This is a genomic window from Ferrovibrio sp. (genome assembly GCF_019636075.1).
GTDB lineage: Bacteria > Pseudomonadota > Alphaproteobacteria > Ferrovibrionales > Ferrovibrionaceae > Ferrovibrio.
The window spans coordinates 1-55,982 of record NZ_JAHBYG010000015.1; the positions used below are offsets into that span (position 1 = coordinate 1).

General features: G+C 62.9%; 57 protein-coding genes and 1 tRNA gene (1 of these 58 running past the window's edge). 35 read left to right on the forward strand and 23 right to left on the reverse strand.

The annotated features are described in order from the left end of the window. Window positions 1-101: 101 nt before the first annotated feature. Window positions 102-1,229 (reverse strand): NAD(P)/FAD-dependent oxidoreductase, encoded by a 1,128-nt coding sequence (locus KF827_RS08480; RefSeq protein ID WP_291003386.1) that lies wholly within the window; start codon window positions 1,227-1,229, stop codon window positions 102-104. 203 nt (window positions 1,230-1,432) lie between these two features. Here KF827_RS08480 and KF827_RS08485 point away from each other — a divergent pair. The 10 genes from KF827_RS08485 (at window position 1,433) to ptsN (ending at window position 8,904) form a co-directional block, all read left to right on the forward strand. Then, window positions 1,433-1,519 (forward strand) — tRNA-Leu (locus tag KF827_RS08485). A 45-nt stretch (window positions 1,520-1,564) separates the two neighbouring features. Continuing rightward, complete coding sequence (locus KF827_RS08490; protein ID WP_291003389.1) at window positions 1,565-2,179, forward strand: ribonuclease D; 615 nt, start codon at window positions 1,565-1,567, stop codon at window positions 2,177-2,179. A gap of 263 nt (window positions 2,180-2,442) precedes the next feature. After that, window positions 2,443-3,423 carry a KpsF/GutQ family sugar-phosphate isomerase gene (locus KF827_RS08495; protein WP_291003392.1) on the forward strand — a complete coding sequence of 327 codons (981 nt, stop codon included), beginning with the start codon at window positions 2,443-2,445 and terminating at the stop codon, window positions 3,421-3,423. Next, window positions 3,420-4,115 carry an LPS export ABC transporter periplasmic protein LptC gene (gene lptC, locus KF827_RS08500; protein ID WP_291003395.1) on the forward strand — a complete coding sequence of 232 codons (696 nt, stop codon included), beginning with the start codon at window positions 3,420-3,422 and terminating at the stop codon, window positions 4,113-4,115. Before KF827_RS08495 ends, lptC begins: the two co-directional genes overlap by 4 nt. Window positions 4,116-4,120: 5 nt before the next feature. Beyond that, window positions 4,121-4,768 (forward strand): LptA/OstA family protein, encoded by a 648-nt coding sequence (locus KF827_RS08505; RefSeq protein ID WP_291003398.1) that lies wholly within the window; start codon window positions 4,121-4,123, stop codon window positions 4,766-4,768. Then, a complete protein-coding gene (gene lptB, locus KF827_RS08510; protein WP_291003401.1) occupies window positions 4,765-5,592 on the forward strand; it encodes an LPS export ABC transporter ATP-binding protein in 828 nt (275 codons plus the stop codon). The genes KF827_RS08505 and lptB overlap by 4 nt, the downstream gene beginning before the upstream one ends. A gap of 13 nt (window positions 5,593-5,605) precedes the next feature. Further along, window positions 5,606-7,177, forward strand: a complete 1,572-nt coding sequence (gene rpoN, locus KF827_RS08515; RefSeq protein WP_291003404.1) for an RNA polymerase factor sigma-54 — start codon at window positions 5,606-5,608, stop codon at window positions 7,175-7,177. Between the two features lie 24 nt (window positions 7,178-7,201). Further along, complete coding sequence (gene can, locus KF827_RS08520) at window positions 7,202-7,843, forward strand: carbonate dehydratase (RefSeq protein WP_291003407.1); 642 nt, start codon at window positions 7,202-7,204, stop codon at window positions 7,841-7,843. Between the two features lie 229 nt (window positions 7,844-8,072). Continuing rightward, on the forward strand, window positions 8,073-8,399 hold the full coding sequence (gene raiA / locus KF827_RS08525; RefSeq protein ID WP_291003410.1) for a ribosome-associated translation inhibitor RaiA: 327 nt from the start codon (window positions 8,073-8,075) through the stop codon (window positions 8,397-8,399). A 40-nt stretch (window positions 8,400-8,439) separates the two neighbouring features. After that, window positions 8,440-8,904 (forward strand): PTS IIA-like nitrogen regulatory protein PtsN, encoded by a 465-nt coding sequence (gene ptsN, locus KF827_RS08530; RefSeq protein WP_291003413.1) that lies wholly within the window; start codon window positions 8,440-8,442, stop codon window positions 8,902-8,904. Between the two features lie 80 nt (window positions 8,905-8,984). Here the strand turns inward: ptsN and KF827_RS08535 are convergent, their stop codons facing one another. Both KF827_RS08535 and KF827_RS08540 read right to left on the reverse strand, forming a co-directional pair. After that, a complete protein-coding gene (locus KF827_RS08535) occupies window positions 8,985-9,209 on the reverse strand; it encodes a DUF1150 family protein (RefSeq protein WP_291003416.1) in 225 nt (74 codons plus the stop codon). Between the two features lie 59 nt (window positions 9,210-9,268). Further along, window positions 9,269-9,721, reverse strand: coding sequence for an Hsp20 family protein (locus KF827_RS08540; RefSeq protein ID WP_291003419.1), 453 nt, complete (start codon window positions 9,719-9,721; stop codon window positions 9,269-9,271). 167 nt (window positions 9,722-9,888) lie between these two features. Between KF827_RS08540 and KF827_RS08545 the strand changes: the two genes are divergently transcribed. Continuing rightward, window positions 9,889-11,397, forward strand: coding sequence for a 3-hydroxyacyl-CoA dehydrogenase (locus KF827_RS08545; protein ID WP_291003421.1), 1,509 nt, complete (start codon window positions 9,889-9,891; stop codon window positions 11,395-11,397). A 2-nt stretch (window positions 11,398-11,399) separates the two neighbouring features. Here KF827_RS08545 and KF827_RS08550 read toward each other — a convergent pair whose 3' ends face one another. The 3 genes from KF827_RS08550 to KF827_RS08560 all read right to left on the reverse strand — a co-directional run bounded on the left by KF827_RS08550 (window position 11,400) and on the right by KF827_RS08560 (window position 15,367). After that, window positions 11,400-13,274, reverse strand: coding sequence for an adenylate/guanylate cyclase domain-containing protein (locus KF827_RS08550; protein ID WP_291003424.1), 1,875 nt, complete (start codon window positions 13,272-13,274; stop codon window positions 11,400-11,402). 51 nt (window positions 13,275-13,325) lie between these two features. Next, entirely contained in the window at window positions 13,326-13,778 is a 453-nt protein-coding gene (locus tag KF827_RS08555; protein WP_291003427.1) for a hypothetical protein, read from the reverse strand. 113 nt (window positions 13,779-13,891) lie between these two features. After that, a complete protein-coding gene (locus KF827_RS08560) occupies window positions 13,892-15,367 on the reverse strand; it encodes a HAMP domain-containing sensor histidine kinase (RefSeq protein ID WP_291003430.1) in 1,476 nt (491 codons plus the stop codon). Between the two features lie 210 nt (window positions 15,368-15,577). Between KF827_RS08560 and KF827_RS08565 the strand changes: the two genes are divergently transcribed. From KF827_RS08565 to KF827_RS08595, 7 genes are all read left to right on the forward strand, one after another. Further along, a complete protein-coding gene (locus tag KF827_RS08565; RefSeq protein WP_291003434.1) occupies window positions 15,578-18,010 on the forward strand; it encodes a DUF3772 domain-containing protein in 2,433 nt (810 codons plus the stop codon). Window positions 18,011-18,067: 57 nt separating this feature from the next. Further along, on the forward strand, window positions 18,068-21,682 hold the full coding sequence (locus tag KF827_RS08570; protein ID WP_291003436.1) for a hydantoinase B/oxoprolinase family protein: 3,615 nt from the start codon (window positions 18,068-18,070) through the stop codon (window positions 21,680-21,682). Window positions 21,683-21,690: 8 nt separating this feature from the next. Continuing rightward, entirely contained in the window at window positions 21,691-23,007 is a 1,317-nt protein-coding gene (locus KF827_RS08575) for a hypothetical protein (RefSeq protein WP_291003439.1), read from the forward strand. Between the two features lie 293 nt (window positions 23,008-23,300). Further along, window positions 23,301-24,137 carry a polymorphic toxin type 44 domain-containing protein gene (locus KF827_RS08580; protein ID WP_291003442.1) on the forward strand — a complete coding sequence of 279 codons (837 nt, stop codon included), beginning with the start codon at window positions 23,301-23,303 and terminating at the stop codon, window positions 24,135-24,137. A 2-nt stretch (window positions 24,138-24,139) separates the two neighbouring features. After that, on the forward strand, window positions 24,140-24,652 hold the full coding sequence (locus KF827_RS08585; protein WP_291003444.1) for a hypothetical protein: 513 nt from the start codon (window positions 24,140-24,142) through the stop codon (window positions 24,650-24,652). Window positions 24,653-24,755: 103 nt separating this feature from the next. Then, complete coding sequence (locus tag KF827_RS08590; RefSeq protein WP_291003447.1) at window positions 24,756-25,268, forward strand: hypothetical protein; 513 nt, start codon at window positions 24,756-24,758, stop codon at window positions 25,266-25,268. A 103-nt stretch (window positions 25,269-25,371) separates the two neighbouring features. Next, complete coding sequence (locus KF827_RS08595) at window positions 25,372-25,881, forward strand: hypothetical protein (RefSeq protein ID WP_291003450.1); 510 nt, start codon at window positions 25,372-25,374, stop codon at window positions 25,879-25,881. A 73-nt stretch (window positions 25,882-25,954) separates the two neighbouring features. On the opposite strand, the gene KF827_RS08600 is transcribed toward KF827_RS08595, so the two are convergent. From KF827_RS08600 to KF827_RS08615, 4 genes are all read right to left on the reverse strand, one after another. Continuing rightward, entirely contained in the window at window positions 25,955-26,428 is a 474-nt protein-coding gene (locus KF827_RS08600; RefSeq protein ID WP_291003453.1) for a DUF2794 domain-containing protein, read from the reverse strand. A gap of 91 nt (window positions 26,429-26,519) precedes the next feature. Then, a complete protein-coding gene (locus KF827_RS08605) occupies window positions 26,520-27,071 on the reverse strand; it encodes a response regulator (RefSeq protein WP_291003456.1) in 552 nt (183 codons plus the stop codon). 11 nt (window positions 27,072-27,082) lie between these two features. Next, complete coding sequence (locus KF827_RS08610) at window positions 27,083-27,718, reverse strand: chemoreceptor glutamine deamidase CheD (RefSeq protein ID WP_291003459.1); 636 nt, start codon at window positions 27,716-27,718, stop codon at window positions 27,083-27,085. Between the two features lie 70 nt (window positions 27,719-27,788). After that, a complete protein-coding gene (locus KF827_RS08615) occupies window positions 27,789-28,976 on the reverse strand; it encodes a pentapeptide repeat-containing protein (protein ID WP_291003462.1) in 1,188 nt (395 codons plus the stop codon). Window positions 28,977-29,311: 335 nt separating this feature from the next. Here KF827_RS08615 and KF827_RS08620 point away from each other — a divergent pair, with 335 nt between their 5' ends. The 11 genes from KF827_RS08620 to KF827_RS08670 all read left to right on the forward strand — a co-directional run bounded on the left by KF827_RS08620 (window position 29,312) and on the right by KF827_RS08670 (window position 38,347). Continuing rightward, on the forward strand, window positions 29,312-29,929 hold the full coding sequence (locus tag KF827_RS08620; RefSeq protein WP_291003465.1) for a hypothetical protein: 618 nt from the start codon (window positions 29,312-29,314) through the stop codon (window positions 29,927-29,929). A gap of 78 nt (window positions 29,930-30,007) precedes the next feature. Beyond that, window positions 30,008-30,532 (forward strand): hypothetical protein, encoded by a 525-nt coding sequence (locus KF827_RS08625; RefSeq protein WP_291003469.1) that lies wholly within the window; start codon window positions 30,008-30,010, stop codon window positions 30,530-30,532. A gap of 209 nt (window positions 30,533-30,741) precedes the next feature. Continuing rightward, complete coding sequence (locus tag KF827_RS08630) at window positions 30,742-31,308, forward strand: hypothetical protein (RefSeq protein ID WP_291003472.1); 567 nt, start codon at window positions 30,742-30,744, stop codon at window positions 31,306-31,308. Window positions 31,309-31,561: 253 nt separating this feature from the next. Further along, window positions 31,562-31,879, forward strand: coding sequence for an STAS domain-containing protein (locus KF827_RS08635; RefSeq protein WP_291003475.1), 318 nt, complete (start codon window positions 31,562-31,564; stop codon window positions 31,877-31,879). Then, window positions 31,876-32,241, forward strand: coding sequence for a response regulator (locus tag KF827_RS08640; RefSeq protein ID WP_291003478.1), 366 nt, complete (start codon window positions 31,876-31,878; stop codon window positions 32,239-32,241). The genes KF827_RS08635 and KF827_RS08640 overlap by 4 nt, the downstream gene beginning before the upstream one ends. A 43-nt stretch (window positions 32,242-32,284) precedes the next feature. Further along, window positions 32,285-34,546: a chemotaxis protein CheA gene (locus KF827_RS08645; protein WP_291003481.1), complete on the forward strand. Its 2,262-nt coding sequence runs from the start codon at window positions 32,285-32,287 to the stop codon at window positions 34,544-34,546. Between the two features lie 18 nt (window positions 34,547-34,564). After that, window positions 34,565-35,140, forward strand: a complete 576-nt coding sequence (locus tag KF827_RS08650) for a chemotaxis protein CheW (protein WP_291003484.1) — start codon at window positions 34,565-34,567, stop codon at window positions 35,138-35,140. Window positions 35,141-35,150: 10 nt separating this feature from the next. Further along, window positions 35,151-36,032 (forward strand): protein-glutamate O-methyltransferase, encoded by an 882-nt coding sequence (locus KF827_RS08655; protein ID WP_291003487.1) that lies wholly within the window; start codon window positions 35,151-35,153, stop codon window positions 36,030-36,032. Window positions 36,033-36,176: 144 nt separating this feature from the next. Next, entirely contained in the window at window positions 36,177-37,226 is a 1,050-nt protein-coding gene (locus KF827_RS08660; RefSeq protein WP_291003490.1) for a chemotaxis response regulator protein-glutamate methylesterase, read from the forward strand. 151 nt (window positions 37,227-37,377) lie between these two features. Beyond that, window positions 37,378-37,770: a response regulator gene (locus tag KF827_RS08665; protein ID WP_291003493.1), complete on the forward strand. Its 393-nt coding sequence runs from the start codon at window positions 37,378-37,380 to the stop codon at window positions 37,768-37,770. A gap of 46 nt (window positions 37,771-37,816) precedes the next feature. Further along, window positions 37,817-38,347, forward strand: coding sequence for a MarR family transcriptional regulator (locus KF827_RS08670; protein WP_291003496.1), 531 nt, complete (start codon window positions 37,817-37,819; stop codon window positions 38,345-38,347). On the opposite strand, the gene KF827_RS08675 is transcribed toward KF827_RS08670, so the two are convergent. Beyond that, window positions 38,331-39,314, reverse strand: a complete 984-nt coding sequence (locus KF827_RS08675) for an alpha/beta hydrolase (protein WP_291003499.1) — start codon at window positions 39,312-39,314, stop codon at window positions 38,331-38,333. The genes KF827_RS08670 and KF827_RS08675 overlap by 17 nt on opposite strands. 109 nt (window positions 39,315-39,423) lie before the next feature. Here KF827_RS08675 and KF827_RS08680 point away from each other — a divergent pair, with 109 nt between their 5' ends. Beyond that, entirely contained in the window at window positions 39,424-40,806 is a 1,383-nt protein-coding gene (locus KF827_RS08680; protein WP_291003503.1) for an aspartate aminotransferase family protein, read from the forward strand. Window positions 40,807-40,923: 117 nt separating this feature from the next. Beyond that, window positions 40,924-41,763 (forward strand): hypothetical protein, encoded by an 840-nt coding sequence (locus KF827_RS08685; protein WP_291003510.1) that lies wholly within the window; start codon window positions 40,924-40,926, stop codon window positions 41,761-41,763. A gap of 215 nt (window positions 41,764-41,978) precedes the next feature. Here the strand turns inward: KF827_RS08685 and KF827_RS08690 are convergent, their stop codons facing one another. From KF827_RS08690 to KF827_RS08700, 3 genes are read right to left on the reverse strand one after another with little or no spacing between them, the layout of a single operon-like run. Then, on the reverse strand, window positions 41,979-43,085 hold the full coding sequence (locus KF827_RS08690; RefSeq protein ID WP_291003513.1) for a PQQ-dependent sugar dehydrogenase: 1,107 nt from the start codon (window positions 43,083-43,085) through the stop codon (window positions 41,979-41,981). A gap of 16 nt (window positions 43,086-43,101) precedes the next feature. Then, window positions 43,102-44,409 (reverse strand): dGTP triphosphohydrolase, encoded by a 1,308-nt coding sequence (gene dgt / locus KF827_RS08695; protein WP_291003516.1) that lies wholly within the window; start codon window positions 44,407-44,409, stop codon window positions 43,102-43,104. A gap of 46 nt (window positions 44,410-44,455) precedes the next feature. Beyond that, complete coding sequence (locus KF827_RS08700; RefSeq protein ID WP_291003519.1) at window positions 44,456-45,058, reverse strand: GNAT family N-acetyltransferase; 603 nt, start codon at window positions 45,056-45,058, stop codon at window positions 44,456-44,458. Window positions 45,059-45,170: 112 nt separating this feature from the next. Here KF827_RS08700 and KF827_RS08705 point away from each other — a divergent pair, with 112 nt between their 5' ends. From KF827_RS08705 to KF827_RS08720, 4 genes are read left to right on the forward strand one after another with little or no spacing between them, the layout of a single operon-like run. Next, on the forward strand, window positions 45,171-45,719 hold the full coding sequence (locus tag KF827_RS08705; protein ID WP_291003522.1) for a GNAT family N-acetyltransferase: 549 nt from the start codon (window positions 45,171-45,173) through the stop codon (window positions 45,717-45,719). Next, on the forward strand, window positions 45,716-46,657 hold the full coding sequence (locus KF827_RS08710; protein ID WP_291003525.1) for an endonuclease/exonuclease/phosphatase family protein: 942 nt from the start codon (window positions 45,716-45,718) through the stop codon (window positions 46,655-46,657). The genes KF827_RS08705 and KF827_RS08710 overlap by 4 nt, the downstream gene beginning before the upstream one ends. 37 nt (window positions 46,658-46,694) lie before the next feature. After that, complete coding sequence (locus KF827_RS08715) at window positions 46,695-47,225, forward strand: HAD-IIIA family hydrolase (protein WP_291003528.1); 531 nt, start codon at window positions 46,695-46,697, stop codon at window positions 47,223-47,225. Then, complete coding sequence (locus KF827_RS08720; RefSeq protein WP_291003531.1) at window positions 47,225-48,148, forward strand: SDR family oxidoreductase; 924 nt, start codon at window positions 47,225-47,227, stop codon at window positions 48,146-48,148. The genes KF827_RS08715 and KF827_RS08720 overlap by 1 nt, the downstream gene beginning before the upstream one ends. Window positions 48,149-48,152: 4 nt before the next feature. Here the strand turns inward: KF827_RS08720 and KF827_RS08725 are convergent, their stop codons facing one another. From KF827_RS08725 to KF827_RS08765, 9 genes are all read right to left on the reverse strand, one after another. After that, on the reverse strand, window positions 48,153-48,635 hold the full coding sequence (locus tag KF827_RS08725) for a nuclear transport factor 2 family protein (protein WP_291003534.1): 483 nt from the start codon (window positions 48,633-48,635) through the stop codon (window positions 48,153-48,155). Window positions 48,636-48,650: 15 nt separating this feature from the next. Continuing rightward, window positions 48,651-49,910: a 3-deoxy-D-manno-octulosonic acid transferase gene (locus KF827_RS08730; RefSeq protein WP_291003537.1), complete on the reverse strand. Its 1,260-nt coding sequence runs from the start codon at window positions 49,908-49,910 to the stop codon at window positions 48,651-48,653. Next, the gene (gene asnB, locus KF827_RS08735) at window positions 49,907-51,811 is read right to left on the reverse strand and encodes an asparagine synthase (glutamine-hydrolyzing) (protein WP_291003543.1); all 1,905 of its coding nucleotides are present in this window, start codon (window positions 51,809-51,811) and stop codon (window positions 49,907-49,909) included. The genes KF827_RS08730 and asnB overlap by 4 nt, the downstream gene beginning before the upstream one ends. Further along, window positions 51,811-52,329 (reverse strand): transcription termination/antitermination NusG family protein, encoded by a 519-nt coding sequence (locus KF827_RS08740; protein WP_291003546.1) that lies wholly within the window; start codon window positions 52,327-52,329, stop codon window positions 51,811-51,813. The genes asnB and KF827_RS08740 overlap by 1 nt, the downstream gene beginning before the upstream one ends. Further along, window positions 52,326-52,985 carry a MarR family transcriptional regulator gene (locus tag KF827_RS08745; RefSeq protein ID WP_291003548.1) on the reverse strand — a complete coding sequence of 220 codons (660 nt, stop codon included), beginning with the start codon at window positions 52,983-52,985 and terminating at the stop codon, window positions 52,326-52,328. Before KF827_RS08745 ends, KF827_RS08740 begins: the two co-directional genes overlap by 4 nt. Window positions 52,986-53,111: 126 nt before the next feature. Continuing rightward, complete coding sequence (locus KF827_RS08750; RefSeq protein ID WP_291003551.1) at window positions 53,112-54,218, reverse strand: PAS domain-containing protein; 1,107 nt, start codon at window positions 54,216-54,218, stop codon at window positions 53,112-53,114. 66 nt (window positions 54,219-54,284) lie between these two features. Beyond that, a complete protein-coding gene (gene cobB, locus KF827_RS08755) occupies window positions 54,285-55,040 on the reverse strand; it encodes a Sir2 family NAD+-dependent deacetylase (protein ID WP_291003553.1) in 756 nt (251 codons plus the stop codon). 5 nt (window positions 55,041-55,045) lie between these two features. After that, window positions 55,046-55,738, reverse strand: coding sequence for an RNA 2',3'-cyclic phosphodiesterase (gene thpR / locus KF827_RS08760; protein ID WP_291003556.1), 693 nt, complete (start codon window positions 55,736-55,738; stop codon window positions 55,046-55,048). 73 nt (window positions 55,739-55,811) lie between these two features. Next, on the reverse strand, window positions 55,812-55,982 hold the final stretch of the coding sequence (locus KF827_RS08765; RefSeq protein WP_291003559.1) for an NADP(H)-dependent aldo-keto reductase. It continues 897 nt past the right edge of the window; the window shows 171 of its 1,068 coding nt (coding positions 898-1,068); its start codon lies off the right edge, out of view; it ends in the stop codon at window positions 55,812-55,814.

Consider the following 55,982-nt stretch of genomic DNA (forward strand, 5'->3'; position numbering starts at 1 on the left):
AAGCCTGGCGTCAGTCACCGACCAGATCGGGCATTCGCCCAGGCTGGCCTTGGCATCCAGAACGCACCGCACGCTATCGCTCATCACACTGTCTCCAACGCTCACACAGTTTCCAACAGCTGGGCCACATGCTCGCCGATCGCCAGCGAAGCGGTGAGGCCCGGGCTTTCAATACCGAACAGATTGACCAAGCCGAGCGCATTATGTTGATCCGCGCCCTGGATCACGAAATCTTCCGCCTTGCCGCCGGCACGACTGAGTTTGGGGCGAATGCCGGAATAGCCGGGCTGGATGGCGCCATCGGGCAAGCCGGGCCAATAGCGCCGCACGGCGGCATAGAATTTTTCGCCGCGCGTCGAGTCCACCGCATAGGCGAAGCTGCCATCGGCATTGCGTTCGATCCATTCCACATCGGGGCCGAAGCGCATCTGCCCGCCGAGATCGATGGTGACATGGGTGCCCAATCCGCCCGGCTCGGGTACCGGGTAGATCAGCCGCGAAAACGGCGGCTTGATGCCGGATAGCACGAAGTAATTGCCCTTGGCATAGAAGCTGGGCGGCACGCTGCCTGCGCGCAATCCCTCGATACGGGCAGCCACATCCTGGGCAAGCAGGCCGGCGGCATTCACCAGCAGCTTGCAGCGCAGTTGCATCGGCGCCTCGCCGCCGGTCTCGATCTCGAAGCCGCCGCCTTGCAGCGCGCGCCCGCGCAGGATCGGGCTGTTCAGCGCCAGCATGGCGCCATGCGCTTCCGCCTCGCCCAGATAGGCCAGCATCAGGCCATGGCTGTCGATAATACCGGTGGAGGGCGAAAGCAGCGCGCCCGTGCAATGCAAGTGCGGCTCCAGCGCGATGGCCTCATCCGCGCTCAGCCAGCGCAGATCCAGCACGCCATTGGCTTCCGCCTTGGCCTTCAGCGCCTGCAACTCGGCGATCTGGCTGTCATCGGTGGCCACGATCAGCTTGCCGCAGCGCCGCGCCTCCACGCCGCGTTGCTGGCAATAGGCATACAAAGCCTCGCGCCCGGCCACGCAAAACCGCGCCTTCAGGCTGTCCTTGGCATAATAGATGCCGGCATGGATCACTTCGGAATTGCGCGACGAGGTTTCGGTGCCGAAGGCGTCGGCGGCTTCCAGGATCACCACCTCGCGGCCCTGCCGGGCCAGGCTGCGCGCCACCGCCAGCCCCACCACGCCGGCCCCGATCACCAGGCATTCCACGCTATCCATTGCATTCCTCGGAGATACTGCAAGGCCGCAGTTTGCGGGCTGTGGCCCGTGGCTGCAACCCGCCAAAAGCGGGACAGCCGGAGGCCTCGCCGGGCGGGGCCACGAATCTTTTGCTTTCCTGCCGGCCGGCCCTGACTGGGGCTTGACTTGGGGGGCGGCTTTCCGTATCACACCGCCCTCGACCGGCCCTATAGGCCGGCCATGCCCAGGTGGCGGAATTGGTAGACGCGCTAGCTTCAGGTGCTAGTGACCGAAAGGTCGTGTAAGTTCGAGTCTTATCCTGGGCACCATTTCCGAAGACGATAGATTTTCCTTTCAGCCTGGCGGCTTTCCCCATGGCCATTCATCTGCATCAGGGCGATCTGCCCGACGGTCTCGATCTTGGCGCCTCGGTGGCGGTGGATACCGAGACCATGGGTTTGCGCACGGCGCGCGACCGGCTTTGCCTGGTGCAGCTTTCCAATGGCGATGGTTCGGCCCATCTGGTGCGCTTCGGTGCCGGCTTGGGGTATGCCGCGCCGAATTTGAAGCGCCTGCTGGCCGATCCCAAAGTGCTGAAGCTGTTCCATTTCGCGCGCTTCGATCTGGCCGCCATCAAGCATTATCTCGGTGTGGATTGCCGGCCGGTTTATTGCACTCGCACCGCCTCGCGCCTGGTGCGCACCTTCACCGACCGCCATGGCCTGAAAGATCTCTGCCGCGACCTGATCGGGGTGGAAATCTCCAAGCAGGAGCAAAGCTCGGATTGGGGCGCGCCGCTGCTCAGCGAGGCGCAGCAGCGCTATGCGGCCTCCGATGTGCTGCATCTGCATCGCCTGAAAGAGGTGCTGGACGGCATGCTGGCCCGCGAGGGCCGGACCGAGCTGGCCCAGGCCTGTTTCGATTTCCTGCCCGCCCGGGCGGCGCTGGACCTGGCCGGCTGGCCGGACGAGGATATTTTCGCCCATTGAGGCGAAATCCCCAAAAATCCAAAGACTTGGCCCCGGCTGCCGGGCGCTGTGGAAAATCGCCGCAAACGGTGTCGCAACCCGGTCTGGCGGTTTGCAATTTCGGCCCGGCTTGACCATACTCCGGCCATAAGTTGGCACGAATCTTGTTAGGGAACCGCACCCGCGTGGGTATGTCCAAGCGTAAAACCGTCTCAGTGGCTGGCGCAAAGCCGGCCGGAAAGCGCCGTACATCCGCTAAAACCGCGCCGCCTGCGAAGGCAGCGGTGAATGACGATGTGCGCGTGGCACGCCGTGTGCTGCTTACCGAGGCCAACGGCCTGGCGGCGTTGGCGGCTGCGCTGGATGGCGGTTTCACCCGGGCGGTGGATGTGCTGGCGCGGGTGGGCGGCGAGGGCGCCTATGCCCGCGTGATCGTTTCCGGCATGGGCAAGTCCGGCCATGTGGCGCGCAAGATCGCCGCCACCATGGCCTCCACCGGCACGCCATCCATGTTCGTGCATCCGGGCGAGGCCAGCCATGGCGATCTGGGCATGGTGATGCCCGGCGATACGCTGATCTGCCTGTCCAATTCCGGCGAAACCAAAGAGCTGGCCGACCTGATCGCCCATGCCAAGCGTTTCGCCATTCCGCTGATCGGTATCACCGCAGGCGCGCGCTCGGCGCTGGGCCAGGCCAGCGATGTGCTGCTGCTGCTGCCGCCGGTGCAGGAGGCCTGCTCGATCGGCATGGCGCCCACCACATCCACCACGATGATGCTGGCTTTGGGCGATGCGCTGGCGGTGGCGTTGCTGGAACGCAAGGGCTTCACGCGCGAGGATTTCCACGGCTTCCATCCCGGCGGCAAGCTGGGCAGCCAGTTGGTGAAGGTGAAGGATCTGATGCATACCGGCGCCGCCATGCCGCTGGTGCCGCTGGGCACCGGCATGCGCGAGGCCCTGGTGCAGATGACCGGCCGCAGCTTCGGCTGCATCGGCATCGTGGGCAGGCAGGGGCGCGACAAGGGCCGGCTGCTGGGCATCGTCACCGATGGCGATCTGCGCCGCCATATCCAGGGCGATCTGCTGTCGCGCAAGGTGGAAGACGTGATGACGCGTTCGCCCGCCACCATCACGCCCAATCAGCTTGGCGTGGAAGCTTTGCGCGAGATGAACAAGCGCCGCATCATGGCCTTCTTCGCGGTGGAGAATGGCCGGCCGGTGGGCATCCTGCATATGCACGATTGCGTGCGGGCGGGAATCACATGACGGCGGAGCCTGGCAACACCATTCCGGCGGCGGCCTCGGGAGAGGACGGCGCTGGCGTGCGTGCACGCCTGGCGCAGAATTTCGGCCAAAGCATCAAACAGCCCAAGCAGCGCCGCGGTTTCGTGCGCTTCATGAAATTCGTGCTGCCGCTTTGCGCCGTGGCGCTGGTGGGCGTGATGGCTGCCTGGCCGCAGCTAACCCGCCGCGAGGGCGGTTTCCGGCTGTCGTATTCCAGCATCGAAACCCAGGAACTGGCGCTGGTGATGAACAATCCGCGCTTTCGCGGCATCGACGGCAAGGGCCAGCCCTATGTGGTGACCGCCGATCGCGCGGTGCAGGATGCCGACGATGCCAAGCAGGTGACCATGGATAACGTGGCCGCCGATATCGCACTCACCGATGGCGGCTGGCTCTCGCTCACGGCCAAGACCGGCCTGTACCACGATGTTTCCAAGCTGCTGACGCTGCATGGCGATATCAACGTGTTCGGCGATCGCGGCTATGAATTCCACGGCCTGGTGGCCGAGGTGGATCTCAATGCCGGCACGGTGGCCAGCGACGACAAGGTGTGGGGCCATACCGGCCTGGGGGCGATCCGCGCCAATGGCATCCGGGTTTACGACAAAGGCAAAACCATCGTCTTCATCAATGGCGTGAAAACCACGCTCCATCCGCGCGGCCAATCGGGATGAACGCAATGCCCCATCTATTCCGCTGCCTCGTTGCTGCTGCCTCGCTCACCGCCTTCGGCGCGGTGTCTGCATCGGCACAGATGAATCTCGGCAACCGGCAGAATAACAACCAGCCGATCGAAATTGCTTCCGACACCCTGGAAGTGTTCCAGGATCGCCAGCTTGCCATCTTCAAAGGCAATGTGGATGTGGTGCAGGGCGATATGCGGCTGCGCTCGGACGAGCTTTACGTACATTACCGCGACAACAACCAGGGCAATGCGCAGGCCAGCCAGCAGCGCGGGCAGCAGGCCGGGCAGCAGGCCGGGCAGCAGCGCGCCAATGCCCCCGCGCAACAGCGGCCCGCGCAGCAGCAGGCTGGCGGCGGCGGTTCTGGTGCTGGGGCTGGCGGGCCCGATATGGGCGCCATCACCCGGATCGAGGCCAAGGGCAAGGTGTTCATCTCCTCGCCCACCGAACAGGCCCAGGGCACCTATGCCGATTACGACGTGCAGAAGAAACTGGTGGTGATGCGCGGCGATGTGCTGCTGACGCAGAAAGGCAGCGTATTGCGCTGTGATGTGGTGACCATGCAGCAGGATACCGGCAAGAGCACCTGCACCGCGCCGGCCGGTGGCCGCGTGCGCGGCGTTTTCCAATCGGGTGCGCAATGATCGCGCCCATCGGTGGTGGCAATACGGGCGGGTCCAATTCAGGTGGGCCCAGTTCAGGTGGGCCCAGTTCAGGTGGGCCACGCCTGGTGGCTGAAAATCCCAATGTGGGCCTGGCCGCCCATCGCCTGGGCAAAAGCTTCAAGAAGCGCCCGGTGCTGCGCGATGTGTCGCTGAGCGTGCAGCGCGGCGAGGCGGTGGGCCTGCTGGGGCCCAACGGCGCCGGCAAGACCACCTGCTTCTATATCATCACCGGGCTGATCACCGCCGATCACGGCTCGATCACCCTGGATGGCGCCGATATCACCGGGCTGCCGATGTATCGCCGCGCGCGGCTTGGCATGGGCTATCTGCCGCAGGAAGCCTCGATCTTTCGCGGTCTCACCGTGGAACAGAATATCCGTGCCGTGCTGGAACTGGTGGAATCCGAGCCGGACAAGCGCGATGCCGCGCTGGAAGATCTGCTGGCGGAATTTTCCATCAGCCACCTGCGCCGCACGCCGGCGCTGGCGCTTTCGGGCGGCGAGCGGCGGCGTTGCGAAATCGCCCGTGCACTGGCCACGCGCCCCGGCTTCATGCTGATGGACGAACCGCTGGCCGGCATCGACCCGATTGCGGTGGGCGAAATCCGCGAATTGGTGTCGCATCTCAAGGATCGCGGCATCGGCGTGCTGATCACCGATCACAATGTGCGCGAAACCCTCGATCTGATCGACCGGGCCTATATCCTGCATGATGGCAAGGTGCTGATGGAGGGCTCGCCCAACGAGATCGTGGCCGATGAAAACGTGCGCCGGGTGTATCTCGGCGAACGCTTTAGCTGGTAGGGGGTAGCGGCGGATGGCTATCGGCCCCCGCCTGGAATTACGCCAGGGCCAAGCCCTGGTGATGACGCCGCAATTGCAGCAGGCGATAAAGCTGCTGCAATTATCCAATCTCGAACTCACCACCTATGTGGAACAGGAACTCGAGCGCAATCCGCTGCTGGAGCGGCTGGATGGCGAGGGCGGCGGCGAGGATGGGCGCGACCCCTTCGAGGTGACCGAGGGCGAACCCGATGCCGCGCGCCTGGATCTTGGCAGCGATGCCAGCGTGGGCGCCGCCAATGAGGCCATCGACGCCGATCACGACAACACCTTCACCAACGATAGCGCGATGGATGCGGTGGTGGATGGCTATGTCGGCAGCGGCGACAGCCCGATGCAGGGGCGCGGCGGCGACATGCGTTTCGAGGATGGCGAATCCTCGCTGGAGCAGACCCTCTCCGAACAGCTTTCGTTGCGCGACCATGCGCAGGAGCAATGGCGCCTGATCCCGGTTTCGGCCACCGACCGGCTGATCGGCCAGGCGCTGATCGACAGCCTGGACGAGGCCGGCTATCTCACCGAGCCGTTGGCCGAACTGGCCGAGCGCCTGGGCGCGCCGGAAGCGGCGGTGGAAGCGGTGCTTGCGAAATTGCAGACCATCGAGCCGGTGGGTGTGTTCGCCCGCAGCCTGAAGGAATGCCTGGCGCTGCAATTGCGCGACCGCGACCGGCTCGATCCCGCCATGCAGGCCTTGCTGGATCACCTGGAATTGCTGGCCAAGCGCGATATTCCCGGCCTGTTGAAAATCTGCGGCGTCGATCAGGAAGACCTGACCGACATGATCAAGGAAATCCGCGCGCTGAACCCCAAGCCCGGCCTGATGTTCGGCGGCGAGCCGGTGCAGACCTTGATCCCCGATGTATTCGTGCGGCGCGGGCCGGATGGCGCCTGGCTGGTGGAATTGAACAACGACACCCTGCCGCGCGTGCTGGTGAATACCCGCTATTACGCCAAGGTGGCGCGTTCGGCCAAGCAGGGCGGCAACGGCGCGGGCAATGGCAGCACTGACAAGGAACGCGAGAAGGCCACCAAGACCTATCTTTCCGATTGCCTGAATTCGGCCAACTGGCTGGTGAAGTCGCTGGATCAGCGCGCGCAGACGATTCTGAAGGTGGCCAGCGAGATCGTGCGCCAGCAGGAAGCCTTTCTGCGCCTGGGCGTGGACCATCTGAAACCGCTGAATCTGAAATCGGTGGCGGAAGCCATCGAGATGCATGAAAGCACGGTCAGCCGCGTTACGTCGAACAAGACTATCGCCACGCCGCGCGGCATTTTTGAAATGAAGTATTTCTTTACCGCTTCCATTGGCGCCACGGATGGTGGAGATAGTTTCTCCGCCGAGGCCATCCGCCATCGCATCAAGGATCTGATCGATAGCGAGAGTGCCGAGGATGTGTTGTCGGATGACAAGATCGTGGAAATCCTTGCCGGCAAGGGCGTGGATATCGCCCGCCGCACGGTTGCGAAATACCGCGAGGCGATGAATATCTCCTCGTCGGTGGAGCGCCGCCGGCTGAAGAAGGCAGGATTGCTTCCGGTCGGCTGAAACCGTGGCATTCGAGGGGTTGGCATGTCGGATATGGAACGGCTGTTTGAGAATAACCGGGCCTGGGCGATCGGCAAGCTGAAGGCCGATCCGGGTTTTTTCGATCGTCTTACCGCGCAGCAGAATCCGGATTTCCTGTGGATCGGCTGTGCCGATAGCCGGGTGCCGGCCAATGAAATCTGCGGCCTCGATCCGGGCGAGCTGTTCGTGCATCGCAATGTCGCCAACCTGGTGCACCCTGCGGACATGAACTGTCTGGCAGTGCTGCAATATGCGGTCGAGTTCCTCAAGGTGAAGCATATCATCGTGACCGGCCATTATGGCTGCGGCGGCGTGCGCGCGGCGATGCGGCCCGAGCAGCTTGGTCTGATCGATCATTGGTTGCGGCCGATCCGCGATATCTACGAGAAAAACCGCGACGACCTGGATGCCATCATTGATGAATACAAGCGCCTCAACCTGATGTGCGAACTCAATGTGCGCGAGCAGGTGATCAATGTGGCAAAGACCACCATCGTGCAGAATGCCTGGAGCCGTGGCCAGCCGCTGAAGGTGCATGGCTGGGTTTACGGCATCTCCAATGGCCTGGTGCGCGACATGGAGTGCACGGTGGATGGCCCCGAACGCCTCGAGGCGATTCACCGCACCTTGCCCAGCAAACCTTAACGTCTGCCGCGCGCTCAATATTAACCACGCCAGTTCAATGCTTTAGCCTGCGTTGACAGGGGGCGGCAGCTTCTCTATGGTCCGCCCCCGCCGCATCCTTCCGGCGTGCAAACGATCTTGCAGATAGGGCTTGGCGTTACAATATTGTTTCCAGGCAACATCGGTGTAGGATCGTGCCCAGTGGGATTATTGAACCGCACCGAACGTATAAATCGGATAACGGCTGATCATGAAAATCCTTATCTCGGGTAAGCAGGTGGATCTTGGCGATGCGTTGCGCAGCCATGTCACCGAAAAACTAAACGCCGCGATCACCAAGTATATGGAAAATGCCGTAGAGGCAGGCGTTGTATTCAGCCGGGAAGGCAGCATGTACCGCTGCCATTGCTCGGTGCATGTCGGCACCAATATCGACATGCAGGCCGATGCCGAGGACGCGGAAATCTATGCCAGTTTCGATCTGGCGCTGGAGAAACTCGCCAAGCAGGTTCGGCGCGACAAGCGCAAGCGCCGCAATCATCACGCCGGCAAACCCGGACTCGTCGAGCAGGATTGAAAAATCCTGCCTGTCCGTCAGCCGCGGAGGCTACCCATCCATGGAAATTCACGATCTGCTGAGTGCCGATGGCGTCATCGCCAATCTCAAGGCCAACAGCAAGAAGCAGGCCTTGCAGGAACTGGCGGCGCGCGCGGCGCGCATCACCGGCCTGCATGAGCGGCAGATTTTCGATACCCTGCTGGAGCGCGAGCGGCTGGGCACCACCGGCGTGGGCAATGGCATTGCCATTCCGCATGGCCGGCTGGGCGGCCTGAACAAGCTGCATGGCCTGTTCGCCCGCGTGGAGCGCCCGATCGATTTCGATTCCATCGACGAAATGCCGGTGGATCTGATGTTCCTGCTGCTGGCGCCGGAATCCGCCGGCGCGGATCATCTGAAGGCACTGGCCCGGGTTTCGCGTCTGCTGCGCGACAAGACCATGTGCGAGAAGCTGCGCGGCGCCGATGGCGCCGATGCGATCTTCGCCCTGCTCACCGACACCCCGGCCAGCCACGCGGCTTGAGCCGCGCCCTGACCCATAGCACGCGGCTCAAGCCGCATGGCGGGGCGGCTCAAGCCGCATGACGGGGCGGCAGGATCACCTCACTGAATGCTGACCGGCTGCAATTCGTGCTGGAGTGCTGCGGCGAAGGCAAGCTCGCGTTCCGGCGCCACGCCGAGCGGCTGGCCGCTGGCGGAGAAGATGCCGAAGGCGGCGCCTTCCGGGGTTTCGATCGGCCGCACATAAGCCAGCACCGGAGCGCCGAGATTGGCGAAATCCTCCGGCGAGAGCTGGATGGCGGAATTCTTGAAAACATGGTCGGGCATGACTGCCTCCTTTACGCGACACAGGTACGTTTACTGGGCCCTGATTGCTCAGCGGCCATTCACCCGCGACCGGTATTGACACCGAGCGGCCCGTCTTCGGCGCCGCCATCGCGAATCTTGATCTGACGAATCTGTTGCTGCGGTTTCGGCCGGATCAGGTCGATATGCAGCAGGCCATTGGCCAGGCTGGCGCCCGTTACCTCGATCCCCTCGGCCAGTACGAATACGCGCTGGAATTGCCGGGCCGCGATGCCGCGATGCACATACACGCGGTCCTTGTCGTCGGCCTGCTTGCCGCGCAGGATCAACTGGTTGTCTTCAACCAAAACGCTCAGGTCGTTCATGGTGAAGCCGGCCACGGCCAGGGTGATGCGCAGGCCGTCTTCGCCGGTCTGCTCGATGTTATAGGGGGGATAACCATCGCTGCCGGCTTTGCCGGCACGTTCGATCATGCGTTCCATGTGATCGAAGCCCAACAGCAGCGGGCTGGAAAACAGCGACAGGCGCGACATGGATAAACCCCTTGTGAAAGCGAGTTCCGATTGCCGGGGCCCAAAAGGCACCCCGCCATGCATAATGACATGGGGTGTCCGCCCTTGCGGTTCAAGCCCCATCCCGGCAGGATACGGGCACGAAGATTCAACGCTTTGCTTCAAAGGTTTGCAGGGAGGAATTGGCAGTGGGCGGACAGGGTGCGGCAATCGATACCGTGGCAGTCATCGGCGCCGGCGCCATGGGGCGTGGCATTGCCCAGGTGAGCATCCAGGGTGGCATGAATGTGCTGCTGTTCGATGCCATGAATGGTGCCGCCGCCAAGGCAGCCGAGGCGATCAAGGCGCAGCTCGATAGCCTGGTGGCCAAGGGCCGCTTGCCTGCCGCCGATGCCGATGCCGCCAAGGCCCGGCTGGCGGTGGCCGACAGCCTGGAAGCATTGGCGCCCGCCGATTTGGCGGTGGAAGCCATTATCGAAAATCTCGCCGTGAAGCAGGAATTGTTCGGCAAGCTGGAAGCCATCCTGCGCCCCGATGCGCTGCTGGCCACCAACACCTCGTCGCTGCGCATCGCCTCGATCGCGCGCAGCTGCAAGCATCGCGAACGCATTGCCGGGCTGCATTTCTTCAACCCGGTGCCGCTGATGAAGCTGGTGGAAGTGATCCGCGCGCCCGCCACATCGGATGCCACCATCGCCGCGCTGGTGAAGGTGGGCGAACGCATGGGGCGCGTCCCCGTGGTGGTGCAGGATAGCCCGGGCTTCCTGGTCAATCTGGGCGGCAGGGCCTATACCCAGGAAGCCTTGCGCATCGTATCGGAAGGCGTGGCCACGCCGGCCCAGGTGGATGCGGTGATGCGCGATGTGTGGGGCTTCCGGATGGGGCCGTTCGAGTTGATGGATCTCACCGGCATGGATGTGAATTTCCCGGTCAGCCAGATCATCCATGAAGGCTATTTCTACGATCGCCGCCTGGCCACATCGCCGCTGCATCAATCCATGGCGGAGAGCGGCCAGTTCGGCCGCAAGAGCGGGCAGGGCTTTTTCCGCTATGGCGAGGGCGGCAAGGGCGAGGTTCCCAGTGCCGACGCGGTATCCGAATCCGCGCCCATCACCAAGGTGGCGCTGGCCGAGGATGACGATGCGCTGGCCGAATTGCTGCGCGGCCTGGGTTTCGAGGTATCGGGCTTCGACGATGGCCAGAGCCCCATTCTCTGCGCGCCGTTGGGCGAGGATATCTCGTCCTACGCGGCGCGGCGCGGCTTCGATCACCGCCGGCTGTTCGGCCTCGATCTGACCGGCCGCACCGATCAGCGCCTCACCCTGATGCAGGCGCCGGGCGCGGTGCGTGCCTTGCGCGATGGCCTGGTGGCGCAATTCATCGCTGCCGGACGCAAGGTCTGCACGATTTTAGATTCGCCGGGTTTCATCGCCCAGCGCATCGCCGCCATGGTGGCCAATCTGGGCTGCGAAATGGCGCAGATCCGCGTGGCCTCGCCCGCCGATATCGACAAGGGCATGATGCTGGGCCTGAATTATCCGCTGGGCCCGCTGGCGCTTACCGATCGGATCGGCCCTGGCGCGGTGCTGGAGATTCTCAGCCAGCTGCAAAGCATCACCGGCGATGATCGCTATCGGCCCAGCCTGTGGCTGCGCCGTCGCGCCCAGCTCGGCTTGTCGGCGCTGACGGAGGATTGAGCCTAGCCCGCGCGCAGGCGCAGGAACGGCACCGGCTGATCGAAGCCTTTCAATTCGGCGCTTTCGGCCCGGGCGTTGCGGTCCTTCAACAGCGGCTGCACGGCAGGGTCTTGCGCCAGGGCTTCGGATAGCACGATCTCGCCGCCGCGGCTCTTGCCTTGCAGGCGGGCGGCAAGGTTCACCGTGGAGCCGAAATAATCCAGGCGGTTGTTCAAATTCACCGCGATGCAGCGGCCGGCATGCAGGCCCATTTTCAGGATCACCGCCTCGGTCACCGGCTTGCCTTCGCGTGCGGTCTTGATGTGGTATTTGCGGTTCAGCTTGTCGATACCGCCCTGCACCGCCAGTGCGGCACGCACCGCCTGGGCCGGATCGGCAAAGGCTGCCATCACCGCATCGCCGATGGTTTTCACCAGTGCGCCATCGTAATCGCGCACCACTTCGGCCAGATAGGCGAAATGCCGGCGCACCATGCGATAGGCGGCGCCATCGCCCATGCGCTCATACAGCGCGGTCGAGCCTTCCAGATCGGTGAACATCAAAGTCACATGATCGATGCCCACATCCTCGCCGGGATGCAGCACCTGCTCGGGCAGCAGATCGCGGAAGGCCTGCAGGGTGGTCACTTCATGGGCGGTCAGTGCATCGCGGCGCCATTCGCGGCTTTCGATCACCAGCGACAGCATGCGGCGGCTTTCATTCACCATGCGCACCTGGCCATCGGGGGCCGGCGCCCCGGGCGTGACGCCGAAGCTTTCGCCATCATCGGCGGCCATGATGGCCGGAAATGCGCCGCCCAGGTGATGGATGATGCTCTCGCCGCCCGGCTGCAGCGCGCGGATACGGTATTCACCCGCCGGCAGGTCGGCTTCCACCAGCCGGGTTTCGCCCGGCGCCAGATGCTGCTGCACGCAGATATGGCGCGACACATGCGGACCGCCCATGCAGAATTCGCCCAGGCTCAGCGGCCGCAGACTGGCTGCCGGCTGGAACGAGATTTCCACATTGCGGGTGAAGTCGCGTTCGTAATCGATGTTGCAGGATGGGCAATGGGCGCCGCGCGGCAGCTTGTCCAGCGTTGCCAGCTGGGTCTTGGCCCCGCCGCAGCGTGGGCAGAGCAGGTTCCAGCTCATGGTGAGCAGGCCGCGCCGCGTGGCATCCAGGCAGAGTTCCACGACATTGCGCAACGGCGCATGCCAGGCTTCCGCCAGCCGGCGCGGGCGCAGCCGGATGAGATCCACTTCCTGCGCGGTGGAAATCGTTTCGGCCAGCCTGCCGGCCAGGCCATGGGCATAATCCCCGGCGGCCAGTTCGTTGCTCAAGGCTTGCAGGCGTTCGGTCGCGCCGGGCGGCGGCGCGGGCGGTTGATAATCGAACACCAGCGGACGCAGGCCGCGTGCGTGATCGGCGGCCTGTCGTACCATCGTCTCGATGGCGGCGCCGGATTTGCGCAGCAGGCCGGTGAGAATCAGAAAGCGCCCGAGCAAGCCGCGCGGCGCCACATGGATCGTGTAGGTCAGCTTGCTGGCCGCATCGCCATCCGGTTCGATCAGCAGGTCGATGCCGAAATAGGCCAGCGGCCCACGCTCGAATAGCCGCATGTTGCGGAAGCTGCGCCCGGCCACCCATTCATAGGGCCGGTCGTCCCATTCCACCTTCACGCCCTTGTAATCGGCGCGGGCATGGCGGCGCACCGAACCATCGGGTTGGGCGATTTCTTCCACGTTATAACGCGGCGTGCCGAGCGCCTCGTTCATCCGCGCTGTATCGGAAAGCAACGGCCAGAGTTCATCCGGCGGCACCGGCAGATGCCAGGTCCAGGTTTGCTCGCGATGGCCAGTGCCTTTGATGGGGGCTTTTCCGGAGACGTTTTCCATGCCGTGACTATAGCACGGCATTTGCCCGCATGCGTGTGAGCGGCGTCACGCTTACTGCTGCGATTGCGCCGCCTGTGGCTGCTGTTGCTGCTGTATCGGAGACGGATTGGCTTCCAGCCGGTCGATCACCTTGTCCAGCCGGTTTTCCGGCGGACGCATCGGCATCGGCGGGTCGGCCAGGGTGCGCGGCGCCGCGGGCAGCGAGCGGCCGGCCAGCAGATAGGGATCGCGGTCGGCATAACAATCCACGCCGCCCAGGCTCTTGAAGCAATGCACTTCGTCGCGGTCGGTGGGTTTGAAGCGCGACACGCAATATTCGCCGGCTTCGAGGATATTGAAGATGCTGCATTCGACATCGTAGCGCTTTTCCACGCGATTGACCGCAACGCCTGCGCCCAGGCCGAGCGCGGCATTGGTGCCGGCATCCGGCAACGGCGACGAACAGGCGCCGAGCAGGGGCAGCAGCATCAGGCAGAACAGGGCGGAGAGGCGATGGCGGGTCATGGCGGTTCTCGCAATGGCGGATAAGCCGTTTCTGGCTTTGCCTTTATAGAGCCATGAATCTGAAATGGCGGTTAAGGAACAGGGTTAAAAAACCCTTAATCCCTCTGCGCCGATCAATTCTTGTCGGGTTGCGCCAGCAGAATGCGGAACGTGGTGCCCAGCGGGCCGGTGCGGGCCAGTTCCAGCTCGCCGCCATGGCCGCGGATCAGTTCGCGCGCGATGGCTAGGCCCAGGCCGGTGCCGCCTTCGCGCGCGCCGCCACGGAAGGGTTCGAACAGATGCAGGCGCGCCGCCTCGCTCAGGCCGGTGCCGGTATCGGCGATTTCGATGGCCACCTGGTTTTCCAACTCGGCGGCATTGATGCGGATTTCGCCGCCCGTGGATGCCGTGGGCGGCATGGCCTGCACGGCATTGCGCAGCAGGTTCATCATCACGCGGTAAAGCTGATCCGGATCGGCATGCACCAGCAGGCCTGGCGGCACGCGGTTTTTCCAGGCGATGTCGTTGCGGTCATGCAGCGCCATGGCGGCGGCCACATCCTCGATCAGGCGGTAAAGCGCCACCGGCTCGGGCTGGGGCGGGCGTTCCTCGGCCTTGCCGTAGCGCAGGGTCTGGGCGCAAAGCGCGATGGCGCGATCCAGGCTGTCCACCAGGCGCGGCACGGTCTGGCGCACGGTGGGGTCGTCGGAAGCCGCCAGGCGGTCGGATACCAATTGCGCCGAGGCCAGCATGTTGCGCAGATCGTGGCTGATCTTGCTCACCGCCACGCCAAGCTGGGCCAGGCGGCCGCGCTGGGTCAGTGCCTGGCGCAGATCGTGCTGCATGCTGCGCAATTCGCGCTCGGCCAGGCCGAGTTCGTCGCTGCGGCCGCTCACCGTGATGATCTGGCGCACATCCTCGGGTGCGGCACGAAAGCCCACGATGGAACGGGTCAGCCGCTGCATCGGCCGCACCAGCAGCCAGCGCAGGCTGAGATAGACCAGCGAAGCCGTGAAGCCCGAGATCACCAGCGACAGCCAGAAGATGCGCACCGAAAAGGCGCGCGCCTCCTGCACCAGCGGCGCGGTGGGCAGCACCACTTCGATCACATTATCCGGATTGTTGGGGGGCGAGCCGATAACGCGGATGAAGGGCTGTACATTGCCGCTCACGGTGGCGACGGCATCCATGATGGCGGTCCACCAATGCCAGTCGTTGAGGTTGAAACTGTCCATCGCCGCCGATAGCGGCTGGCGGTCGGTAAGGATCAGGGCGCGGCTATCGGCATGGCGTTGCGCCACCACACGGGCGCCCACGCCGCGCAGCAGGTCGTCTTCCAGTTCCTCGCTCACCATGGCATCGGGGGCGGCCACCAGCGCCAGGATGGCCAGATTGGCCAGTTCGATACGGGCCTGGAAATATTCCATGCGGAAGCGCGATACCGATGGCAGGTAGATCATCACTTCCGCCAGCATCACGAAGATCACGGTGAGCAGCAGCAGCCGGCGCGACAGGCTGCCGCCCGGCGCGGCCACATGGGCAGGGGGTGCCGCTGCGGTCGTGGCCGGCTGGGTGGAAAGCGTGCTGGGCGGTAGCGTCGTATCGTCCATCTGGCTGTAAAATAAACTGAAAAATCCGGTCTCGGAAGATGCGGGGGGCGTCTCGATTTTGCCGCATTTTACTCTAAACTGCCGCCGTTATGGCCAGTCCAGGCAAGCCAGCCCAGGCAAGCATGCCCAGGCCAGCATGCCTGAGCGAATGCTGGCCTGTGGTATTTCGGTACGTGCCGGTACGGGCGGATTTTAATGGCGGGAATGCGCATGCCTTCATTGTTTCTGGTGTTGTTCGCGGCCCTGCTGGCCCATGCTTCGCCGCATGGCATGTCTGCCGCTTCGGCCCAGGTTGCGGCCTCCAGCCCGGCGTCGCAGGCCGCCGCCAAGCCCCTGGCCACGGCTTCGTCGATCAGCGCCGATCTCGATCGCATCGAACGCCGGCTGGCCGATCCGCGCCTCACCGATGCCGATTTCAACGCGTTGCGCCTTATGGGCGAGCGCTTGCGCGAAGCAGCCACCCAGACCCGCACCGCCCAGCGCGCCGAGGCGCAGGAAGCGCAAACCCTGCTGGATGCCCTGGGCCCGCCGCCGGCCGCCGGCACGCGCGAAAGCCCGAGCGTGACCGAAACCCGCCGGCAGTTGAACGCCCGCACCCAGCGCGCCACCGATGGCTTGAAAGAGATAGACCTGGCGATGGCCCGCCTGCTGGCGTTGCAAGACCGCGTGGCCTCGGAAGGCCGGCAGCAATTCACCCGGCAACTGGTCTATCGCGGACCGGCCTTGCTGGGCGCCACATTCTGGGGCCAGGCCTCCGCCGATATTCCGGCCACCTGGGATGAATCGCTGCAGGGCCTGATGCAGCCGGAAAACCTGCCCGGCCTGCCATCGCTGTTGCAGGCCTTGCTGGCGGCCGGCACCGTGCTGCTGTTGTGGATTCCGCTCAACCTGCTGCGTCGCCGCCATGGCGTGGATTTCGCTTTGCCCGGCCCGTTGCTCACCCATCGCAGCGTGGCGGCCCTGTTGCAATGGCTGCATATGGCCGCTGTGCCGGCGGCTGCGCTATGGGCGGCCTATGGCGTGCTGAATGCCAATGGCTGGCTGGAGCGCGAGATATTCGGCGCCGTTGTGGCGCATCTGGGCTTCGGCATCAGCCTGGCTTTGCTTAGCCTGGGCGTGGCGCGCGCGGCATTGGCGCCGCAGGCGCCGGGCTGGGCATTGATCAAGTTGGGCGCTGCCGAACGCGGCATGCTGTTTCGTCGGCTTTATGGCTTTGCCCTGCTGGCCGTGCTGGGCGCGCCGCCGGTTGTGATGTTGACTGGGCCGAATGCCGCATCCGGCGCCCGCGATGCCATCTTTGTATTGCTCACGCTATATTTCTGCGGCTTCGCCCTGGCGGTGTCGCAGCGCCGCATCTGGGCTGAAACCGCCGGAGATCGGCGGCGGCTCGGCATTGCCTGGGGTCTGGCCCTGGCGGCTTCGGCGCTGGCCACCCTGGCGGCGTTGCTGGGTTTCCACAGCTTCGCGCGGTTTCTCGCCAGCGGGCTGTTGTTGACCTTGCTGACGATTGCCACCTACTTGCTGGTGCGCCAGGGTCTGCGCGAGGCTTTGCGCGACCCTGAAAGCGCAGCCGACGACGAATCCGAGGAGGTGGAGCAATCCACCACGTCCAAGCATGTGGGCTCCACCGCGCGGTTCGTCTGCGGTTTGATGGTGGATCTGGTCTTGCTGCTGATCTTCGTCACCGTGCTGGCGCTGATCTGGGGCCTCAGCCCGGCCACGCTGGGCAGCGTGGCGCTGGATCTGATCTATGGCGTGAAGGTCGGCTCGGTAACGATTTCGCTGCTGGATATCGTGGCCGCCATTCTGCTGCTGGGGGTGGGCGTGGCGCTTACCCGCTTCATCAGCAACGGCCTGAATATACGCCTGGAGCGCCAGACCCAGATCGATCCCGGCGTGCGCAATTCGGTGGTCACCGGCGTGGCCTATATCGGCTATGTGATATCCGGCATCCTGGGCGTGGCGGTGCTGGGGCTGGATCTGTCCAACCTGGCCATCATCGCCGGCGCGCTGTCGGTGGGTATCGGTTTCGGCTTGCAGAATATCGTCAACAATTTCGTGTCTGGCCTGATCCTGCTGATCGAGCGGCCGGTGAAAGTCGGCGACTGGGTGGTGGTTGGCAACCGCGAAGGTTATGTGCGGCGCATCAACGTGCGCTCCACCGAGCTGGAAACCTTTCCGCGCGCCTCGGTGATCATCCCGAATTCCGAACTGATTTCCAGCTCGGTGATGAACTGGACGCATCGCGACCGCTTCGGCCGCATCGATATCGATATCGGCCTGTCTTATGGTATCGATATCGACAAGGCCGAGGCGATGCTGCTGGATTGCGTGAAAAACCATCCGGAAATCCTGGCTTATCCGCCGCCGGGCGTGACCTTCCGCAGTTTCGGCGACAATGCACTGCAATTCGCCGTGCGTGGGCATATCGCCAATGTGGAGCGCCGCGCCATCGTGGAGAGTGCGGTGCGTAAGGAAATCTACAAGACCTGCCAGCGCGAGAATATCGGCATCCCCTATGCCCAGAGCGACGTGCATCTGGTGGATCTCGACCGCATCGAACAGATGCTGAAGCAATTGCTGCCCGGCGGAAGCGGCAAACCCGGCGACGGCAAGGCCCGGGACGACAGCAGCGACGCTTGACGCGCGCCTGGATCATTCGACAGTATACAAATGAGTTCGCTTGCAGGGGATTTTACGATGAACAGCAGCATGCAGGGTCGGTGGGAATTCTGGATCGACCGCGGCGGCACGTTCACCGATATCGTCGGCCGCCGGCCCGATGGCTCCATCGTCACCCACAAGCTGCTGTCGGAAAATCCTGAGCGCTACAAGGATGCCGCCGTGCAGGGCATCCGCGACCTGCTGGGCGTGAAGCCCGGAGAAGCGCTGCCGGAAAACCGCATCGCCGCCGTGAAGATGGGCACGACGGTTGCCACCAATGCACTGCTTGAGCGCAAGGGCGACCGCGTGCTGCTGCTGGTGAGCCAGGGTTTCGCCGATCAATTGCGCATCGGCTATCAGACCCGGCCCAAGCTGTTTGCGCTGCATATCCAGCTGCCGGAAATGCTCTATGAGCGCGTGGCGGAATTGCCCGAGCGCGTGCGCGTGGATGGCAGCATCGAAACCCCGCTGGACGAGGCCGCCGCGCGCGCCGAATTGCAGCAGGCTTTCAACGACGGCATCCGTGCCTGCGCCATCCTGTTCATGCATGGCTATCGCTATCCGGCCCATGAGGCGCGTGTGGCCGAGATCGCGCGCGAGATCGGTTTCACGCAAATATCGGTGAGCCATCAGGTCAGCCCGCTGATCAAATTCGTCAGCCGGGGCGACACCACGGTGGTGGATGCCTATGTGTCGCCGATCCTGCGCCGTTATGTGAACCAGGTGGCCGACGAACTGGATGCGCGCCGCGCCGGCACGCGGCTGATGTTCATGCAATCCAATGGCGGCCTGGCCGATGCGGATTTCTTCCAGGGCAAGGACAGTATTTTATCCGGCCCGGCCGGCGGCGTGGTGGGCCTGGTGCAGACCTCGACGCGCGCAGGCTTCGGCCGGGTGATCGGCTTCGACATGGGCGGCACCTCCACCGATGTGAGCCATTACAGCGGCGAATACGAACGCGCGTTTGAGACCATGGTGGCCGGCGTGCGCATGCGGGCGCCGATGATGTCGATCAACACCGTGGCGGCCGGCGGCGGCTCGATTCTGCATTACGATGGCGCGCGCTATCGGGTGGGGCCGGATTCTGCGGGTGCCAATCCCGGCCCGGCCTGCTATCGCCGCGGCGGCCCGCTGGCGGTCACCGATTGCAACGTGCTGCTGGGCAAGTTGCAGCCGGATTTCTTCCCCGCCGTGTTCGGTCCCAATGGCGATCTGCCGCTGGATGCCGAGGTGGTGCGCAAGAAATTCGCCGCGTTGAGCGCCGAAGTGAACGATGGCCGCAGCGTGGAGGAAATGGCCGAAGGCTTCCTCGCCATCGCGGTGGAAAACATGGCCAACGCGATCAAGAAGATTTCCGTGGCGCGCGGCTATGATGTGACCAAGTATGTTCTCGCCAGTTTCGGCGGCGCGGGCGGTCAGCATGCCTGCCTGGTGGCCGATGCCCTGGGCATGACCGAGGTGCTGCTGCATCCGCTGGCCGGCGTGCTGTCGGCTTATGGCATGGGCCTGGCCGATATGCGCGTGCTGAAGGAGCAGAGCGCCGAGCGCGAATTGCTGGTCGAGGCGTTGCCGGAATTGTCGGCAGCATTGGACAAGCTGGCAACCGAAGCCCATGCCGAAATGCTGGCGCAGGGCGTGATGGCGGAGAAGATAACCCTGCTGCGCAAGCTGCATCTGCGCTATGGCGGTTCGGATTCTGCGCTGGTTGTCGATTTCGGCGATATGGCGGCGCTGAAAGCGGCTTTCGAAGCGGCGCATCGCCAGCGCTTCGGCTTCATCAGCCCGGAAAAACAATTGATCGTTGCCTCCATCGCCGTGGAGGCGGTGGGCGAGGGCGAGCGCGCGCCGGATAATGTCGAGGCCATCGCCGATCCGCGCAAACCGGAGGCGATTCCGGCCCGCGCGAAGCGCCGCGCCTATATGGCCAGCGCCTGGCACGATACGCCGGTCTATGACCGCGAAGAATTGCGCCCCGGCGAAAGCATCATGGGGCCGGCCATCGTGACCGAAAGCACCTCCACCATCGTCGTCGAGCCGGGCTGGCGCGCCACGCTCACCGAGCGGCGCGACCTGGTGCTCAAGCGCGTGGTAGCTTTGCCGGCGCGGCGTGCCATCGGCACCACAGTCGATCCGGTGATGCTGGAAATCTTCAACAACCTGTTCATGTCTATCGCCGAGCAGATGGGCAGCGTGCTGGAGAAGACCGCCTATTCGGTGAATATCAAGGAGCGGCTGGATTTTTCCTGCGCCATCTTCGATCTGGAAGGGGAGTTGATCGCCAATGCGCCGCATATGCCGGTGCATCTGGGTTCGATGTCGGAGAGCATCAAGACCGTGATCACCCGCCGCGCCGGGCAGATGAAGCCGGGCGATGTGTTCATGCTGAACGCGCCTTATGCCGGCGGCACGCATCTGCCGGATGTCACCGTCATCACGCCGGTTTTCGACCGCGCCGGCAAAGACGTGCTGTTCTATGTCGGCAGCCGGGGCCATCATGCCGATATCGGCGGCACCACGCCGGGCTCGATGCCGCCCGATAGCCGCACGGTGTCGGATGAAGGCGTGCTGCTGGATAATGTGCTGCTGGTGGATGGCGGGCGTTTCTTGGAAAGCGAAACCGTGGCGGTGTTGAAATCCGGCCAATATCCGGCCCGCAATCCGGCGCAGAATATCGCCGACCTGAAGGCGCAGATCGCCTCTTGCGAAAAGGGCGCGCAGGAATTGCGCAACATGGTGGACCAGTTCGGCCTCGATGTGGTGCGCGCCTATATGGGCCATGTGCAGGACAATGCGGAAGAATCCGTGCGCCGGGTGATTACGCGGCTGAAAGACGGCAGCTTCACCTATCCGATGGACGATGGCTTCCAGATCAAGGTGACGGTGACCGTCAACCACGCAGCGCGCACGGCGAAGATCGACTTCACCGGCACATCAGGCCAGCACCCGACGAATTACAACGCCCCCAAGGCGGTCTGCGTGGCCGCCGTGCTTTATGCCTTCCGTTGCCTGGTGGATAGCGATATCCCGCTCAATGGCGGCTGTTTGAAGCCGCTGGAGATCGTGATCCCGTCGGGCTCGATGCTAGACCCGCAATATCCGGCGGCCACGGTGGCCGGCAATGTGGAAACCAGCCAATGCATCACCGATACGGTGTTCGGCGCACTGGGCGTGATGGCGGCGGCGCAAGGCACGATGAACAACTTCACTTTCGGCAACAACACCTACCAGTATTACGAAACCATCTGCGGCGGCAGCGGTGCCGGGCCGGATTTCGATGGCTGCGATGCCGTGCATACCCATATGACCAATGCGCGGCTCACCGATCCCGAGGTGTTGGAATTCCGCTTTCCGGTGCTGCTGGAAAGCTTCCGCATCCGGCGCGGCTCGGGCGGCAAGGGCCGGCATAAGGGCGGCGACGGCACCATCCGCCGCATGCGCTTCCTGGAGCCGATGGTGGCGACGCTGCTTTCCTCGCATCGCCTGGTGCCGCCCTTCGGCCTGGAAGGCGGCGGCAATGGCGAAACCGGCCGGCAATGGGTGGAGCGTGCCAGCGGAACCCGAGACGAGATGGAAGGCCGCTGCTCGACGCCGATGGCGCCGGGCGATGTATTCGTGATCTCCACCCCCTCGGGCGGCGGCTTCGGCGAGTGATTGCCGCCATGGCGCGCTGGCCGCTTTGGGGCATTGGCGGATTGGCTTTCATTCAGGCCGTAAGTTTCATGGCGTTGGCAGTCGGCGAAGTATTGCCGTTGCCGGTTCACGATCTCATGGGCATGTTGTTGAGCTATGACGCGCTTGGCTTGAGCATGGCCTGGCTGCTGCCGCTGCATAACAGCCACGCTATTCTTTTGCCCAGATTGGTGCTGGCGCTGGATGTATGGCTGTTCGATGGCGCAACGATAGGCCTTGCGAGCTTTGCATTGCTGGCGCGCGGCGCCGTATTCTTTATGCTTGCCTGGGCGGTATGGCGGGTTCGCGATATTGCGCCGTCTTTGCGCGGCATGGCGATTGCCGCCTTGGCGCTGCTGTTGTTTCAAGGCTTCCTGCTTGAAACCATAGCGATCCCCAATGGCTATAATTACGAGATGATGGCCGTTTTTTCCGTCGCCTCCCTGATCTGTGCGAGCCACGGACGATCCTTCATTCTTGCCAGCTTGTTTGCTTTGGCGGCCAGCCTATGCCTGGCCAATGGCATCCTGTTGTTTTTAGTGCTGGCATCGGTGGCCTGGATGCAGGCGGAGGAATGGAAGCAGCGCTTTGCCTGGATGCTGCCGATAGCCCTGTCCGGTGCGGCGGCGGCGGGATTTTATCTTGCCGGTTCTTCCGCGGGAGACGGGCTGCATGATTTCAATGCATGGACCGTGGCGCATTTCATGCTGCGCATGGCCGGCGCGCCTTTGACGATATGGCTGCCGGTACTTGGCCATGGCATCGGCCTGCTGCTGCTCCTGGCCAGCCTCGCCGGCATCGTCTGGGCGATACGCAATCGCTTCCGGCTGGATTCGCTTGGCCGCCTGGCATTCTGTTTGCTGCTTTTCGGCTTCGGCTCGCTGTTCATGGTTGCGGTCGGACGCGTCGGTGCGGGGTTCGGCGCGGAGATTGCCACGGCAGGACGCTACGGATTGTTGACGGCCTTTCTCTATGCAGGACTGGTCCTGCTGCTGCTGCGCATGCCCTGGATCACCCGGCCGGCAATTCTGCGCGGGTTTCAGGGCGGGCTTTTGGCAATCGCGCTTTGCCTCGTCTGTTTGCAGTTCGGCTTCGGTCGTTCATATGTGAGGCTGCGTGATTTGGTGGCCCATAACGCAGTGGCTTTACGGGCCGGGGCGCGCGATGTCGCTTTGCTGGCCCATATGCAGCCCGACGCTGTTGTGGCCTGGCGGTTCTTTGACCTGCTGCAGCAGCGGCAACTCTACGGCTTCGGCAAGCCTGAGGATGCCAAGCGGGCGGCAGAGTACAAGCAGACGGCAGAGTAGCTGTTGCCGGTTCTTGGCAGGCCAGCAAGCGGCGGCACTCATTGGAAAATTTCCGTCATTCGTCGTATTTTCGCCGCAAAGGCGCGCAATAAGTGTATTTCTGATTGATTTGATCTTTATATGTATGATATATGTTCCTATATTGATAAGAATGCCAAGGATAAGCCATGTCCAGCCTCCCTCAGCCAGAATCCCGATCGCTGCCGAAAACCGGGCGGCGCGATAGCCTCCCGGCTGTTTCCGATTTTCCCAAGGGTTTAACGCCCATCACGCCGGTCCTTCTCGAAAATCTGATGAAGGACAAACGCTATTGGCATCCGACCAAGCGCGACCCGGCTTTTCAGCGTCAGATCGAACGCGGCTTCCAGGCGCTCTATCCCGATCTTGGCCGCGATGCCACGGGCCGGCAGCGGCGCGGCGAACCGCGCAACGATCTGGCCTTTGATGGCAAGGGCAATGTGGTGCCGTTCCAGAATGTCTCCGCTGACAGCGCTTCCCTCAACAGCGCTTCAGGCGACGGCGAAGTGCGGGTGCGGGCCTATACGCAAAGCCGCGATGGCGAAACCGTGCAGGTGGCCCAGCATACCCGCTCGGCACCGGGTAATGGGCCGGGTGATGGGGCAGATTCCACCGGCACACGGAAAAGCGATCCGCATGCTAATCTGCCAGAGCCCTATCGCAAGCTGATGGCAGCGGCTGGAATCGATATCGATGCCAATGCCGATAAGGCGGAAAAAATGTCGTTGCGGGAATTTTTGGAAGCGATCCCCACCAGGGGCCCCTGGGATTACAAGAATGTGCAAAAGGTAAAAGATGCAGCCGAGGCCAATGGTGTTTCCCGTGATGACTTACAGCGTTTCGGCAATTTTCATTTCGGCTATATGGCGAATGCCTTCGGTTTCGGCTTGGGGCGGACTCTATCCGGTGCCGGGCTTTATCAGGCCTTCGATCAGGGAGGCGGCAGCAAATCGGAAGCCATAGCCGGGGCTGGCTATGGCCTCTCCAAGACGCAATCCGCCCAGTTCTTCACTGATAACGGGTTCACCTGGGGCGACAATCCTGGCGATTCCAAGGATATCATGGAGGGCTGGCTGCATTACGAAAACACCCGGCGGAAGGCCACGCAATAGCCATGGAGCTTGCCTTAAAAATCCTGCGCTATCTTTGGTATGGCTTTTTGGGTCTGGTGGCGCTTTGTGTGCTCGGCGTGTTTTTGCTGTTGAAGAGTTGCGAAAAACAAGGGGTTGCCGATCCGGAAGGTTTTTTCCACGCGCAGCGGGCTGAACTAGAGCAGGCGGTGCAAGAGCTTTCCAGCAGCGGCATATCCGAGGTGCGGGTTTCGACGCCTTATCGCGACGCAGACAAGGATTATGTATTGGAATCAGATGACGCCCTTTACCAGCAATTGCAGGGTTTTCTCGATAAGCATGACATGCTGACCATTGGGGTGTTGCGTGAAAAGTCTTTGTCTTTGCAACTTCGCGAAGTTTCTTTCACGGTTCTGATCGATCGGACCAGCGGCCGGGCAATTATCTACGACATCAACTACACACCACCCGGCCGGGACTATTCCGCGCTGTTCGAGGACGAAACCTGCCGCATCCTGGAAGCACCATCCTGGCGGCTCTGCTGGCGGCCTGCATGACGTTGAAGCGAGGCATTCGAGGCGACAATCCTGGCGATTCCAAGGATATCATGGAGGGCTGGCTGCATTACGAAAACACCCGGCGGAAGGCAGCGCAATAGCCATGGAGCTTGCCTTAAAAATCCTGCGCTATCTCTGGTATGGTTTTTTGGGTCTGGTGGCGCTTTGTGTGCTCGGCGTGTTTTTGCTGTTGAAGAGTTGCGAAAAACAAGGCGTTGCTGATCCGGAGGGTTTTTTCCACGCGCAGCGGCAGGCATTGGAGCAGGTGGTGCAAGACCTCTCCAATAGCGGCATATCGGGGGTGTGGGTATCGACACCCTACCAGCGCGCGGACAAGCACTATGTGTTGGAGACGGATGAGGCGCTTTACAAGAAACTGCAGGGCTTTCTGGATAAGCATGATGTGCTGTCGATTGCCGCCCTGCGTGAGAAGCCCGCTCGGTTGCAGCTGCGCAAGGTGATTTTCACGGTTCTGATTGACCGGACTAGCGGGCGTGAAATCCTCTACGCTATCAGCTACACGCCGCCGGACCTGGAATATTCCACGCCTTTCGAGAACGAAAGCTGCCGCATCCTGGAAGCACCATCCTGGCGGCTTTGCTGGCGGCCTGCATGACGTTGAAGCGAGGCATTCGAGGCGACAATCCTGGCGATTCCAAGGACATCATGGCCGGCTGGCAGCATTACGAAAACACCCGGCGGAAGGCCGCGCAATAGCCATGGAACTGACTTTACGAATCTTCCGTTATCTCTGGTACGGCTTTCTGTCGTTTTTGGCATTTATTGCGCTATGCATCGGCTGGCTCTATGCCATCGGTGTGCAGCGAGGCGTCGATGATCCGGAGGCTTTCTTTACGGCGCATCGCACGGAATTGCAGGCCTTGGTGGAAAAAATACGAGCCGGTGATGTGTATGAATTCTGGAACGGATCAGATTATCTTCGTGCACTAAAGAGACGGGCAACGCCGGAAGGAGAAAGCCTCTTCCTGGAAATGCAGTCTTATATGAAGGACACAGAAATTTTAGCGATATTGACGATCGGTATGAGCCGGGGCGCTTTGGAAGCAGTGGTTTTCCAATTGCAATACAGTCTCTCCGGTTATCGCGGTGAGCATATCGTCAAGCTTTATTACATCGAGCCCGGAGCCGATACGTCGGACTATATCGACCCTTCGCAATGCAAGGTTCTGGAAGCGCCGTATTGGCTGCTCTGCCGCATCAAGACGTGAAGCCGCTGAACCATGGAACTGACCTTAAGAATCCTGCGTTATCTCTGGTATGGGTTTCTGGCGTGCCGGCGCTTTACGCCAGCGCGTCGCGCTTGGGCTCGAAATAGCGCAGCATGATTTTCAGATCGCGGCCGCGGCGCAGGATGCGGCCGCCCTGGCCTAGGATGGCGAATGCGCCCTGCTTGCGGGCCAGCTTGGGCGTTTTCACGATGCGAAACAGCGCGCCGTCGGCGGTGCGGCGAAACACCGCGAAGCTGCAGCTTTCGCGGTCATGCCCGATGGCGTAATCGCGCCATTCGCCGCGCCCCACCATGCGGGAATACAGATTGAGGATGACCGCGAATTCATAGCGGTCGAAAAATACCTGCTTGTCTGGGTTGGATTGCGGGTTGTTGCTATGCGCAATAATGGTATGCGCTGCAATAACGGTATGAGCAACCACGGCTGCCTGCGCCTGGCCCTGCTTGCCAGCCGGACCGGAGCGGGCCGGATCAGCATGAGCGGAACCAGGCCTGCGGTATTCGTCGATGGCGACAACCTCGCTCATACCCGGCGACACACCTCGCTTGCCCTAATTATGACAAGCTTGGTCCCGCCGGGCGGCTTAGTCAAGCCGCAAGCGGCCGTAGCGCAGTGTCTCAGAGTTCCTTGAGCAGGGCTTCCACCGAGCTGTCGTCCATCACCTGCTCGCCCTTGGCCAGCATGTCCTTGCGGCGCTCTGTGCCGGTGTAGTTGAAGGCTCTGTGCCGGCGGCGGTCGGGGCCGAAGAATTCTTCGGTGCGCACGAAGGTGCGTGGATTTTCGATCACCGTAGTGATGCGCCGCGCCATGGTGGTGGCAGAGAACGGCTTGACCAGGAATTCGGTGACGCCGGCATCGCGCGACTTGATCACCTTCCACTCTTCCGATTGCGCCGTCGCCATGATGATCGGCACGAACACATTCTTGGAGGCGGGATTCTTGCGCACCCATTCCACGAAGGCGATGCCGTCCATGTCGCCATCCATGTGCCATTCGGTGAACAATATGTCGATCACATTGTTTTCCAGAAAGGCCAATGCATCCTTGGCATTCTGCGCTTCGGAAACCTTGTTGACGCCGAGCGGGCGCAGCACTTCCTTAATCAACTGCATGTGGTTTTGGTTGCTATCGAGCACCAGACAGGCAACGTTATTGAGCTTATAGGCCATGATGCGATTGCCTAATCGAACAGCTCGACGCTGCCGGCCTGAGTCTGCACGGCAGTGATCTTCTTCGTCGCTTCGCGCTGGAATACGGTCTTGGCGCTGGCATCCTCGATCTGTTTGACGCGCGCCACCCCGCTTTCGGGAAAGAACTGCACCTTACGCGGCAGGTTGCCACGCAGATCCGAAGCCAATACGCGGATACCCTCCGCCTTCAGGTAGCGTTCGATGAAATCGGCATTCTGATGCCCGATGCCGCGCAGGCCAGACAATACGTTGGCGCCGCCGAAAATCTTCACTTCGAGCCGCTCGCGCCGGGCGCCCACCGAGAGCAGGCCGTTGATCAGCTGTTCCATCGAATAGCTGCCATAGCGCAGCGAGGCGGAGAATGGCAGGTCTGGGTTGTTGTCGCCGCCCTTGTCGGGCAGCAGGAAGTGGTTCATTCCGCCGCGTCCTGCCACCGGATCGCGCAGACAGGCCGCCACGCAGGAACCCAGCACAGTGGCCAGCATTTCGCCGGGCTGGGTGGAGACGTAGAAATCGCCCTGGAAGACCTGCACAACGTGCACCTTCAATACCGGGTCGTAATAGCGGCGGCGTTCGCTCATCGGCGCCACGCCAAAACCGCCTTCACCGGCATTTGTCCGTTGCATTGTGGCACCAGGGTTGTTCATCCTTGCATCATGTACGTGGGCGGGGCTGGGTTCAAGGCCGGCTTGCGGATCAGGGGTCGAGGCCGGTTGCATCCTGCAACCCGGCATCGCCCCAATCGACATGTTCTAGATGTGCACCGCCAAACCGTGCCCCACTTAAATCACACGCCAAACGTCTGCCTGTTCTCTCTCCGCGTGCAGTTAACACTTCTGCGCTGCCGAAGGCTGCCTGGCTGAGGTCGGCAAAGCGGAAATCGATACCCGTCATGGTGCAACCGAGGAATTTGGCGCCTTGCGCGCGGCAATCCCTGGCATCCACACCAGACAAATCGGCATATCGAAAGACGGCATTCTCCAAGCGGCAATCACGCAGATTTGCACCGCGCAAGCGGATGCCCGACAAATCCTGGTCGCGAAAATCCATGCCTGAAAGATCGGCTCCGCGCAGGTTGGCGGGCACGCCCTGGCCGTTGCGCACCCATTGCCGATGCGCTTGCAAGGCGTTCTCAATTTCCTCGGCGGTCAGCGGTTTGGGCGGCGGTTCGGCTTCGGCGGCCAGGTTGGCCATGGCGAGATTGGCGCCGAAAATCTCTACATCATTCAGATCAACGCCATGCAGATGGGCGTCGGTCAGATTGGCGCCTTGTAAAGTGGCGCCGGCTAGCTTGGCGCCGGAAAGCTCCGCGCCCATCAGATTGGCGCCCACCAAAGTTGCGCCGCTGAGATCGGCGCCGCTGAGATCGGCTCCGGCCAATTGGCAATCGCTCAAGGCGGAGTTTTCCAGATTGGCGCCGGCGAGATTGCTGCCGGTAAAATCCGCACCCAGAGCATCTATGCCGCTCATATCGGCCTTGGTGAAATTGCTGCCGGTGATGTTCTGGCGCAGCAGAGCAATTTTGTCGGTGGGTTGGGCGCCGATTTCCAGGCCGCGGCGAAAATTCACGCCGGCCAGCACAGCGCCGGAAAAGTCAGTGTTTTCAAGGGTTGCGCCGCGCATATCGGCACGCGTGAGATCTGCATTATTCAGGCTGGCGCCTGCCAGATCGGCCTTGAAGAAACTGCTTTGCATAAGCTGCGCGCCGTCCAGCCGGCAATTGCGCAAGCTGGCATTGCGAAAGCTGGCGCGCCGCAGATCGGCCTTCGAAAGATCGGCGCCGCTGAGATCCTTGCCGGCAAAATCCGCAGCCTTCCCACCCGGCAGGCCTTTCAGCCAAAGGTGGTGTTGATGCAGCATTTCCTTGATGTCGATGAGATCCATGCCGGGGCGCAATCCTTAACAGCCGGAGCGTGAGGAAAGCTGGCCCAGCTGGCAAGCTTGGCGTGAAGCCGAAGCATGAAACGCTGGCGAAACCGACTTTCTGACGTCCCGTCAAAGATGGGTATAAGGGCTGTTTTGCGCGCGGCATAGTCATTCTTTGGTAATATCGGCGTGGGTGTGACGGCGTTAACACCTGTGGCAAGAAGCGCGACAGATGCAATTTCCAACGATTTATGTCTAAATATGACGGGCCGTGATGCATCCTGTTTCAGCGGCCAGCTTCCGGCAGACATGATCCGGGAGATGCTTCAGAGAGATTTTATCAGGGGAATGGCGTGGCACGTAAACCGGACCCGGTTGGTGTAGCCAAGGATAGCGGTGCGGTTTCCGCAGCTGCTGCACGCAAAGCCGGCAAGGCTGCTGCGGCTCCCGTTGTTGCGGCTCATGGCGCTGCAGATATGCAGCGCAGCCGCGAATTGCTCGACTTCATTGCCCTGGTGATGCTGGCCATCAAGGAAGAGATCGAAGACCTGCGCCAGGTGCAGTCGCGCAATGCCCAAGCGGTGACGCATAAGCTGATGGAACTTGGCAGCGCGTTATCGGCTTCCCCATCGGATTCCCCTTCGGCTTCCCCATCGACTTCCTTGCCCCAGACATCGGCTGCCATGGCCGGTATCATCGGCCTGCTGCAAGGCGACGATCTGGCCAATCAGCGCCAGCAGCATGTGGTGAATGCACTGCGTTATGTGGACGACCTGATCCGCGAACATGCCGGGCGCGGCTGGGAGCCCCGGCTGAGCGAGCGGGCGATCGGCTGGGGCGAGGGGCTACTGGCTGGCCAGACCTTGGAACAGGTGCGTGCGCATTTTCATCATTACCTGCTGGACCGCGGCCAAAGCAGGACTAGTATAGCAGCCGTTGACCGCAAGCATGATGAAGTCGAGTTGTTCTAGCTTGCCCTCACTGGGTATTGTGTTACCTCGGGGCGTGCATTAGGGTTCAACCTTACATTGATGGAAAGCTTGGTAGTCATGTCCGACGGCAAAGACCGCGAGAACCCGTCCGGTCCTCAGTTTATCAATCCGCCCAACTTCCTGAAGATGAAGGTGGGCGACGGCGGCTTTGACAAGCAGACCATCAAGGAAGCCGAGGCGGCGATCCAGACGCTCGGCGCCAAGATGTATGAGCAATGGGCCGACAAGGATCTGGGCCGTTTGCGCGGCGCCTATGAGGAATTGCGCAGCACCAATCTGGATTCCGATGAGAATGTGCAGCGCATGCTGCGGATTTGCTGGGACATGAAGGGCCTGGGCGGCAGCTTCGGCTTTCCGCTGATCACCGAGATCACCCATTACCTCAGCAATTACCTGGAATATTGCATCAACACCGAGAATGTGAAGGTTAGCCCGGCAGTGGTGAGCCCGCATATCGATGCATTGTTCGTGGTGTTGAGCCAGAAGATTTCCGGCGATGGCGGCGCCATCGGGCGCGAATTGGTGCGCGGCCTGGAAACCCTGGTGCTGAAAACCGGCGCCCGCATCGGCGGTCGGGAATAACGCGCTTCATTCTTTACCGAAACTCTAAATTTAGTGGTGGCCGATCCGGCCAGCCACAGCATGCAGCGGTTCTACCTTGACCCTGCGACTCGGCACCCGTAATCTGCTCGCGAATCGGGATTCGGCCCGATTCGTTGGTGAAAATCGGCGTTATCGGGCGGGTTTGATACCCAAATGGTGCGTTCTCGGCATTGCCGCAGGGAAGCAGCGTGGCGGATATCCGGATCATCGAGGCCAGCGAAACCGCCAAGGGCTTGGGCGGGGGCTTTCGTGCTGGTCGCGCCGGACAAGCTGGCGATGCTGCGGGGGATGCAGGCCGCGCCGATGATATCGTGATCGATGTCGAGGCCGAGGAAATCGGTCCCGATACGGATCGTCGTCCCGGCTTTTCCACCGGCCGCAAACCGGCCCTGGCCGCCTGCTTCAACACCGAAACCGATTTCCATGGCCAGAGCCTGGGGCAACTTGCGGTCCGCTCACTGTCGATTGTCGATTATGTGCGCGGCCTGGGCCAGACCGAAATGGCCGATGGCGATCTGGACAGCCTGGTGCGCTGCGCCGACGATCTGGAAAGCGCGATCATCCTGATGTTCCAACTGGCCGGCGGCACCCGCATGGAACTGCGCCAGCGTTACGAGGCCATGCAGATGGCGATTTTCGCCCAGGCCACGGGCCAATCTGCAGGCCCCATGAACCGCGATGTGGGCCAGGATGTGCACCGGGGCGTGGCTGCTGGAACCGCCCGGGACGACATGGATATTCCGCCCCGCCGTTAACCTGTCGCGCCGGTAAACCCTGCCTCGTCCGTAACGCTGCCCGATTGCCATTGCGACTTTGTTGCATGGCGGATTATCGCAAAATCACGTGTATGCCCCTTTGCCGGGCGCGCGGCCTCGGTTAGGCTACCGCAAGAACTTGGATGCCCGCAGGGATAGTCCGGCGTGGCAAAGCTGGGAGTCAGGCGCGCATATCGTCGATGGCTTTGTCCACGAGAGCGCGCAAGGCAGAAAGCATTGTAGAGGCGGCTGCATGGAGCCATTCGGCATCGCCAAGGTGGAAGACGGCACCCAGCTCAAGCTGGCGGCCACGATGGATATCCGTGCCGCGGAGCCGTTGCTGAACAGCGTGCAGGAAGCGCTGTCGGCGGGCGGCGGCAAGATCGTGATCGAGGCCTCGTCGGTGGATCGCCTGTCCACGCCCTGTGTGCAGGTGCTGATCGGCGCGTTGCAGCATATGGAGCAGAACGGCATTCCCTTCGTGCTGAAATCGCCGAGCGATGCTTTCGTGACGGCATTCGACGACCTGGGCTTGTTTTCATATCTCATGAAATGGCCGGTGCAGACATGACCAAGCGGGTTCTCACCGTAGACGATTCCAAAACCATGCTGCAGATGCTGCAATTCGCATTGAAGCAGGGCGGCTACGAAGTGATTCAGGGTGAGAATGGCCAGGAAGGCCTTGATCTGCTCGACAAGCATGATGTGGATGTCATCATTTCCGACATCAACATGCCGGTGATGGATGGCATCACCTTCATCAAGGAACTGCGCAAGCAGCCGAAGAACAAGGCCATACCGGTCTTGATCCTGACCACTGAAAGCAGCCAGGCCAAAAAGGCCGAAGGCCGAGCCGCCGGCGCCACCGGCTGGATCGTGAAGCCGTTCGACCCCGCCAAACTGTTGGAAGTGATCCGCAAGGTCAGCCCCTAAACCGCAATCCGGGCGGGGCCGCCCAAAGCCGAGGATACGCGCCATGGATGATCTTCAGCAGTTCAAGCAGACCTTCTTCCAGGAATGCGAGGAGTTGCTTGGCGATCTGGAAGGCCATCTGATGGCTTTGCAGCATGGCGAGGGCGACAGCAACACGCTCAACGCCGTGTTCCGCGCCATCCACTCGATCAAGGGCGGTGCCGGCGCTTTCGGTTTCGACCGCCTGGTGGCGTTTGCGCATATCTTCGAAACCGTGCTGGACCTGATGCGCGATGGCCGTTTGCAGCCCGAGCCGGATTCGGTGGCGCTGGTGCTGCATTGCGCCGATATCCTGTCCGATCTGGTGCGCGCGGCTCAAAGCGATAGCGAATTGCCGTTGCAGCATGAGGAAGAGGGCCGCAAGGCGCTGATTGCGCTGGCTGCCACCATCGGCGTGAATGCCGATCCCCATGCCGCCGATGATGAACTGGCCGCCCTGGATGCCGAGCTTGCCGCCCAGGCCGCCAGCGTGGCGCCGCCGGAGCCGGCGGCAGAACCCGAAGCGCCCAAGGCGGCGTTGCTGAAATATCTGGTGAAATTCGCGCCGCGCGATGCGTTGTATCAGCGCGCCAACGAACCGCTGATCCTGATCCGCGAATTGCGCCAGCTCGGCGGCTTTCTGGCCAAGGCCGATGCCTCCACGATTCCGCCGCTGGATCAACTCAAACCCGAAGCGGCCTATATCCGCTGGGAATTCGAGATCGAAACCGATCGTGGCGAACAGGCGATCTGGGATGTGTTCGAATTCGTTACCGACGATTGCGATCTGGAGGTGACCTGTCTCAATCCGCCGGCTCAGGCTGCTGCGGCTCCGGCGGCTGTGACCCCCGCTGCTGCCCCCGCTGCTACTCCGGCGATTGAAACGCCCAAGCCGGCAGCCGCCGCCAATCCGGCGCCGAAATCTCCACCCGTTGCCGCGCCCATGCAGCAGCAGGCAGCCCCCCAGCAGGCTGTACCGCAAGCTGCCGGTGCTGCTGGTGCCGGTCCTGCTGGTGCCGGTGCTGCTGGCGGCGAGGCGGCCAAGGCGGTGCGTTCGATCCGTGTCGATCTCGACCGCGTCGACAAGCTGGTGAACATGGTCGGCGAGTTGGTGATCACCCATGCGATGATCGCCCAGCAGACCGAGCATCTGCATGCCGACCAGCATCCCGAATTGGCCAACGGCCTTGCCGAATTGTCGCATCACATCCGCGATCTGCAGGAAAGCGTGATGGCGATGCGCGCCCAGCCGGTGAAGAGCGTGTTTGCCCGGCTGCCGCGCCTGGTGCGCGAATTGGCCACGCTGACCAACAAGAAAATCCGCCTGGAGATGAGCGGCGAGAATACCGAGATCGACAAGACGGTGATCGAACAGCTTGGCGATCCGCTCACCCATATGATCCGCAATTCCGCCGATCATGGCATCGAAAGCCCGGAAGACCGCATGGCGGCGGGCAAGCCGGCGGAAGGCCTGATCCATGTTTCCGCCGATCAGCGCGGCGGCCGCATCGTGATCGAGATTTCCGACGATGGCCGTGGCATCAACCGCGAAAAGGTGATGAAAAAGGCGATCGAGAAAAAGCTGGTGTCGGCCGATGCCGTTCTCAGCAACGAGGAAATCGACAACCTGATCTTCCTGCCCGGCTTTTCCACCGCCGATCAGGTGTCCAACATTTCCGGCCGCGGCGTGGGCATGGATGTCGTGCGGCAGAATATCCAGGCGCTGGGCGGCCGCGTGCACATCCAGTCGCGCCCCGGCCATGGCTCGTCGTTCATCCTCACCCTGCCGCTCACGCTGGCCGTGCTGGATGGCATGGTGCTGAAGGTGGGCGTGCAGAGCTATATCCTGCCGCTGGCCAATATCGTGGAAAGCCTGCGGCCCGAGGGCGATCAGATCAACGTGGTGGCCAATGCCAGCCAGTTGCTGCGCATTCGCGGCGAATATGTGCCGCTGGTCTATCTGCACCGCATCTTCAAGGTGCCCGGCGGCATCGACGATCCCACCAAGGCGCTGGTCATCATCGTGGAGATGGAAGACGGCAGCAAGATGGGCCTGGTGGTGGACGAGATCATCGGCCAGCAGCAGGTGGTTATCAAAAGCCTGGAAGAGAATTTCGATCCCATTCGCGGCGTCGGCGCCGCCACCATCCTGGGCAATGGCCGCGTGTCTTTGATCCTGGATGTCGCCGGCATCAAATATATCGCCGAACACGAAACCCACCGCCCCGCAGCCATTGCCTTGCAGGGCGGCAAGGCCCAACCCGGCATTGCCTTGGCGGCTTCGTGACGGTAAAGGAGATACTGCATGGCAAGCTATAGCGAAGCCCAGAACCAGGCCGGCAACCAGGCCGGCAACCAGGCCGCCAATCAAGCTGGGCGGGGCAGCCGCACCATCCAGTTGATCTCCTTCACGGTCGGCAACGAAGAATACGGCGTGGATATCATGGCGGTGCGCGAAATCCGTGCCTGGTCTGAAACCACGCCTTTGCCCAACACGCCCGAAGTGGTGCGCGGCGTGATCAACATGCGCGGCGCCATCGTGCCGATTTTCGATCTGCGTGCGCGTTTCGGGATGCCGCGTACCGAGCCGACCAAATACAATGTGGTGATCATCGTTTCGGTGGCTTCCCGCATCGTCGGCATCCTGGTGGATGCGGTGTCCGACATCATCACCATCAACGAAGATGAAGTGCGCCCGATGCCCGAGATGGAACAGGTTTCCGGCATCGGCTTCATGGAAGGGCTGATCACGGTGGGCGAGCGCATGGTGGGGCTGATCGGCCTGGACCGGATGTTCTCGGGCCGCATGCTTGAAGCCGCCGAAATGGGCCAGCGCCCGCTGCTGGCCGGCCCATCGGCCGAGAGCGCCGGCGCTGCCTGAGGCAGGCGACATGTCCGTGCAAGCCGGTAGCCGCGACGACGACGACCTGCAAGGCGACAGGGAGTTTGCCTTTTCCAGCTCTGACTATGCCTTTTTGGCAAAGCTGCTGAAGGAAAAGACCGGCATCGACCTGGGGCCGAGTAAGCAGAACATGGTTTATGCCCGGCTGGCCAAGCGGCTGCGCAAGCTGCATCTGCCCAGCTTCCGCGCCTATTGCGATTTCATCGCCGGCCCGGATGGCATCGACGAACTGGGTGCCACGCTGAATGCGCTGACCACCAATCTCACGAAATTCTTCCGCGAGAATCATCATTTCGAGCATCTGGGCGATCAGGCCCTGACCGAGATTCGCGCCCGCGCCGCCACGCGCGGCAAACGCCTGCGGATCTGGTCGGCTGGCTGTTCCTCGGGCGAAGAGCCGTATTCCATCGCCATCACGCTGAAGCGCAGCATGCCCGATATCGCGCAATGGGATGCCAGGATACTGGCCACCGATATCGATACCGAGATGGTGCGGCGCGGCGGCGAGGGCATCTACAACCCGGAATCGCTGGAAGGCATGGCGCCTGACCTCAAAGCCAAATATTTCGAGACCAGCGGTCCCGGTATTCCTCCCGGCAAGGTGCGGGTGCGCGAGGATGTGCGCCAGCTCATCGCCTTCAAGCATCTCAACCTGATGGATGCTTGGCCGATGAAGGGGCCGTTCGACGCCATCTTCTGCCGCAATGTGGTGATCTATTTCGATAAGGATACCCAGCGGGTGCTGTTCGATCGCTATGCTAATCTGCTCGTGCCCGGCGGTTTCCTGTATATCGGCCATTCCGAAAATCTGTTCGGCATCACCGAGCGCTTCAAACTGCTCGGCCGCAACATTCATCGTAAGATCGCCTGACGGCTGGGGTAAAATCGCCTGACGGCTAGGGTAAAATCGCCTGACGGCTAGGGTAAAATCGCCTGACGGCTGGGGTAAAATCGCCTGACGGCTAGAGTAAAATCGCCTGAAGAGACTAGGGAAAGCGTAAAGGGATTTTTCAAAGTGGCCAGGAAGATCAAGGTTCTCGTCGTCGATGACTCGGCGCTGATCCGTCAGCTGCTCACGGCAGCGCTCGGCAGCGATCCCGAGATCGAGGTGGTGGGCGCGGCACCCGATCCGCTGGTGGCGCGCAGCATGATCAAGGAATTGAATCCCGATGTGCTGACGCTGGATGTGGAGATGCCCAACATGGATGGCATCTCCTTCCTCGACAAGATCATGCGGCTGCGGCCGATGCCGGTGGTGATGGTATCCACCCTCACCCAGAAGGGCGCCGGTATCACCATGCAGGCGCTGGAAATGGGCGCGGTGGATTTCGTGCCCAAACCCACGCTCGACATCAAGCATGCGTTGGAAGAGATCAAGACCGAGTTGGTGGCCAAGGTGAAGCTGGCCGCCACGGCTCGGGTGGTGGCGCGTTCGCGGCCGCCAGAGGGCGCCGAGGTCAAGCGCTTGGTCACCGGCCCGGGCTTCACCTCCACCGATCAGATCGTGGCCATCGGTTCGTCCACCGGCGGTGTCGAGGCGCTGAAGGAAGTGATCACCATCCTGCCGGCCGATAGTCCGCCGATCCTGATCACCCAGCATATGCCGCCGCGTTTCACCGCCAGTTTCGCCGCGCGGCTGGATACCCTGTCGGCGGTATCGGTGACGGAAGCCAAGGATGGCGTGCGCATTTTCCCTGGCCATGTCTATATCGCGCCGGGCGATTTCCATCTGCTGCTGCATCGCTCGGGCGGGCATTACTATACCAAGCTGAGCCATGATCCGCCGGTATCGGGCCACAGGCCGTCCGTGGACGTGCTATTTAATTCCGTGGCCGAACATGCCGGCCATAATGCCATCGGCGTGATCCTGACCGGCATGGGCAAGGATGGCGCTGCCGGGTTGAAGAAAATGTTGGAAGCCGGCGCGCAGACGATCGGGCAGGATGAAGCCTCCAGCCTGGTCTATGGTATGCCGAAAGCCGCCAAGCTGATGGGAGCGGTGCAGGCGGAAATTCCGATCGGCCAGGTGGCGCAGGAAATTCTGGCGCGTTGCAAACAGCGCTAGCATGATCTTCGAGTAAGCCGTGTGCAGGTTTCTACGGCATTGAGATAACGGTCTTTTTAGGGTATTCGATAGGGTCAGTCGGATATCGAATGTGGATTGCCGGGTGAGGGGTGCACTGACGGCGCAGACAAGTTGAGGAGCGAGAACCGGAATGCCTTCGGCCAGCCAACTTCGCGTTTTGATCGTGGACGATCAGATGAGCATGCGTGGCATTGCGCGCTACTGCCTGCAGGAAATCGGCATCAAGAATGTCGTGGAGGCCAAAAGCGGCAGCGATGCGCTCACTGCGATGAACTCCAATAAATTCGACCTGATCATTTCCGATTGGAATATGGACGGGATGGATGGCCTCACCTTGCTCAAGACCATCCGTTCCAATCCACTCACCAAGCGTCTGCCCTTCATCATGGCCACCGGTCAGCGCGATACCGAATTGGTGAAGACCGCCATCCAGGCCGGCGTGAACAACTACATGGTCAAGCCCTTCAATGCCGCCACCATGAAGCAGAAGATCGAGGCGGTGCTTGGCAAGCTCAGCAGCTGACGCAACCGGGTTGTCCTCGGAATTGTCGCCGGGATCACCTGGGGCAATGTCTGGCCCCGCTTCCGATGGCGGCGCCGTGGCGCCGCTGGTGCTGGATGATTACCTGCCCTATCTGATCAACCGGGCCGGTGTGTCGCTGGTGCAGCGTTTCGGCGCGGTGCTGCGCGAGGAGGGCCTCGGCATCCAGGATTGGCGCGCATTGGCCGCGCTCTACGAGATCGCCAATGGCACAGCAATCGATGGTTCTGGTGGTGTTGGGGGCTCTGGTGGCGTCAGGGATTCTGGCGGAGTCAGGCTGTCGGATCTTTCCGAACGCACCGCCATCGAGATTTCCACGCTTTCGCGGGTGGTGGCGGGCATGGAACGCAACGGCATGCTGCTGCGCGAGCGCGATGCCAGCGATGCCCGCGCCGTGGCGATCCGCCTTACGCCACGCGGGCTTTGCCTTGCCGCCAAGTTGATCCCCGCCGGCATTGCGCTTGAGCAGGTCGCGCTTGCCGGCCTGGATGCAGCGGAAGCCGCACAATTGAAGGCGCTGCTGCGGCGGATTTACACCAATCTCAAGGCTGCGGAATAAGGCAGCGATCCAGGAAGCCGATGATATCGGCGGTCACCTGATCGCGGTTGTTCTCGTTGAGCAACTCATGCCGCGCATCGTCATAGAAAATATGCTCCACCCGGTTCAGGCCGGCGGTCGCATAGGCTTGCAGCAATTGCAGCAGGCCACGCGTGCCGGCGGAAACCGGATCGTGCTTGCCGCCGATCACCAGCAGCGGCAGGGCTTTCGGGATACGCGCCTGTTCGGCTGGCTGGCTCATATCGTCCAGGCCGTCCAGGAAGTCGATCCAGAATTGCGTATCCAGCGAAAAGCCGCAAAACGGATCGGCGATGTATTTATCCACCTCGGCCGTGTCGCGCGAGAGCCAGTCATACTCGGTGCGGTTGGGGGCAAATTTCTTGTTGAAGGCGCCAAAGCCCATGGCGTCGATCACCTTGCTGGTGCCGCGCGCGCCGCAGCGCAGCCGTTCCAGCCGCGCGATCAGCTTGCCCAGCACGGCAATGGCCGGCGGCTTGCCGTTGGAAGCGCATAGCACGCAGCCTTGCAGCAGGCCGCCCTGCAATTCGATGAAACGCTGGGCCATAAACGAGCCCATGGAATGACCGAACAGCAGCAGCGGCTTGCCGGGATGTTCGGCGCGCGCAAAGCCTGCCGCCTGGATCAGGTCGGCCACCATGCGGTTCCAGCCATCGCGCGGTGCGGCATGGCCCAGTTCGGCATTGCCGGCCGTCAGACCATGCCCGCCCTCGGCCGTCAGGCCATGCCCGCCCTCGGCCGTCAGGCCATGCCCTCTGTGGTCGAAGGCATAGACCGCATAGCCCGCCGCATTCAGCGCGGCGGCGAAGCGGGCATAGCGGCCGGCATGCTCGGCCATGCCATGCGCCAGCAGCAAGATGGCTTTCGGTTGGGTTTCCGGCAGCCAGCGATACCCTTGCAGCAGCAGGCCGTCGGCATTGGATTTGAGCGTTATCTGAGTTCCCGGCATGGCATCACTTTATCGAAGGGATTGTAGCCCGGCAATTGCGCTCTTGCGGCGGGCGGCGGTTGGGTTTCTACTGCCGCCGCGTCGAATCTTCCAACTTTCCGGACCAGCCATGAACCAGATTCCCAATTCGCTTGCCGCCCGCGATATCGCCCATGTTTTGCATCCCTATACCAATCTGGTGCGCCATGAGCAGGCCGGTCCGCTGGTGATCACCCATGGCAAGGGCATCCATGTATACGACGACCAGGGGCGTGCCTATATCGAGGGGATGGCGGGGCTGTGGTGCGCCGGCCTGGGCTTCGATGAGCCGGAACTGGTGGAGGCCGCCATCAAGCAGATGCGCAAGCTGCCTTTCTACCACACCTTCGGCCATAAGAGCGCCGAGCCGGTGATCGAACTGGCCGAGAAGCTGAAAAGCCTGGCGCCGGTGCCGATCTCGAAGGTGTTCTTCGTCAATTCCGGCTCGGAAGCCAACGACACGCAGATCAAGTTCATCCGCTATTACAACAATGCGCTCGGCCGCACCAAGAAGAAGACCATCCTGTCGCGCCAGCGCGCCTATCATGGCGTAACCATCGCCGCCGCCAGCCTCACCGGCCTGCCGGCCAATCATCGCGCCTTCGATCTGCCGATTGCCGGCATCGAGCATGTGGATTGCCCGCATTACTATCGCAATGCCCTGCCCGGTGAGAGCGAGGCGGAATTCACTGCGCGTCTGGCGGCCAATCTGGATGCCTTCATCGAACGCGCGGGGCCAGACAGCGTGGCGGCCTTCTTCGCCGAGCCGGTGATGGGCGCGGGCGGCGTGATCGTGCCGCCGGAAGGCTATTTCCCTGCCATCCAGGCGGTGTTGCGCAAGCATGATGTGCTGGCCATCGCCGATGAAGTGATCTGCGGTTTCGGCCGCACCGGTTCGGTCTGGGGCAGCCAGACCCTGGATTTCAAGCCCGATGCGATTTCCTGCGCCAAGCAGCTTTCCTCGGCCTATCTGCCGATTGCCGCCTGCCTGATCTCGGAGCCGATCTACGAAGCGATCCGCGACCAGTCCGGCACCATCGGCACCTTCGGCCATGGCTTCACCTATGGCGGCCATCCGGTGCCTGCTGCCGTGGCCTTGCGCACCTTGCAGATTTACGAAGAGCGCGACATCTACGGCCATGTCGCCCGGGTGGCGCCGCATTTCCAGCGCCGCTTGCGCAAGCTCGGCGATCATCCGCTGGTGGGCGAGGCGCGGGGCGTGGGCCTGGTGGGCGCCGTGGAACTGGTGGCCGACAAGGCCAGCCGGAAGAGCTTCGATCCGGCCCTCGGCGTGGCCAATATGTGCGCCGGCTTTTCGCAGGAAGAGGGGCTGATCCATCGGGCGCTGGCCGGCGATGCCCTGGCCTTCTGCCCGCCGATGATCATAACCGAGGCCGAGATCGACGAGATGTTCGACCGCTTCGAGCGCGCCCTGGCCCGCACCCAGGATTGGCTGGTGAAATCGGCGGCATGAGGATAATTTTGGCAAATAATGACTTTGCCTGGGGATAACTCCGCCGCACCCGCTTGGGTAGGGAAGGCCGGGCATGCTAACGTCCGGCCACGAACTTGGCGGTAAATTTAAAATAAAATGACCGATTCCCATACGCAGGAAGGCAACGAACTGGTTTCGCGCATCGAAGCGCGGGCCATGACGATCTTCCAATTCACCCAAAATGCTGCTGAAAAGCGGGATAATGTGGCGGGATTCCGGCGTTTTAGCACCTTGGTGGATGATTTTCACCAGGCCGCCGAGCTGGCCGAGGGCCGGCTCACCGTGCTCAAGACCGGCCGCCGCGACGAACTGCGCCGCTATGTGACGCAAATCCGCGGAAAGATACTGAAGATCGAAATCGACATCACCGGCAGCTATCTGGAAGGCCTCATCGAGGCCCAGGCGCCGCTGCCCTTCGGCTCGCGGGAATTCTTCAGTTCGCGCCTGAAGCGGCTGGGCGAATTGGCCAAGCTGCTCAGCGACGGCCCCGAGGCCGATGGCTCCACCGGCCAGATTGTCAGCCATATGCGCGAGATGCTGCAGATTCTGCTGAACCGCGCGCCGGAATTCGAAGTATTCGAACGCGACAGCAATTACCGCCCGCTGGCCCGCAGTGCCCCGGGACCGAAAACCCGCGGCGGCATGCGCGGCGGCAGCGGCCCGGCCGTGGCCCGCACGGTGCCGGTGCAGGCAAACGATCTGCCGCCGGTCATCCGGCTCGAACACCGGGATGATTGGGGCCGGGTGTTTCTGTCGAAAGGTTCGTTCGAGCTGGTCACCAAGGTCTGCCGGGTGAAGAATATCTCGCTGGATCAGATTGCCGGCAAGCTTGGCATCACCCGGGTGTCGCTCACCCTGATCCTCAACGGCCAGGATCCCATCGCGCGCAATACACTGGATGTGTTGCACCGCGCGCTGAATGGCGTGCAGGAGTAAGCTGGGCGCTGAATGGCGTGCAGGAGTAAGCTGGGCGCTTCCCTTAAACCGTCACCACCGGACTTGTTCCGGTGGTCCATGATTCAGCGGCTTTGCTGTGGCAGCCATGGACCCCCGGAATAAATCCGGGGGTGACGGCCTGGATGATGTGGCCTGGAAGCAGGCAGCTGGACGCAGAGGTATTGCGCATGCCGGCCACCAGCGGGCGGCAATGTTCACCGCGCCGGCTCCAGGCGGATGATGCGGCCTTCGGGGTTGTCGGTGGCGATGTAGAGATAGCCATCGGGGCCGGCGCGCACGTCGCGGATATTCTCGCCAAGCGGCTTCAGCATCGCTTCCTCGTATTTCGGCTTGCCATTCTCGAACACCACGCGGTGCAGGGTGCGGAATTTCAGCGAGCCGACGAACAGATTGCCGCGCCAGGCAGGAAATTTGTCGCCGAAATAAAATGCCATGCCGGCCGGCGCGATAGAAGGCGTCCAATGCAGCAGCGGCTGTTCCATGCCGGCTTTGGCAGTGCCTTCGCCGATCCTGGCGCCGGAATAATCCACGCCATGGGTTATTACCGGCCAGCCGTAATTCAGCCCGGCTTGCGGCAGGTTGATTTCATCGCCGCCCTGGGCGCCATGTTCATGCAGCCATAACGCGCCGGTTTCGGGATGCAGGGTCATGCCCTGGATGTTGCGATGGCCGTAGGAATAGATTTCCGGGAGCGCGCCGGTGCGGCCGACAAACGGATTATCCGGCGGCAGGCTGCCATCGGGCTTGATGCGGATCAACTTGCCGAGATGGCTGCCGAGAATCTGCGCTTCGTCGCGCCGGTAGCGTTCGCCCAGGCCGATGAACAGCAGGCCGTTGCGATCGAAGGCCAGCCGCGCGCCGAAATGCAGGCCGCCGGAGACTTTCGGTTGCTGGCGGAAAATCACCTGCACATCCTGCAGGCCGCTATCGGATAGCTTGCCGCGCGCCACCGCCGTGCCGGCGCCGCCATCTCCCGGTTCGGCATAAGACAGATAGACCAGGCGATTGCTGGCGAAATTCGGATCCAGCACCACATCAAGCAAACCGCCCTGGCCGCTGGCGAAAACCTTCGGCACACCGGCCAACGGCGCCGACAAGCCGCCATCGCGCGCCACCATACGCAACCGGCCGGGGCGTTCGGTCACCAGCATGCGGCCATCGGGCAGGAAGGCCATGCTCCATGGCACTTCCAGCCCGCGCGTAACGGTGACGGCGCGGATCGGGCCGGTTTCGGAGGGGATGGTTTGCGCAAGTGCAAAGCCGGGCAACAGCAGAAGCAGCAGGGCAAGCAGAGGATGCATGGAACGCTCCAGTCTGTCAGACCGTCACGTCGCGCAAACGCTCCCATGTTTCCACGGCGAACCGGTCGGTCATCCCGGAAATATAGTCGGTGATGGCCAGAAGGCGAAGATAGCGCGGTGCGTCTTCCTTCGGCATATGCGGGATAAGCACCAATAATCGCTGCGCGGTCACGTTCTTTTTACTGGCATTCAGCGCGGCCACGAACTGGCGCAGCATATGCTGAATGGCATTGATGCCTTTGAATTCCTCGCCGACCGTGCGTTCCCATTGATACACCCGCTGCAAGGCCAGATCTTTCAGGGCTTTTGCCGGCGCCTGCAGCGGCGTGGCGCTGAGCAGATCTCTGCCGGCGGCACCATCGAGGAAGCCGTTGGCAGGATCGATGAAGGCATCGCAGCAGGCATCCAGCAATCCGCCGATGGCGCGCGAACGCAGGGTGGAGAGTTTTTCATCCACGCTGCGGCGGTAGTAGTTTTCGCTCTGCTTGCCGGCAATCAATTGCCCCAGCAGGCTTTCCGCCTCGCTGAAGCCGATGCGGCCGAGCTTCACGCCATCTTCCACATCGATCACGCGATAGCAGATGTCGTCGGCGGCCTCCACCAGATAGGCCAGCGGATGGCGCTGCCAGGCTTGCGGCACGCCGGCGAGCGGCTTCAGTTTCAGCCGTCCGGCCATGGCGGCGAAGATCTCCGCCTCGGCGGCATCGAAGCCATGCTTCTTGCGGCCGATATAGTCGCCGCTTTTCTGCGCCAGGCTGCCGGATGGATATTTGGTGAAGGCGCCCAGCGTGGCATCCATCAGCCGCATGCCGCCATCGTCGCGGTCCATCTGCAAACGGGTGAGGATGCGATAGCCTTGCGCATTGCCTTCGAAGCGCAGCAGATCGGTCTGTTCGGTTTCGTTCAAGGCATCCTTGAAGGCGTCGTCGCGGTTCTCGTCGAACCAATGCTGGATGGCCTGTTCGCCGGTATGGCCGAAAGGCGGGTTGCCGATATCATGCGCCAGGCAGGCGGCGGCCACGATATCGCCCAGATCGGCGGCCAGATGCGGGCGGATCGCTGCAAGGCTTTTATCGTCTGCCAGCAGGCGGCGCGCCACCTGATTGCCCAGCGAGCGGCCGACGGACGCCACTTCCATGGAATGGGTGAGGCGCGTGCGCACATAATCGGTATGCGGCAGCGGATGCACCTGGGTTTTGTTTTGCAGCCGGCGGAAGGCCGAGGAAAACACGATGCGGTCGGCATCCTGCTGAAACGGGCTGCGGCCCTCTGGCGGCAGGCGGCGGCCGGGCGGGCAGGAATCAAGGGTGTCGATCCAATCCATGGCAGCTTACTACCATGGCCGATGGTTCCGCTCTAGACGCAGCCGCCTAGCTGCGCGCGCCGACCTGCAGCCGCATGCGCTGCTTGCCGCCATCCTCGGGGCCCACCGGGTGGAAACCGGCCTTCTCGAACATCGGGATCGTGCCGGTCCAGGCATCGGAGGCTGCGATCCGCCGGCCGGGCTGAGCGGCGCGGCGCGGATAGCCCTCGATGATGCCGGCGCCCTGGCGACGCAATTGCGCAACGGCAAAGCCGAGCAGCGCGCTGGCCACGCCGCGCCTGCGCCAGCCGGCCTTGATGAAGAAACACGGAACGCTCCACACATGTTCGGCATCCTGGCAGGCCAGGCTGCGGGCGCGGCCCAGCTTGGGGTAATCCATGCGCGGGCCGTAATCCACCCAGCCTACCGGCAGGCTGGCGCCTTCGGCATCGTGTCCATAGGCCAGCGCGCCGTGCAGCGTACCGTCGGCCAGCAAGGCTTTCAGCGCGCGTTTGTTGGCAGCGCCCTTGGCAGCCACCCAATCGCTGCGGCTGGCATGGCGCCAATACATGCACCAGCAGCCGTCGCAGGCGCCGTTGCGACCGAACAGGGCAGCCAGGTCATCCCAACGGGCAGGCGTAAAGGCGTGGCAGCGGATGGCATCAGACATGGCTTTATATAACCATTATAACGGTTATGCCGCAATGGATTTGACCGCAGCCCCGCTGAAATGGCAAAGCAGTCGCCTATGGCGAAGCAAAAGCCGCAACCTGGAACCGACGATGACCCAGACCATTCTTGCCCGCCTATCCCCAATGGGTCCGGACCCTGGCGAAGTTGAAAATGCCCTGCCCGGGTTGGCGGCTCTGCTGGCCGATTGCGTGGAGGGCGGTGCGGCGGTGAATTTCGTCTGGCCGTTCGATGCCGAACAGGCGCTGGCCTATTGGCGGCGGCAGATGCCCGGTCTGTTGGCCGGCAAAGCCCGGCTGTTCGTGGCGCGAGACACGGATGGGAGTATCCTCGGCTGCGTGATGCTGGATACCGATACGCCGCCCAACCAGCCGCACCGTGCCGAGATCAAGAAGCTGCTGGTGCTGCGCCGTGCCCGCCGGCTCGGCCTGGCCCGCGCGCTGATGCTGGCCGCCGAGGACGAGGCCCGCCGGCTCGGCAGAACTCTGCTGATCCTCGATACCCGCGATGGCGATAACGGCCAGAAGCTGTACGAAGCCATCGGCTATGTGCTGTTCGGCCGGGTGCCGGGCTATTCGCTGCCGGTCCATGGCGGCGAAGCCGAGACCTGCGCCTTCTATTACAAGCAGCTCGCGCCTTGATCTGGCGTTGTATGCTGCTGGTGCCGATAGCGGCTGCCGCCCTGCTGGTGGCCTTGGCGCCCTATCATTGGCTGGCCGATCTTGCCGCCAGCTTCCGCCATTGCATGGCGGCAGGTGCGCTGATCGTGTTGGCGCTGATCTGGCGCGGCGGCCGGCATCTGCGCTGGATCGGTCTGGTGCTGGCCGGCTATCTGATCTGGCCCTTGCTGGCCTATCTGCAATGGCCAGCAACAGCGCAGGCGACAAGTGCACCGGCCTGGCGTGTGCTCAGTATCAATCTGGCGCAGCAGAGCGATCATGCCGCGCTGTTCGCCCGGCTTGCGGCCGATCCGCCAGACCTGCTGCTCTTCACCGAACTGCCAAATGGCGGCGCAAATCTGCCGCCCGATCTTGCCGCGCGGCTGCCGCATCGTTCGATGGAAATGCCGTTGGGGCGCAGCATCTATGATGTGCAGCTATACAGCCGATGGCCCTTGCGCGACCTGACCGGTATCGAGGGCGTGGCGGCACAGCAAGTGCTGACGGCGCGGATTTGCCGCGATATGCCGGATGATTGTCTCACCCTGATCGGTATGCATGCGCAGATGCCGCTGGCGCCGCCTGGCCCTGCCGGCGCCAAACGCGACAGGCAATTGCTGGCGGTGGGGGAATTGGCGCGGCAGGCGCCGAATGGTCGCGTGCTGCTGATCGGCGATCTGAATGCCACGCCCTGGTCGCCCGGCTTCCGCGCCATGCTCGAGGCCGGCGGCCTGCGCGATACCGCGCCGATGCTTGGCCTGGCCGGCCTGGCGCCCACATGGCCAAGCTGGCTGCCGGGCTGGCTGGGGCTGAATATCGACCATGCCTTGATCGGCCGGGGGCTGACGCTGCGGCAGCGCGGCCTGGTCGACGATCCGGCCTCCGATCATCGCGCGCTGTGGGTGGAAGTAGCGCCGTGAATCGCCTTATGCTGCCGGCCATCATTCCGGAGGATGCATGCTGGACGCCGCATTGATCGAGAAATTCCGCAAGATAAAGCTGCTATCGCTGGATCTGGATGGCACGCTTACCGATGGCGGCTTGTATTATGCCGAGGATGGCTCGGAGCTGCGCAAATACCATGTGCAGGATGGCCTGGGCATCGTGATGTGCATGAAGGAAGGCATCGAGGTCTGCCTGCTCACGCTGTCCAACACCGGGGCGATTGCCAAGCGTGCCGAACGGCTGCGCATCAAGCGCTACGAGATGGGCATCCTCGACAAGCTGACCCGTATCCGCGCCTTCTGCACCGAGATGGGCATCGGCCTGGATGAGGTGGCCCATGTGGCCGACGATGTGAACGACCTGCCGCTGCTGCGCAGCATCGGCCTGCCGATCGCCGTGGCCAATGCGCGCCCCGAAGTGAAGGCGGTATCCGCCTATGTAACGCAGGCGCGCGGCGGCGATGGCGCGGTGCGCGAGGTTTGCGACCTGTTGCTGCATCATTCCAAACATGTGAAGCGCAATCCGCTGGTGGAGGGTTTGTAATGAGCGCCCAGGATTCACGGATGCTGGCTTTTTCAGGCCGCGTGGCCATCGTCACCGGCGCGGGTTCCGGCCTGGGCCGCAGCCATGCCCTGCTATTGGCTTCGCGCGGCGCCAAGCTGGTGATCAACGATCTGGGCGGCGCGGTGGATGGCCGCGGCGGCTCGGCCACGGCCGCCGATGCGGTGGTGGCCGAGATCAAGGCGGCTGGCGGCGAGGCCGTGGCGAACCATGACAGCGTGTCCGACCCGGCCGGTGCCGCGCGCATCGTGCAGGCCGCATTGGATGCCTGGGGCCGGGTGGATATCCTGGTCAACAATGCCGGCATCCTGCGCGACAAAAGCTTTGCCAAGATGCCGCTGGAGGATTTCGATGCGGTGCTGGCAGTGCATCTGCTGGGTTCGGCTTATGTAACCCATGCCGCCTGGCCGCATATGCAGGCCGCCAATTACGGCCGCGTGGTGATGACCACATCGGCGGCCGGCCTGTATGGCAATTTCGGCCAGACGAATTATGGCGCCGCCAAGCTGGGCCTGGTCGGGCTGATGAATGCGCTGAAGCAGGAAGGCGGCAAGAACGGCATCCTGATCAACACCATCGCGCCGGTGGCCGCCACCCGCATGACCGAGCCGCTGTTTCCGCCCAAGCTGCTGCCGCATCTGCAGCCGGCTTATATTTCCGCCGTGGTGGCCTATCTCTGTTCGGAAAGCTGCAACGCCACCGGCGATATCATCTCGGTGGGGGCCGGCTATTACGCCAAGGCGCAGATCGTGGAATCCGAAGGCGTGTTCTACGGCGCGGGCGCCGAGGTGACGCCGGAGATGATCGCCGCCGATTGGGGCCGCATCACCGATATGGGCAAGGCCCGCGCCTATGGCGCCGCGATGGAAGAAGTGGCGAAGATTTTCGGCTATTTCGTGAAGTGACGCGCTACAGCCGATGCCGCCTGGCATCGGCCTGATTGCGGAATTTCGCATCCTGGCGCAGCAGGGATTTTTCCAGCGCGGCCAAGGGCGTGCCGATGCCCAGCAGGGCGCTGGCCTGATAGCACCATTCGTCATAGGCCATGATCAGGCCATGCGGCTCCATGCGGAAACGGCTGGCACCCACCATCAGCACGCGCTTGCCTTCAAGGCCGGGCTTGTGGGAGGTGAAGCTGAAATCCCAATGGGCATAGCCGATGCCATGGGCGCAGACCGGCTCATGCATCTCCCATTCGAAATCGCTGCCGTCGCGCAGGAATTTCTCCAGCATGGCGGCAATCGCCGCGCGCCCCTGGTGGCGACCGTAGAATACGTCGTCGTAATAGGCATCGGGCGTGAACAACAGCGCGAAGCCTTCCGCGTCGCGCGCCGCCACGCGTTCGGAAAAGCGTTGCAGCAGATGAATGAAGGCGGCGGTTTCATCGCTCATTGTTTTCCCTCCCGGTCAGATTTGCTCCAGCACGGCCTTGGTGAGGCGGGTCAGTACCGCGCCTTGTTCGTTGGCATAGATGTGTCCCTGTTCGCCCATATGCGCCAGGCGGGCGGGATCGGCCAGCAGGGCGGCAATGGTTTCGGCCAGCGCAATGCCATCCTGCACCTGCAAAGCCGCGTTCCGCGCCAGCAGATCGGCGCTGGCCTCGCTGAAATTGAACATATGCGGGCCGAACAGAACGGCGGCCCCAAGCCGCGCCGGTTCCAGCGGGTTCTGCCCGCCATGGGGGATCAGCGAACCGCCCATCAGCGCCAGCGGGCAGAGCCGATACCACAGGCCCATCTCGCCTAACGTATCGGCAACATAAATCTCGGCTTCGGGCGCCTGATCTACCGACCGCAAAGCCACGCACGCGCCGCTTTTGCGCAAATCCTCGGCGATTGCCTGGCCGCGTTCGGGATGGCGCGGCGCGATGATGGTCAGCAGATCGGGGAAACGCAGACGCAGCGTGCGATCGGCCTGCAAGGCGATGGCCTCGTCGCCGGGATGGCTGGAGGCCAGCAGCCAGCGCGGCCGGCCGTCGATTGCATCGCGCAGGCGCGCAAGCTCGGCATCGTCGCAGCCCAAGGGCGGTGCGGCCTGTTTGAGATTGCCGTATTCCTGCACATGGCGCGCGCCGAGGCTGCGGAAGCGTTCGGCATCGGCTGCCGTTTGCGCATAAACCGCATCGAAACAGCCGAGCAGCCAGCGCGCGGTGCCAGGCAGCAACTGCCAGCGGCTGGCCGAACGCGCCGACATGCGGCCCTGCAACAACAGCAGTTTCACGCCGCGCCGATGCAGGCCGGCAAGCAGCCCGGGCCAGAGTTCGCTTTCGCTCCATAGCGCCAGATCGGGCCGCCAATGATCCAGGAAGCCATCCACGGCGGATGGAATATCCACCGGCACGAATTGGTGCAGCAGGCCGGCAAAGCTTTGCCGCGCCACCAGGGCCGCCGAAGTAACGGTGCCGGTGGTGAGCAGCAGGGTTATATCCGGCCGCGCTTCGCGCACGGCACGCAACAGTGGCAACAACGCCACGGCTTCGCCCACGCTGGCGGCATGGGCCCAGATCAGCTTGTCGGCGGGACGCGGCAGAACCGGCCTGCCGAAACGTTCATGCAGGCGCGTGGCATCTTCCTTGCCGCGTTGTATGCGGCGGTGCAGCCAATGCCGCACCAGCGGCGTGATCGCAGCGCCGATCCCGCGCCAGAGGCTTTCGCGCCACGGCCTCACGGCTGCCGCCAATGCCGCTGCCAGGCTTGCAGCATCAGCACGCCCCAGAGGCCGTATTGCCGGTTGGCACGGCCGCTGAGATGGTCTGCCCAGGCAGCGCGGACCGGTTCGGGCCGCAGCAGGTCGGTTTCTTCCAGCGCCTGCGGCGAGAGCAGATCCTCGGCCCAATCGCGCAGCGGGCCGCGCAGCCAGCTTGAAATCGGCACCGCGAAGCCGCTTTTCGGGCGGTTGGTCAAAGCCACCGGCACATGGCGGGCCAGCAGGCGGCGCAACGGCCATTTGCCATTGGCCGGCAGTTTCAGATGGCGCGGCAGGGCCAGCCCGAAACTCAGCACACGATGATCCAGCAGCGGCACGCGGGCTTCGAGCGCCACCGCCATGCTGGCCCGATCCACCTTGGTCAGCACATCGTCGTGCAGATAGGCGCGGGCATCCAGCCGTTGCAGATAAGCCACCAGATCTTCGCCTTCGGCCTGCTGCGGCAATGGCAGCGGCGGATATGGTTGCGCCAGCACCTGCGCCGCATCGGGCCATTGTTCGATCAGCGGGCGGTAATAGCTTTCGACATCCTTGGCGCGCAACACACCGCCCAGCTTGGCCAGCTTCTCGCCCAGTTGCGGCGGGCGGATGCCGGCGGGCAGCAGGCTGCCCAGCGCATCCCATTGGCCGGGCCGCAACATGGTGCAGAATCCGGCCAGCAGGCCACGCAAAGGCGCCGGCCAGCCTTGCATCTTCTGCCAGCGCGCCGCCATCACATGGCGGTTATAGCCGGCAAAGCCTTCATCGCCGCCATCGCCGGAAAGCGCCACCGTCACATGCTGGCGAGTGAGGCGCGATACCAGATAGGTGGCGATCTGCGAGGCATCGGCGAAAGGCTCGTCGTAAATCTCCGCCATGCGCGGAATGCAGGCCAGGGCATCCGCAGGCGTAACGCGCAGCGTTGTATGCTGGGTGCCGAGATGGCGTGCCACGGCTTCGGCGGCTGAAGATTCGTCATAGCCGCTTTCGCCATAGCCGATGGTGAAGCTGCGCACCGGCTGGCTGCTCTGCGCCTGCATCAATGCCGTCACCAGGCTGCTGTCGATACCGCCGGACAGGAACGCGCCCACCGGCACGTCGCTCAGCATATGGCCGCGTATGGCGTCGTTCAGCAGCGCGTGCAACTGCGTCTCGGCTTCGTCGATCTGCGTGATGCGCGGTTCGGCGGCAATCGCGTCTTCCAGGCTCCACCAGGGGCGCGGCGTTTGCAGGCCATCGGAGCCGCAGCGCAGCAGATGGCCGGGTTCCAGCTTATGCAGGCCCTGCCAGATGCAAAGCGGCGCCGGCACATAATTGGTGCGCAGGAAATGCGATACGGCCTCGGGGTTCAGCGCCGGGCGCGGTTCGCCCACCAGCAGCGCACGCGGTTCGGAGGCGAAGGCAATGCCGCCATTCAGGGGACGCCAATAAAGCGGCTTGATGCCCACGCGGTCGCGCACCAGGGTGAGGCTGCGTTCCTGCGCATCCCACAGGCCGATGGCGAACATGCCTTGCAGCTTGTGCAAGGTCGGCTCCAGGCCCCAGGCCTCGATGCCGGCCAGCATCACTTCGGTGTCGGAATGGCCACGGAACATGGCGCCGAGCGCTTCCAGTTCGCGGCGCAGGGCGGGGAAATTGTAGATCTCGCCGTTATAGGTGATGCAATAGCGCCCGCTGGCTGAAAGCATCGGCTGGCGGCCCAGCGGCGAAAGGTCGATGATGCTCAGCCGTCGCTGGCCGAGCGCGATGCCATGCTCGGCGCGGATCCAGGTGTCGCTGTCGTCGGGGCCGCGATGGCGCAGTGCGGCGGTCATCGCCTCCACGCGCTCGCGCAAGGCGGCTTCGCCTGCCTGAGCGGCGAGCAGGCCGGCTATGCCGCACATCAGGCGGCGGCGACGGAATGGGCCGGCAAGGTCACCCGTGTCGGCCGGCCGAGCAGATCGAGCAGCAGGATCACTCGCATGGCATCGTCGCGGGTCTGGAACAGGCCGACCAGATCGGCGAACGGTCCCTGCGTCACCCGCAGCGGCGCGCCTTGCGGCAGTTTGTCCAGCGGGTCTTCCATATGGATGAAGCCCTCGGCATCCTGGCGGCCGCGCAAGGCTTCCAGCACCCGCATGGGCAGCGGCAACGGCTGGTCGCCGAAGGCCACCAGGCGGCGGCAGCCCACGGTGCCGTTCACCGAACGCCAGCGCGATTGCGCCGGATCGAGGCCGACGAAGACATAGCCGGGAAACAACGGGCGGCTGACCATTTCGGTGCGCCGGGCATGGCGGCGCAGGCAGCGGAATTGCGGCAGGAAGGTTTCAAAACCCTGGCGGCGCAGATGCGCTTCCGCCACGCGTTCCTGGCGCGATTGGGTCTCGGCTACAAACCAGGCATTCGCACCGGCATCGGTCATGCCGCGGCCTCCGCATCGGCTTCTTCTTCGCCCGCCTCGGCATCGGTATCGCTTTCCTGCCGGCGCGGCACCACATGCAGCAGCGGCATCACCAGCAGCCGGTCGGGCGACAGCGCGGCTTGCAGGCGGTCGAAACAGGCCTGGGGGTCGTCGATATCGGTGATCAGCACCGCGTCGGCGGTCAGGCCGGCCTGTTGCAAGGCAGATAGATCGTGAAACACCGGAATGGCGGCAAAGCTTTCCACGTTGCGCCGGGCATCCAGGATGCCAAGGATTTCGATGCCCAGTTCCTGTGCCGAAAGGCTGACGATCTCGGCCAACTCGCCGCAGCCGGCCAGCACGATGCGCTTATGGCCGCGCTTGCGGGCATCCAGCAGCAGATCGGTGGATTGCTGCCGGGCGCGGCGGAAAAACCGCAGCGAGTCGGACAAGTAATCGCGGGTGAGGGCGGCCTTTTCGGCAAAGCCTTCGGGGGTGAGATAATACAAAAAGCGCCGGGCCGGGGCCTGACGCATCTTGATCCAGCCCTTGCCGACGGCGCGCTTGAGATAGGCATTGGCCAGGCCGAGCGCCACGCCCATGCGGCCGGCCAGGCCGCGCTGAGAAACCTTCGGCGCCTCGGCCACACCCACCAGCAGGCTGAGGGTGGGGGCCATGTCGCTGACCGGCTCGTGCGGGCCAGATGCGTTTCGGCTCGTCTCCGAGGATAGGTGGGCTGAATCCCGCTTTGCGTTCATACCATGAACATTAGCGGGTTCGGACGGCTGGCGCAAGGCCGGAATTTAAGTGGATTTGGCGGTTTTGCGCTGTTGTCCGGGATTATCGGTCAGGCGTGGCAGCCGCTCGATAGCGGTGTCGGAATTGCTGATGCTGCCTGGCCGCACACTGATGGCGGTGGGGCTGGGTGGGCGACCGGATGTTTCTGCGGGCCAAACCTGGGCGACCAGCACCTGTTGCGGCTGGCTGCCGCCATCCAAAGTGAGCGGCAGCATGAGGCGCCGGGTGCGGCTGGTGCCGCCGTCATTCCATTTGAACTGGCTTTCCGAATAGACCGGGGCGGCGGTCTCGTAGGTTTTGAGGAACAGGCTTTTGATATAGGCGGCATAATCGCCGGTCATGAATTCGTCGATGGTGAGGCCGGTATAATCGCGGCCATAGCGGGCCACCATCTCGGTACCCACCAGGCGGAAGCGTACCTGAAACGGATCATGCAGCAATTCGCCCACGATCAGATGCGGCAGCAACTGACGCGGCATATCCACCGGCGAGATATCGCTACGGCGCGGCATGGCGCGCTTGCCGCGCTTGGCCGACCAGTAAAGCGCGGCTTCCATCAGCAGCGGTTCGTCGGTGAAAGGCAGGCTGGCGGCGAAGCGGGCGCGCTGGGCGGGCGTGCCGGTTTGATAGCGCAGGGTACGGCCGATCAGGCCAGCCAGTTCGTAAAGCGCTACAACATCGCTTTCCGACCATATGCGTTCGGGTCCGCATTGCTCGCAGCACAGGATCGCCGCCGGCCTGTCTTCATGATCCACGATCAGGAAATCCAGCAGGCTGCTCACCCCGTTGGGGCGCAGATATTCCTCTGCCATGGCGGCGGTGGCGGGATGCGTGGCGATATCGGTCACCGCCACGATGCGGTCGCGCAGCAGCACTTCGGTATAAGGCATGGCGGCCATACGATCGATGCTCTGGCCGGAGGCGAAGCTGTTGCTGCGGCTATCGAGCTGGCGCTGGCAGGTGAGGCTGCCATCGGGTTCGAAATACCACAGGCTGGTGCGGCTGGCGCCGGTGGCCTCGGCGGCATCGCTGCATACCGCCTCGAACAGCCGCAGCAGGCCATCGCGCGTTTGCGCGGCCAGGAAGGCGGCTTGGCTGCGTTGCATGACCATGGGATTTGCCCGGCAGTAGCTCCGGCAACAATTCGGTCATGAAATGAGCGTTCTGGGAAGTGGTTTTTACCACATTTGCGTGTATTCGCCGGCCAGCAGCCGGCTGGCATAGAGCGGCACGACCTCGCTGGCCGGGCCTTCATGGGCCTCGCGGAACAGCGAGCGGCCTTCCGAGGGTTCGAGATTCAGCTCCACCGTATGGGCCTTGCCCCGCCGCGCCTCGGCCACGAAACCGGCGGCCGGATACACATTGCCCGAGGTGCCGATGGAGATGAACAGGTCGCAGGCTTCCAGTGCCTGCTGGATGCGGTCCATGTAGAACGGCATCTCGCCGAACCAGACCACATGCGGCCGCAGATAGCCGGGCAATTCGCAGGCCGGGCAGACGCTGGCGATGTCGATATCGGTGCGGCATTCGCGGATCGAGCCGCAATTCTCGCAGCGGATTTTCAGCAATTCGCCATGCATGTGCAGCAGCCGTTCTGAACCGGCGCGTTCATGCAGGTCGTCCACATTCTGCGTCACCAGCAGGAAATCGTGATCTGCTCCGGTTATCTTGCGGCCGCGCGCCATCCAGGCCTGTTCCAGTTCGGCCAGGGCGAAATGCGCGGCATTGGGTTCGGCATCCAGCAGATTGCGGCGGCGGGCATTGTAGAAGTCGTGCACCAGAGTGGGATTGCGGGCGAAGCCTTCCGGCGTGGCCACGTCGCGCAGATCATATTTGGTCCACAGCCCATCCTTGTCGCGGAAAGTGCCCAGGCCGGATTCCGCGGAAATGCCCGCGCCGGTAAGGATGACGATACGCCGGTAATCAGGCTGCATGCGCTCTATTCGGCGGGGCCGCCGCCAGCATTGCCATAGGCCGGCATGCTACGTTCGGCGCCGAAATAGTTTTCAGCTTCCTTCTCCCAATCGGCGCCGTCTTCCCAGCCTTCCTCCTGCCAGTTCTCGGCCTCCTGGTCCATCCAGCTGAAATCCTGGCTGCCATCCAGGCGATAGATACGCTCGGGCGTATAGATCGCGCCGTTGGAAGACAGGAAGCTGGAAAACAGCGTGAAGCCTTCGCAGGTGAAGCTGGGCGGCGTGGCCAGGCCATGATGGGCCAGATAGGCGCAAAGCCGTTCCGATGGCGCGTTGTTCAACCGTGCAAGCGTAACATGCGGGGTGAATTTACGCCGGTCCGGCGGCAGGCCGATGCGTGCCATTGCGCCGTCTATCTTGTCGTGTAGGCGGGTGAGCATGCCGCTTGGCCGCACGCCCGCCCAAAGGCTGTGCGCCTTGCGTTTGTCGCCGAAAGTGCCCACGCCATGCAGCTCCACGGGAAAGCTGGGCATGGTGATCTGGCCCAGTTCCTCCATTGCCGCCCGGGCGGTGCGGCCATCCACCTCGCCGATGAAGCGCAGGGTGATGTGGAATTGTTCGGGGTTGACCCAGCGTGCGCCGGGTACGCCGGCGCAAAGGCCGCGCAGGCTATCGCCAGAGGCATCGGGAATCTGCAGTGCGACGAACAGGCGGATCATGACACGCTACTCCTCTTGCTGAGAGGACAACGAAATCGCCCTGCCGCCAGTGACGACGGATCAGGCGCCGGGCTTAGGCACAGGGATTCGGCTGGTCGCGGTGTATGGCTTCTATCGCCGCCAGCAATTCGGCCGGGAGCGTGAGGTCAGCCGCGTCGATATTGCTCTTCAGTTGCTCCATGCTGGTTGCGCCGATGATATTGGCCGTCACGAACGGCCGCGAATACACGAAGGCCAGCGCCAT

Bases quoted from the DNA above. Each gene is read 5' to 3' on its own strand.
- KF827_RS08655 (WP_291003487.1), top strand. From the start codon at position 35,151: ATGTCCGTGCAAGCCGGTAGCCGCGACGACGACGACCTGCAAGGCGAC.
- KF827_RS08600 (WP_291003453.1), bottom strand. From the start codon at position 26,428: ATGAGCGAGGTTGTCGCCATCGACGAATACCGCAGGCCTGGTTCCGCT.
- KF827_RS08505 (WP_291003398.1), top strand. From the start codon at position 4,121: ATGCCCCATCTATTCCGCTGCCTCGTTGCTGCTGCCTCGCTCACCGCC.
- KF827_RS08560 (WP_291003430.1), bottom strand. From the start codon at position 15,367: ATGGACGATACGACGCTACCGCCCAGCACGCTTTCCACCCAGCCGGCC.
- KF827_RS08550 (WP_291003424.1), bottom strand. From the start codon at position 13,274: ATGGAAAACGTCTCCGGAAAAGCCCCCATCAAAGGCACTGGCCATCGC.
- KF827_RS08690 (WP_291003513.1), bottom strand. From the start codon at position 43,085: ATGCATCCTCTGCTTGCCCTGCTGCTTCTGCTGTTGCCCGGCTTTGCA.
- dgt (WP_291003516.1), bottom strand. From the start codon at position 44,409: ATGGATTGGATCGACACCCTTGATTCCTGCCCGCCCGGCCGCCGCCTG.
- cobB (WP_291003553.1), bottom strand. From the start codon at position 55,040: ATGCAGCCTGATTACCGGCGTATCGTCATCCTTACCGGCGCGGGCATT.
- ptsN (WP_291003413.1), top strand. From the start codon at position 8,440: ATGGAAATTCACGATCTGCTGAGTGCCGATGGCGTCATCGCCAATCTC.
- KF827_RS08565 (WP_291003434.1), top strand. From the start codon at position 15,578: ATGCCTTCATTGTTTCTGGTGTTGTTCGCGGCCCTGCTGGCCCATGCT.
- KF827_RS08490 (WP_291003389.1), top strand. From the start codon at position 1,565: ATGGCCATTCATCTGCATCAGGGCGATCTGCCCGACGGTCTCGATCTT.
- KF827_RS08575 (WP_291003439.1), top strand. From the start codon at position 21,691: ATGGCGCGCTGGCCGCTTTGGGGCATTGGCGGATTGGCTTTCATTCAG.
- asnB (WP_291003543.1), bottom strand. From the start codon at position 51,811: ATGTGCGGCATAGCCGGCCTGCTCGCCGCTCAGGCAGGCGAAGCCGCC.
- KF827_RS08750 (WP_291003551.1), bottom strand. From the start codon at position 54,218: ATGGTCATGCAACGCAGCCAAGCCGCCTTCCTGGCCGCGCAAACGCGC.
- KF827_RS08675 (WP_291003499.1), bottom strand. From the start codon at position 39,314: ATGCCGGGAACTCAGATAACGCTCAAATCCAATGCCGACGGCCTGCTG.
- can (WP_291003407.1), top strand. From the start codon at position 7,202: ATGTCGGATATGGAACGGCTGTTTGAGAATAACCGGGCCTGGGCGATC.
- thpR (WP_291003556.1), bottom strand. From the start codon at position 55,738: ATGATCCGCCTGTTCGTCGCACTGCAGATTCCCGATGCCTCTGGCGAT.
- KF827_RS08665 (WP_291003493.1), top strand. From the start codon at position 37,378: ATGCCTTCGGCCAGCCAACTTCGCGTTTTGATCGTGGACGATCAGATG.
- KF827_RS08610 (WP_291003459.1), bottom strand. From the start codon at position 27,718: ATGCAACGGACAAATGCCGGTGAAGGCGGTTTTGGCGTGGCGCCGATG.
- KF827_RS08745 (WP_291003548.1), bottom strand. From the start codon at position 52,985: ATGGCCCCCACCCTCAGCCTGCTGGTGGGTGTGGCCGAGGCGCCGAAG.
- KF827_RS08535 (WP_291003416.1), bottom strand. From the start codon at position 9,209: ATGCCCGACCATGTTTTCAAGAATTCCGCCATCCAGCTCTCGCCGGAG.
- KF827_RS08590 (WP_291003447.1), top strand. From the start codon at position 24,756: ATGGAGCTTGCCTTAAAAATCCTGCGCTATCTCTGGTATGGTTTTTTG.
- KF827_RS08720 (WP_291003531.1), top strand. From the start codon at position 47,225: ATGAGCGCCCAGGATTCACGGATGCTGGCTTTTTCAGGCCGCGTGGCC.
- KF827_RS08705 (WP_291003522.1), top strand. From the start codon at position 45,171: ATGACCCAGACCATTCTTGCCCGCCTATCCCCAATGGGTCCGGACCCT.
- KF827_RS08615 (WP_291003462.1), bottom strand. From the start codon at position 28,976: ATGGATCTCATCGACATCAAGGAAATGCTGCATCAACACCACCTTTGG.
- KF827_RS08580 (WP_291003442.1), top strand. From the start codon at position 23,301: ATGAAGGACAAACGCTATTGGCATCCGACCAAGCGCGACCCGGCTTTT.
- KF827_RS08595 (WP_291003450.1), top strand. From the start codon at position 25,372: ATGGAACTGACTTTACGAATCTTCCGTTATCTCTGGTACGGCTTTCTG.
- KF827_RS08540 (WP_291003419.1), bottom strand. From the start codon at position 9,721: ATGTCGCGCCTGTCGCTGTTTTCCAGCCCGCTGCTGTTGGGCTTCGAT.
- KF827_RS08625 (WP_291003469.1), top strand. From the start codon at position 30,008: ATGTCCGACGGCAAAGACCGCGAGAACCCGTCCGGTCCTCAGTTTATC.
- rpoN (WP_291003404.1), top strand. From the start codon at position 5,606: ATGGCTATCGGCCCCCGCCTGGAATTACGCCAGGGCCAAGCCCTGGTG.
- KF827_RS08570 (WP_291003436.1), top strand. From the start codon at position 18,068: ATGAACAGCAGCATGCAGGGTCGGTGGGAATTCTGGATCGACCGCGGC.
- lptB (WP_291003401.1), top strand. From the start codon at position 4,765: ATGATCGCGCCCATCGGTGGTGGCAATACGGGCGGGTCCAATTCAGGT.
- KF827_RS08715 (WP_291003528.1), top strand. From the start codon at position 46,695: ATGCTGGACGCCGCATTGATCGAGAAATTCCGCAAGATAAAGCTGCTA.
- KF827_RS08605 (WP_291003456.1), bottom strand. From the start codon at position 27,071: ATGGCCTATAAGCTCAATAACGTTGCCTGTCTGGTGCTCGATAGCAAC.
- KF827_RS08585 (WP_291003444.1), top strand. From the start codon at position 24,140: ATGGAGCTTGCCTTAAAAATCCTGCGCTATCTTTGGTATGGCTTTTTG.
- KF827_RS08635 (WP_291003475.1), top strand. From the start codon at position 31,562: ATGGAGCCATTCGGCATCGCCAAGGTGGAAGACGGCACCCAGCTCAAG.
- lptC (WP_291003395.1), top strand. From the start codon at position 3,420: ATGACGGCGGAGCCTGGCAACACCATTCCGGCGGCGGCCTCGGGAGAG.
- KF827_RS08685 (WP_291003510.1), top strand. From the start codon at position 40,924: ATGACCGATTCCCATACGCAGGAAGGCAACGAACTGGTTTCGCGCATC.
- KF827_RS08555 (WP_291003427.1), bottom strand. From the start codon at position 13,778: ATGACCCGCCATCGCCTCTCCGCCCTGTTCTGCCTGATGCTGCTGCCC.
- KF827_RS08645 (WP_291003481.1), top strand. From the start codon at position 32,285: ATGGATGATCTTCAGCAGTTCAAGCAGACCTTCTTCCAGGAATGCGAG.
- KF827_RS08480 (WP_291003386.1), bottom strand. From the start codon at position 1,229: ATGGATAGCGTGGAATGCCTGGTGATCGGGGCCGGCGTGGTGGGGCTG.
- KF827_RS08725 (WP_291003534.1), bottom strand. From the start codon at position 48,635: ATGAGCGATGAAACCGCCGCCTTCATTCATCTGCTGCAACGCTTTTCC.
- raiA (WP_291003410.1), top strand. From the start codon at position 8,073: ATGAAAATCCTTATCTCGGGTAAGCAGGTGGATCTTGGCGATGCGTTG.
- KF827_RS08700 (WP_291003519.1), bottom strand. From the start codon at position 45,058: ATGTCTGATGCCATCCGCTGCCACGCCTTTACGCCTGCCCGTTGGGAT.
- KF827_RS08650 (WP_291003484.1), top strand. From the start codon at position 34,565: ATGGCAAGCTATAGCGAAGCCCAGAACCAGGCCGGCAACCAGGCCGGC.
- KF827_RS08640 (WP_291003478.1), top strand. From the start codon at position 31,876: ATGACCAAGCGGGTTCTCACCGTAGACGATTCCAAAACCATGCTGCAG.
- KF827_RS08680 (WP_291003503.1), top strand. From the start codon at position 39,424: ATGAACCAGATTCCCAATTCGCTTGCCGCCCGCGATATCGCCCATGTT.
- KF827_RS08670 (WP_291003496.1), top strand. From the start codon at position 37,817: ATGTCTGGCCCCGCTTCCGATGGCGGCGCCGTGGCGCCGCTGGTGCTG.
- KF827_RS08740 (WP_291003546.1), bottom strand. From the start codon at position 52,329: ATGACCGATGCCGGTGCGAATGCCTGGTTTGTAGCCGAGACCCAATCG.